The organism is uncultured Alsobacter sp. (assembly GCF_945952055.1).
Taxonomy (GTDB): domain Bacteria; phylum Pseudomonadota; class Alphaproteobacteria; order Rhizobiales; family Beijerinckiaceae; genus Alsobacter.
In genome coordinates this window covers 1-57,671 of the sequence record NZ_CAMFHB010000019.1, presented here as the reverse complement: position 1 = coordinate 57,671, position 57,671 = coordinate 1, and the positions used below count along the sequence as shown (strand labels likewise).

At 69.3% G+C, this 57,671-nt stretch carries 42 protein-coding genes (1 of these 42 running past the window's edge); 8 read left to right on the top strand and 34 right to left on the bottom strand.

The window, feature by feature from the left end; all coding sequences use genetic code 11:
• The 12 genes from Q0Q47_RS15385 to Q0Q47_RS15330 all read right to left on the bottom strand — a co-directional run.
• On the bottom strand, positions 1-868 hold the 5' portion of the coding sequence (locus Q0Q47_RS15385; protein ID WP_293861506.1) for a mandelate racemase/muconate lactonizing enzyme family protein. The gene continues 308 nt to the left of window position 1, outside the view; 868 of the gene's 1,176 nt are visible here — the first part of the coding sequence; it begins with the start codon at positions 866-868; the stop codon falls past the left edge of the window.
• Positions 869-878: 10 nt separating this feature from the next.
• Positions 879-1,892 (bottom strand): ABC transporter ATP-binding protein, encoded by a 1,014-nt coding sequence (locus Q0Q47_RS15380; RefSeq protein WP_293861504.1) that lies wholly within the window; start codon positions 1,890-1,892, stop codon positions 879-881.
• A complete protein-coding gene (locus Q0Q47_RS15375; RefSeq protein ID WP_293861502.1) occupies positions 1,889-2,878 on the bottom strand; it encodes an ABC transporter ATP-binding protein in 990 nt (329 codons plus the stop codon). The genes Q0Q47_RS15380 and Q0Q47_RS15375 overlap by 4 nt, the downstream gene beginning before the upstream one ends.
• On the bottom strand, positions 2,875-3,768 hold the full coding sequence (locus Q0Q47_RS15370; protein WP_293861500.1) for an ABC transporter permease: 894 nt from the start codon (positions 3,766-3,768) through the stop codon (positions 2,875-2,877). The genes Q0Q47_RS15375 and Q0Q47_RS15370 overlap by 4 nt, the downstream gene beginning before the upstream one ends.
• Complete coding sequence (locus Q0Q47_RS15365) at positions 3,755-4,708, bottom strand: ABC transporter permease (RefSeq protein ID WP_293861497.1); 954 nt, start codon at positions 4,706-4,708, stop codon at positions 3,755-3,757. The genes Q0Q47_RS15370 and Q0Q47_RS15365 overlap by 14 nt, the downstream gene beginning before the upstream one ends.
• A gap of 164 nt (positions 4,709-4,872) precedes the next feature.
• A complete protein-coding gene (locus Q0Q47_RS15360) occupies positions 4,873-6,447 on the bottom strand; it encodes an ABC transporter substrate-binding protein (protein WP_293861494.1) in 1,575 nt (524 codons plus the stop codon).
• On the bottom strand, positions 6,444-7,592 hold the full coding sequence (locus tag Q0Q47_RS15355) for a LacI family DNA-binding transcriptional regulator (protein WP_293861491.1): 1,149 nt from the start codon (positions 7,590-7,592) through the stop codon (positions 6,444-6,446). The genes Q0Q47_RS15360 and Q0Q47_RS15355 overlap by 4 nt, the downstream gene beginning before the upstream one ends.
• Positions 7,592-9,328, bottom strand: coding sequence for an IlvD/Edd family dehydratase (locus Q0Q47_RS15350; RefSeq protein WP_293861488.1), 1,737 nt, complete (start codon positions 9,326-9,328; stop codon positions 7,592-7,594). The genes Q0Q47_RS15355 and Q0Q47_RS15350 overlap by 1 nt, the downstream gene beginning before the upstream one ends.
• A 211-nt stretch (positions 9,329-9,539) precedes the next feature.
• Positions 9,540-10,400: an amidohydrolase family protein gene (locus Q0Q47_RS15345; protein WP_293861485.1), complete on the bottom strand. Its 861-nt coding sequence runs from the start codon at positions 10,398-10,400 to the stop codon at positions 9,540-9,542.
• A 19-nt stretch (positions 10,401-10,419) separates the two neighbouring features.
• On the bottom strand, positions 10,420-11,079 hold the full coding sequence (locus Q0Q47_RS15340) for an RraA family protein (RefSeq protein WP_293861482.1): 660 nt from the start codon (positions 11,077-11,079) through the stop codon (positions 10,420-10,422).
• A gap of 44 nt (positions 11,080-11,123) precedes the next feature.
• On the bottom strand, positions 11,124-12,329 hold the full coding sequence (locus Q0Q47_RS15335) for a mandelate racemase/muconate lactonizing enzyme family protein (RefSeq protein ID WP_293861479.1): 1,206 nt from the start codon (positions 12,327-12,329) through the stop codon (positions 11,124-11,126).
• 188 nt (positions 12,330-12,517) lie between these two features.
• Positions 12,518-13,438, bottom strand: coding sequence for an AraC family transcriptional regulator (locus Q0Q47_RS15330; RefSeq protein WP_293861476.1), 921 nt, complete (start codon positions 13,436-13,438; stop codon positions 12,518-12,520).
• A gap of 372 nt (positions 13,439-13,810) precedes the next feature.
• On the opposite strand from Q0Q47_RS15330, the gene Q0Q47_RS15325 reads away from it, so the two are divergent.
• On the top strand, positions 13,811-14,083 hold the full coding sequence (locus Q0Q47_RS15325) for a hypothetical protein (RefSeq protein WP_293861473.1): 273 nt from the start codon (positions 13,811-13,813) through the stop codon (positions 14,081-14,083).
• A 30-nt stretch (positions 14,084-14,113) separates the two neighbouring features.
• Here Q0Q47_RS15325 and Q0Q47_RS15320 read toward each other — a convergent pair whose 3' ends face one another.
• The 10 genes from Q0Q47_RS15320 to Q0Q47_RS15275 all read right to left on the bottom strand — a co-directional run bounded on the left by Q0Q47_RS15320 (position 14,114) and on the right by Q0Q47_RS15275 (position 29,394).
• Positions 14,114-16,192: a methyl-accepting chemotaxis protein gene (locus Q0Q47_RS15320; protein WP_293861470.1), complete on the bottom strand. Its 2,079-nt coding sequence runs from the start codon at positions 16,190-16,192 to the stop codon at positions 14,114-14,116.
• 30 nt (positions 16,193-16,222) lie between these two features.
• Positions 16,223-17,299, bottom strand: a complete 1,077-nt coding sequence (locus tag Q0Q47_RS15315; protein WP_293861467.1) for a TRAP transporter substrate-binding protein — start codon at positions 17,297-17,299, stop codon at positions 16,223-16,225.
• A 204-nt stretch (positions 17,300-17,503) separates the two neighbouring features.
• Positions 17,504-21,769 (bottom strand): peptidoglycan-binding domain-containing protein, encoded by a 4,266-nt coding sequence (locus Q0Q47_RS15310; protein ID WP_293861464.1) that lies wholly within the window; start codon positions 21,767-21,769, stop codon positions 17,504-17,506.
• A 170-nt stretch (positions 21,770-21,939) separates the two neighbouring features.
• Positions 21,940-23,316, bottom strand: a complete 1,377-nt coding sequence (locus tag Q0Q47_RS15305) for a sugar kinase (RefSeq protein ID WP_293861461.1) — start codon at positions 23,314-23,316, stop codon at positions 21,940-21,942.
• A gap of 2 nt (positions 23,317-23,318) precedes the next feature.
• Positions 23,319-23,633: an L-rhamnose mutarotase gene (rhaM, locus tag Q0Q47_RS15300; protein WP_293861458.1), complete on the bottom strand. Its 315-nt coding sequence runs from the start codon at positions 23,631-23,633 to the stop codon at positions 23,319-23,321.
• An 11-nt stretch (positions 23,634-23,644) separates the two neighbouring features.
• The gene (locus tag Q0Q47_RS15295; RefSeq protein WP_293861455.1) at positions 23,645-24,667 is read right to left on the bottom strand and encodes an ABC transporter permease; all 1,023 of its coding nucleotides are present in this window, start codon (positions 24,665-24,667) and stop codon (positions 23,645-23,647) included.
• Complete coding sequence (locus Q0Q47_RS15290; RefSeq protein WP_293861452.1) at positions 24,664-25,665, bottom strand: ABC transporter permease; 1,002 nt, start codon at positions 25,663-25,665, stop codon at positions 24,664-24,666. Before Q0Q47_RS15290 ends, Q0Q47_RS15295 begins: the two co-directional genes overlap by 4 nt.
• The gene (locus Q0Q47_RS15285) at positions 25,662-27,185 is read right to left on the bottom strand and encodes a sugar ABC transporter ATP-binding protein (protein WP_293861449.1); all 1,524 of its coding nucleotides are present in this window, start codon (positions 27,183-27,185) and stop codon (positions 25,662-25,664) included. Before Q0Q47_RS15285 ends, Q0Q47_RS15290 begins: the two co-directional genes overlap by 4 nt.
• 279 nt (positions 27,186-27,464) lie before the next feature.
• Positions 27,465-28,487, bottom strand: a complete 1,023-nt coding sequence (gene rhaS / locus Q0Q47_RS15280) for a rhamnose ABC transporter substrate-binding protein (RefSeq protein ID WP_293861446.1) — start codon at positions 28,485-28,487, stop codon at positions 27,465-27,467.
• 76 nt (positions 28,488-28,563) lie between these two features.
• On the bottom strand, positions 28,564-29,394 hold the full coding sequence (locus Q0Q47_RS15275; protein ID WP_293861443.1) for a DeoR/GlpR family DNA-binding transcription regulator: 831 nt from the start codon (positions 29,392-29,394) through the stop codon (positions 28,564-28,566).
• Positions 29,395-29,541: 147 nt separating this feature from the next.
• Between Q0Q47_RS15275 and Q0Q47_RS15270 the strand changes: the two genes are divergently transcribed.
• A complete protein-coding gene (locus tag Q0Q47_RS15270; protein WP_293861440.1) occupies positions 29,542-31,629 on the top strand; it encodes a bifunctional rhamnulose-1-phosphate aldolase/short-chain dehydrogenase in 2,088 nt (695 codons plus the stop codon).
• Between the two features lie 44 nt (positions 31,630-31,673).
• Positions 31,674-32,966, top strand: coding sequence for an L-rhamnose catabolism isomerase (gene rhaI / locus Q0Q47_RS15265; RefSeq protein WP_293861437.1), 1,293 nt, complete (start codon positions 31,674-31,676; stop codon positions 32,964-32,966).
• Positions 32,967-33,120: 154 nt separating this feature from the next.
• On the opposite strand, the gene Q0Q47_RS15260 is transcribed toward rhaI, so the two are convergent.
• Entirely contained in the window at positions 33,121-35,640 is a 2,520-nt protein-coding gene (locus Q0Q47_RS15260; RefSeq protein ID WP_293861434.1) for a methyl-accepting chemotaxis protein, read from the bottom strand.
• Between the two features lie 303 nt (positions 35,641-35,943).
• On the opposite strand from Q0Q47_RS15260, the gene Q0Q47_RS15255 reads away from it, so the two are divergent.
• Positions 35,944-36,924, top strand: coding sequence for an aldo/keto reductase (locus Q0Q47_RS15255; protein WP_293861431.1), 981 nt, complete (start codon positions 35,944-35,946; stop codon positions 36,922-36,924).
• 47 nt (positions 36,925-36,971) lie between these two features.
• Here the strand turns inward: Q0Q47_RS15255 and pobA are convergent, their stop codons facing one another.
• Positions 36,972-38,141 (bottom strand): 4-hydroxybenzoate 3-monooxygenase, encoded by a 1,170-nt coding sequence (gene pobA, locus Q0Q47_RS15250; protein ID WP_293861428.1) that lies wholly within the window; start codon positions 38,139-38,141, stop codon positions 36,972-36,974.
• Between the two features lie 122 nt (positions 38,142-38,263).
• On the opposite strand from pobA, the gene Q0Q47_RS15245 reads away from it, so the two are divergent.
• Positions 38,264-39,196: a helix-turn-helix domain-containing protein gene (locus Q0Q47_RS15245; RefSeq protein WP_293861425.1), complete on the top strand. Its 933-nt coding sequence runs from the start codon at positions 38,264-38,266 to the stop codon at positions 39,194-39,196.
• Positions 39,193-39,618, top strand: a complete 426-nt coding sequence (locus Q0Q47_RS15240) for a hypothetical protein (protein ID WP_293861423.1) — start codon at positions 39,193-39,195, stop codon at positions 39,616-39,618. Before Q0Q47_RS15245 ends, Q0Q47_RS15240 begins: the two co-directional genes overlap by 4 nt.
• Positions 39,619-39,654: 36 nt before the next feature.
• Here the strand turns inward: Q0Q47_RS15240 and Q0Q47_RS15235 are convergent, their stop codons facing one another.
• The 7 genes from Q0Q47_RS15235 to mscL all read right to left on the bottom strand — a co-directional run bounded on the left by Q0Q47_RS15235 (position 39,655) and on the right by mscL (position 45,342).
• The gene (locus tag Q0Q47_RS15235) at positions 39,655-39,906 is read right to left on the bottom strand and encodes a hypothetical protein (RefSeq protein WP_293861420.1); all 252 of its coding nucleotides are present in this window, start codon (positions 39,904-39,906) and stop codon (positions 39,655-39,657) included.
• A gap of 66 nt (positions 39,907-39,972) precedes the next feature.
• Positions 39,973-41,046, bottom strand: coding sequence for an AbrB family transcriptional regulator (locus Q0Q47_RS15230; protein WP_293861417.1), 1,074 nt, complete (start codon positions 41,044-41,046; stop codon positions 39,973-39,975).
• Between the two features lie 391 nt (positions 41,047-41,437).
• Positions 41,438-42,199, bottom strand: coding sequence for a Crp/Fnr family transcriptional regulator (locus Q0Q47_RS15225; protein ID WP_293861414.1), 762 nt, complete (start codon positions 42,197-42,199; stop codon positions 41,438-41,440).
• Positions 42,200-42,341: 142 nt separating this feature from the next.
• A complete protein-coding gene (locus tag Q0Q47_RS15220; RefSeq protein WP_293861411.1) occupies positions 42,342-42,680 on the bottom strand; it encodes a response regulator in 339 nt (112 codons plus the stop codon).
• Positions 42,681-42,883: 203 nt separating this feature from the next.
• Positions 42,884-43,504 (bottom strand): response regulator, encoded by a 621-nt coding sequence (locus Q0Q47_RS15215; protein WP_293861408.1) that lies wholly within the window; start codon positions 43,502-43,504, stop codon positions 42,884-42,886.
• Complete coding sequence (locus Q0Q47_RS15210) at positions 43,501-44,718, bottom strand: PAS domain-containing sensor histidine kinase (RefSeq protein ID WP_293861405.1); 1,218 nt, start codon at positions 44,716-44,718, stop codon at positions 43,501-43,503. Before Q0Q47_RS15210 ends, Q0Q47_RS15215 begins: the two co-directional genes overlap by 4 nt.
• A gap of 204 nt (positions 44,719-44,922) precedes the next feature.
• Complete coding sequence (gene mscL, locus Q0Q47_RS15205) at positions 44,923-45,342, bottom strand: large conductance mechanosensitive channel protein MscL (RefSeq protein WP_293861402.1); 420 nt, start codon at positions 45,340-45,342, stop codon at positions 44,923-44,925.
• A 192-nt stretch (positions 45,343-45,534) separates the two neighbouring features.
• Between mscL and Q0Q47_RS15200 the strand changes: the two genes are divergently transcribed.
• On the top strand, positions 45,535-49,053 hold the full coding sequence (locus Q0Q47_RS15200; protein ID WP_293861399.1) for a hybrid sensor histidine kinase/response regulator: 3,519 nt from the start codon (positions 45,535-45,537) through the stop codon (positions 49,051-49,053).
• A 134-nt stretch (positions 49,054-49,187) separates the two neighbouring features.
• Positions 49,188-49,712 (top strand): VOC family protein, encoded by a 525-nt coding sequence (locus tag Q0Q47_RS15195; RefSeq protein WP_293861396.1) that lies wholly within the window; start codon positions 49,188-49,190, stop codon positions 49,710-49,712.
• Positions 49,713-49,758: 46 nt separating this feature from the next.
• Here the strand turns inward: Q0Q47_RS15195 and Q0Q47_RS15190 are convergent, their stop codons facing one another.
• The 3 genes from Q0Q47_RS15190 to Q0Q47_RS15180 all read right to left on the bottom strand — a co-directional run bounded on the left by Q0Q47_RS15190 (position 49,759) and on the right by Q0Q47_RS15180 (position 55,074).
• Positions 49,759-51,969 carry an FAD-dependent oxidoreductase gene (locus tag Q0Q47_RS15190; protein ID WP_293861640.1) on the bottom strand — a complete coding sequence of 737 codons (2,211 nt, stop codon included), beginning with the start codon at positions 51,967-51,969 and terminating at the stop codon, positions 49,759-49,761.
• A gap of 31 nt (positions 51,970-52,000) precedes the next feature.
• Entirely contained in the window at positions 52,001-53,209 is a 1,209-nt protein-coding gene (locus tag Q0Q47_RS15185) for an acetyl-CoA C-acetyltransferase (RefSeq protein WP_293861393.1), read from the bottom strand.
• Positions 53,210-53,283: 74 nt separating this feature from the next.
• A complete protein-coding gene (locus tag Q0Q47_RS15180; RefSeq protein WP_293861390.1) occupies positions 53,284-55,074 on the bottom strand; it encodes an acyl-CoA dehydrogenase C-terminal domain-containing protein in 1,791 nt (596 codons plus the stop codon).
• Positions 55,075-57,671: the final 2,597 nt, after the last annotated feature.

Sequence of the window (57,671 nt, the reverse complement as noted above, 5' to 3'; positions counted from 1 at the left end):
CCGGCTGGATGACGTCGACGCAGCCCTGCTGGATGAAGCGCTCGAAGTCCCACACCGTCGCGACCTGCTCGCCCGCCGCGACGGGCACGGGGCTCGCGGCGCGCACGGCCGCGTACTCGTCGAAGCGCTCGGGATGGATGAAGTCCTCGACCCAGCCGACGCCGTAGTCGGCGAGCCATTCGCACAGCGCGATCGCCTCGCGGCGCGAGCGCATCGGGCCCGGTTTCGACCAGCCGACCGGATACCAGCCGGGATCGACGAGCAGCGCCCGGTCCGGCCCCAGCGCCTCGCGCGCGGCCGCGACCAGTTCGCGGTCCCGGCCGGGGTCTTCGCCGAAGACGCCCCAGCCGAACTTCACGGCCCGGAAGCCGAGGTCGACATAGCCCTTCGCCGCGGCGGCCATGCCCTCCGGCGTGTCGCGGAAGAGCGTCGAGGCATAGGCCGTGACGCGGTCGCGCCGGCGGCCGCCGAGAAGCGTCGAGAGCGGCACGCCCGCGGCCTGGGCGCGGATCGACCACAGGCAGTTGTCGATGGCCGAGATGCACTGCATGGCGATGCCGCGCCGCCCGTAGTAGGCGCTCCCGACATAGAGCCTGTCCCACAGCCGCTCGACCTCCAGCGGGTTCTCGCCGACGAGGAGCTCCGAGAGCGACTTGAAGCCCATCACCGCCATGCCGGGCCCGGCGATGATGGCCACCGCCGGCGGCGCCAGCGTCTCGACGTCGGCCCATCCCTCGAGCCCCTCGTCCGTCGCCACGCGCACCAGCAGCTGCCAGTCGCCATTGTCGGTCGCTTCTTCGCCGCCCGCCGTGGAGCGGTAGGCCTGGTCGCCCTTGAGCAGGATCGGTTCGACGGCGGTGATCCGCATGGCGCGCTCCTCAGGGCTTCGGGCCGGTGACAGGGCTCTTGCCGGTGGTCTCGGCGAAGTGGCAGGCCACCTGGTGGCCGGGCAGGATCTCGCGCAGCAGCGGCCGTTCGGCCGAGCACACGGCTTGCGCCAGCGGGCAGCGGCGGTGGAAGCGGCAGCCGGGCGGCGGGTCGAGCGGGCTCGGGATTTCGCCGGTGAGCCGCGCCCGCTTGCGCCGCAGGCGCGGATGGCGCACCGGCACGGCGTCGAGCAGCGCCTGCGTGTAGGGATGTCGCGGGTCGGCATAGAGGTCGCGCTTGCCCGCGATCTCGACCACGTGGCCGAGATACATGACCGCCACGCGGTCGCTGATGTGTTTCACCACCGCGAGGTCGTGCGCGATGAACAGATAGGAGAGCCCCATCTCCTGCTGGAGATCCTGCAGGAGGTTGACGATCTGCGCCTGCACCGACACGTCGAGCGCCGACACAGCCTCGTCGCACACGATGAATTTCGGCTTCGGCGCGATCGCCCGTGCGATGCCGATGCGCTGGCGCTGGCCGCCGGAGAACTCGTGCGGGTAGCGCCGCGCATGGGCGGAGGCGAGACCCACGACGTCGAGGAGCCGGCGCGCTTCTTGCGCGAGCTGCGGGCCGCTGTGCCCACCCTGAATCGCGAGCGGCTCGGTGATGATGTCCTCCACGGTCATGCGCGGGTCGAGCGCACCGTAGGGATCCTGGAAGACGATCTGCATGGCGCCACGCAGCGCCCGCAGTTCGGCCGGCGGCAGGGCCAGCACGTCGCGCCCCTCGAAGCTGACGCTGCCGCCCGTGGCCTCGATGAGGCGCAGGACGAGGCGGCCCGTCGTCGACTTGCCGCAGCCGGACTCGCCCACGAGGCCCAGCGTCTCGCCGTGGCCGATCGTGAAGGACACGTCGTCCACCGCACGGACGCGGCCGACCTCGCGCTCGACGACGAGGCCCTCGCGCACGGGAAAGTGCTTGGTGAGGCCGGTGACGGAGAGCAGGGGCTCGCGTGCGCTCATGCGACCGTCCCTCCCGCCACCTCGGCCGCGCGCAGGCACGCCGACGCATGGCCCTCGCCCACCATCTCAAGCGGCGGGCGACGCGCATCGCAGAGCGCCACGGCCCAGTCGCAGCGGGGCGCGAAGCGGCAGCCCGGAGGCGGCTTGGCCAGCGACGGGAGCGTGCCGGGGATCGTGCGCAGGCGGTCGGTCTCCTCCGCCATCTCGGGCGTCGAGGCGAGCAGGCCACGCGTGTAGGGGTGCGACGGCCTATCGAACAGAGCCTCGGCCGGGGCGGTTTCCGCCACGCGCCCCGCGTAGAAGACGCTCACCCGGTCTGCGAACTCGGCGATCACACCCATGTTGTGGGTGATGACGACGACCGCCATGCCGAGCTCCGCCTGCAGGTCGCGCAGCAGGTCGAGGAGTTGCGCCTGGATGGTGACGTCCAGCGCCGTGGTCGGCTCGTCGGCCAGCAGCAGCTTCGGCGAACAGGCGAGCGCCATGGCGATCATCACCCTCTGCCGCATGCCGCCGGAGAGCTGGTGCGGATAGTCGTCGAGGCGCCGGCGCGCGGAGGGGATGCCCACCTTGTCGAGCATCGCCACCGCGCGCTCGCGCGCCGCCTGCCGGCCGAGGCGCTCGTGGTGGACGATCGTCTCGACGATCTGGTCGCCGATGGAGAAGACCGGGTTCAGCGACGTCATCGGCTCCTGGAAAATCATGCCGATCCGTCGGCCGCGGATCGTGCGCATGCGCTTCTCGGACAGGGCGAGCAGGTTCTCGCCCTCGAACAGGATCTCGCCCGACACCCGGCTCGCCGCCTTGTCGAGAAGCCCCATCACGGCGAGCGCCGAGACGCTCTTGCCGGACCCGGATTCCCCCACGATGCCGAGCACCTCGCCCGGCGCCACCGCGAAGGACACCCGGTCCACGGCCGTCACCATGCCCTCGTCGGACCGGAAGGCGACCGTGAGATCGGTGACGGTGAGCAGCGGCGCGCTCATCGGGCATCGACCTTGAGGCGCGGGTCGAGCACGTCGCGCAGGCCGTCGCCGAGCAGGTTGAGGCCGAGCACGGTGACGGCGATGGCCGCCCCCGGGATCGCGGTGAGCCAGGTCGCCTCACGGATATAGCTGCGGCCCTCCGCGATCAGGATGCCCCAGCTCGGCGTCGTCGGCGGCGCGCCGAGGCCGAGGAAGCTCAGAACGGCTTCGGACAGGACTGCGTAGGCGAAGACGAAGCTGAGCTGCACGATCAGCGGCGCCATGCAGTTCGGCAGCACGTGGCGCAGCAGGATGCGCAGGTCGCTCGCTCCGCAGGCCCGCGCCGCCTGCACGTAGTCGAGCTCGCGCACCACGAGGACGGAGGCGCGCAGCACGCGCGCGGTGCGGGGAATGTAGACGACGGCGAGCGCGATCACGACCGTGGTCACCGACGGCCCGAGCGCCGCGGCGATGCCGATGGCGAGCAGCACCGAGGGGAACGCCATCAGCGCGTCGGCGACCCGCATCAGCAATCCGTCGAGCCGGCGGAAATAGCCGGACACGGCGCCCAGCATCACGCCGAAGACGGCGTTCAGCATGACCACCCAAAGCCCGATCTCGAGGCTGAGACGCCCGCCCCACAGCACCCGGCTCACCATGTTGCGGCCGAGATTGTCGGTGCCGAACGGGTACTCCCAGGACGGCTCGCGGAAGCGGAAGCGCACAGCCATGCGGTTGGGATCGGACGGCGAAATCCACGGGGCGAGCAGCGTGACGACGGCGACGACCGTGAGGAGGATCGCGCCGAGCACGAAGGCGCGGTTGCGCATGAGCCTGCGGGCGGTGCGGCCCGGGCGCAGCCGCTCCAGGAGGCCCGGGCCGCGCAGGCTGTCGGCGTCAACCGCGGCCATCGACACGCACCCGCGGGTCGAACACGCCGTAGAGCACGTCGACCACAATGTTGAGGAGCATGAGGGCGGCCGCGACGAACAGGAGCCCGCCCTGGATCATCGGGTAGTCGCGCCGCAGGATGGCGTTGCCGAGCAGCGATCCGATGCCGGGCACGCTGAAGATCGTCTCGATGATCACCGATCCCGACAGCAGCACGGAGAGGATGAGGCCGATCACGGTGACCACCGGGATCATGACGTTCGCCAGGGCATGCTTCAGCACGACGACCGTTTCCGGCAGGCCCTTGGCGCGTGCGGTGCGGATGTAGTCCTGGCCGAGCACGTCGAGCATGGTCGAGCGCGTGATGCGCGTGAGCAGGCCGATCTGCAGGAGGGCCAGCGACAGCGCCGGCATGGTCGCCGTCTGCAGGAAGCCGACGAGGCTCGTGGAAGGCGCGACGTAGCCGCCGGTGGGAAGCCAGCCGAGCCACACCGAGAACAGCACGATCATCATCAGCCCGAGCCAGAAGTTCGGCAGCGAGACGCCGATGAGGGCGAGGATCGAGACCGCCTGGTCGACCCAGGTGTTGTGGCGCAGCGCCGCCACGATGCCGGTGACCAGCCCCACCACGACTGTGAGGATGAGGGAGTAGAGCGAGATCCACAGCGTCACCGGCGTGCGCTCGACGAGCGCCTCCATCACCGGCTGGCCGAGCAACAGCGAGCGGCCGAGATCGCCGCGCGCCAGGTTGGCGTAGAAGGACAGGAGCTGCTGCCAGAGGGGCTGGTCGAGGCCCAGGTTGCGACGGATGACCTCGATCTCGGCCGGCGTCGCGTTGGAGCCGCCCATCACCACCGCCGGGTCGCCCGGCACGAGCTTGATGAGCCCGAAGCTGATGAGGCTCACCAGCAGCAGGAGCGGGATCATCTGGAGCAGGCGTTTCAGCGTGTAGCGCGCCATGGGCCTCTGCTTCTGCTGCCTTGGTTCGAAGGCCGCGCCCTCTCCGCCGTCATGGCCGGGCCTGGCCCGGCCACCCACGACTTGAGAATGGCCCCGGCAAAGTCGTGGATGCCCGGGCCGGAGCCCGGGCAGGACGGTCGAGGAGGTCGAGGGCGATCACTGCCTCACGACTTCAGCCACACCCCCGACATGCGCGGGATGTAGTAGGCCTTGAAGCCTTCCACGTTGGCGCGCACGGCCTGGGTCTTCGGCATGGCACCGAAGGGGATGGCCATGACCTGGTCGAGCGCGCGGGCCTGCGCCTTGGCGAAGGCGGCCTTGCGCTCGTCCAGCGTCTTGCCGCCGGCCAGCGTCTGGAAGGCCGCCTGGAACTCCGCGTCGGGCTCCTTGGGCTTCCACACGTAGTTCGGCGCCGCCATCTGGCGCATGGTCTGCGGGCCGCCGAGCGCGATCACGGTGATCCAGCCGGTGTAGAAGAAGTTCCAGCCCTCGGTTTCCTTGATGCTCTTCTGCAGCGCCGCCGGCCAGTCGAGCACGAGCAGCTCGGCGTTGATGCCGGCCGCCTTGAGCTGCTCGGCCATCACCAGCGAGGTGTTGTACATGTAGGGGAATTCGCGATTGGTGAGCAGCGTCACCTTCTCGCCCTTGTAGCCGGCTTCGGCGAGGAGCTTCTTCGCCTTGTCCTTGTTCTTCTGGTTCAGGTTCTCGGCACCGGACTCGCTGTAGTAGTTCATGCCCGGAAACTGGAAGCCCTTGTTGAGCTTGTACTGGCCGTCGCTGGCCGCATCCATGATCTCCTCGAAGTCCATGGCCGCGAGGATCGCCTGGCGCACCTTCGGATTGTCCGTCGGCGGGAACGAGGCGTTCGGGTAGGCGACGTTCATCGTGAAGAGTTCGAGGCGGGTGAGCTTGATGTCCTTGCTGCCGGCGAGCCGCTTCTGCGAGGCGACGGGCACGTCCTCCACGCCCTGGATCTCGCCCACTTCGAGCGCCGCGGTGCGCGCCGCCGGCTCCGTCATCATCCGGAAGGTCACCGTGTCGAGGCAGGCCTCCTTGTTGCCGCCGAAGCCGGAGATCGCGGTGTGACGAGTGTCCGGCTTGTAGCCGGCGAACCTCTTCAGCTTCACATGGCTGTCGGGCTTGAACTCGTCGAGCTGGAAGGGTCCCGTGCCGACGACGGGAAGCTGCCCGGCAGCCGCGTCGACGTTCTCGGCCGGGATGATGACGACGGGCACGGTGAAGGCCGAGAGCTGCTCGATGAAGGTGGGCCGCGCCTCCTTCAGCTTCAGCACGAAGGTGTTGGCGTCCGGCGTCTCCCACTTGTCGACGGGCTCCAGGATCGAGCGGTCGACGCCGATCTTCGAGTAGCGCTGGAAGGACGCCGCCACGTCGGCCGAGGTCATCGCTTTGCCGTTGTGGAAGGTAATGCCCTGGCGCAGCTTGAAGGTGTAGGTGAGCCCGTCGGCGCTCTGGTCCATGCTCTCGGCGAGCTCGAGCACGGGGATCATGTTCTCGTCGCGGGTGACGAGCGTTTCGAACATGTTCATGGCGACGTTGCGGGTCGCCGACGAGTTCGAGGCGTGCTGGTCGAGGCCGGGCACCCGGGCCTCCAGCGCGAAGGTGAGGTCGCCGCCCTTGCGTCCGCACTGGGATGCCTGGGCGAGCGCGGTTCCTGCCATGAGTGTCGCAGCGAGGCCGCCGAGGACGGCCCGCGAGGCGATAGTCCTGATCGTGATCATCGTGCTTGTCCCCTCCTGCGGGTGGTCGCTCCCGGATGGTGTGTCCGGTCGTTGCCGTCCTGCGGTGCAGGAGCGGCGTTCGTGGTCGCCAGCGTGGAGGCGTGCGCGGCAAAGCGCACCGGCAGCACCCTCTGGCGGAAGCTGAAGGATCCGAGTGTCAGGCGCTCGAGCATGGCGGCCGCAGCCGCCTCGCCCAGCGCGTAGGCCGGCGAGAACACCGTGGTCAGCTCGGGGCTGGCGTAGCGCCAGAAATCGAGGCCGTTGAAGCCCGACACCCGCACGTCCTGCGGCACGCGAAGCCCACGGCTCGCGAGCAGCTTGATGGCGGCGATGGCCATCTGGTCGTTGCCGCCGATGACGACGTCGGGCACGCCATGGCGGTCGATGTGGTCGGCCAGCGCCGCCTGCGTCGGCTCGAAGCCTTCGTTGCCGCAGCGCAGGAGATGGAACGTGGGCGGGTCGCGCAGGTCCTTCACCACGTCCCGCACGCCGGCTTCGCGGCGCTCCATCGCCGGCCAGGGCTGCTGCGGCACGAGCATCACCGCGTGCCGCGTGGGCTGCGCGAACAGATGCGTGGCCAGCGCCGCGGCTCCGGCCCGGTCGTCCTGGAAGATGCTCGCCGCGTCCGGGACGCCCGGATCGACCTCCCCCTGCAGCAGCAGCAGGGGCTGCCCGAGCGCATGCACGCGCTGGACGATACCGCGCCGCTGCGCCGGGGTGCCCGACAGCATCAGGCAGATGCCGTCGCTCTCGATCTGGCGCAGCAGAGGCGCGTCGTCGAGATCGTCGGGCGCGACGCCGTGCAGCACGGTGCTGTAGCCCTCGCGCCCCAGCGCCGCCGTGAGGCCGGCGAGCATGGCCGCGGTGAGCGGGTCGGAGACGTAGGCGGGCGACGGATCGACGATGACGACCCCGATGGCTTGGCGCCGGTTCGTGCGCAGCCGGCGCGCATTGGCGTGGGGCCGGTAGCCGAGCCGCTCGCAGGCGGCCCGCACGCGCTTGGCGACCTCGGGACCGACGGAGCCGGCGCGCCCGTTGACGACGTTCGACACGGTCATCGGCGTGGTGCCGGCGAGCTGCGCGACATCGCGCAGCGTGACGCGACCGCGCCGCGCATCGTCGGTGCTGTCACGCCGGCCCGGCATCAGTGCGAGGTCCTGTCGACATAGGGGCCGCTGGAGCCCACCAGGAAGTCGAGGTCGACGCCCTTGTCGGCCTGCATCACGTGCTCGACGTAGAGCTTCTCCCAGCCGCGCGCATAAGGCGAGACGAAGGCCGCGAGCTCGCCGCGCCGGCGGTCGAGCTCCGCGTCCGACACGTCGAGGTGCAGGCGCCGCCCGGGCACGTCGAGCTCGATCCAGTCGCCGTCGCGCACCAGCGCCAGCGGCCCACCGGCGGCCGCCTCCGGCGCGACATGGAGGACGACGGTGCCGTAGGCCGTGCCGCTCATGCGCGCGTCCGAGATGCGCACCATGTCGGTGATGCCCTGCTTCAGGAGCTTCGGCGGGATCGGCAGGTTGCCGATCTCGGCCATGCCCGGATAGCCCTTCGGGCCGCAGAACTGCAGCACGAGGATGCTGTCGGCATTGACCGGCAGGTTGGGATCGTCGATGCGCTTCTTGAGGTCGTCGGCGCCCTTGAACACCACAGCCTTGCCCCGGTGCTTCAGCAATGCGGGCGACGCGGCGGACGGCTTCAGGACCGCCCCGCCGGGCGCCAGGTTGCCGCGCAGCACCGCGATGCCGCCGAGCGGCTTGAAGGGCTCCTTCAGCGTCTTGATGACGCGCGCGTCGTGGATCGCCGCATCCTTGTGCGTCTCGCCGATGGAGCGACCCGTCACCGTGATCTGCCCCTCGGCGAGCCGGCCGCGCAACTCGTTCAGCACCGCCGGCACGCCGCCGGCGTAGTAGAAGTCCTCCATCAGGTACTCGCCCGACGGCATCAGGTTGACGAGGCACGGGATCTCGCGGCCCCAGGCGTCCCAGTCGTCGAGCGACAGGTCGACGCCGAGACGGCCGGCGAGCGCGAGCAGGTGCACCACCGCATTGGTGGAGCCGCCGAGCGCGGCGTTGAGCACGATGGCGTTGTGGAAGGCATCGCGCGTCAGCACCTTCGGCAGCGTCAGGTTCTCGCGCACCATCTCCACGGCGCGCCGGCCGCTCTCGAAGGCGAGCACCTGTCGCCGGCTGTCGACCGCCGGAATGGCGCCGTTGTCCGGCAGCGCGACGCCGAGCCCTTCGCACAGGCTCGCCATGGTCGAGGCCGTGCCCATGGTCATGCACGAGCCGGCGCTGCGCGACATGGCCGCCTCGGCCGCCATGAACTGGTCGACGCTCATGGTGCCCGCGCGCACCGCCTCCTTGAAGCGGATGACGTCCGTGCCGGAGCCGATCTGGCGCCCTTCCCAGCGGCCCGACAGCATCGGCCCGCCGGACACCACGATGGTGGGAAGGCCGACGCTCGCCGCGCCCATGAGGCAGGCGGGCGTGGTCTTGTCGCAGCCGACGAGCAGCACGACGCCGTCCATCGGGTTGGCGCGGATCGAGGCCTCCACGTCCATGCTGGCGAGGTTGCGGAACAACATGGTCGTCGGGCGCATCACCGGCTCGCCCAGCGACGTCACCGGGAACTCCAGCGGGAAGCCTCCCGCCTCGTAGATGCCGCGCTTCACGTGCTCGGCGAGGCCGCGCAGGTGGCCGTTGCACGGCGTGAGATCCGACCAGGTGTTGCAGATGCCGATGACGGGGCGGCCGTCGAACATGCGCTGCGGATGGCCCTGGTTCTTCATCCACGAGCGGTAGATGAACCCATAGGAATCCTGCCGCGCGAACCACTCGCGGGAGCGCAGGGGCTTCTTGTCGTCGCTGTCGTCACCGGCCATCGCGTCCTCCTCGGAGATTGCGAAACGCGCTTTGTCCTGGGCTCACGCCTCTCCGCACGCCCTGCCCGGGCACAGCCCGGGCATCCACGACTTCGGGACGGGCCCGGCAAAGTCGTGGATCCTCGGGCCGAGCCCGAGGATGACGGTGATGAGGTCGGAGCGCGAAGGAGAGTGAGGCCATCTGAACAGGCGCATGGGTTCCACCCGCTCCTCAGCCCGGATACCCGCCGTGCCACCAGTGCTCGAGCGGGTTGGAGTGGATGATCCGCTCGATGGTGGTCTCGGCGATGCGGGGCAGGTTGGTGCCCTCGACCTGCCGGTTGATCGTGCGCAGGCCCTCGATGGAATCCTTCACCGACGTGAACGGAAAGTCCGTCCCGAAGAAGATCTTGTTCCACTCGGTGATGAGGTATTCCTGCGCGCAGACCAGGATGTTGTAGTACTGCCAGGGTCGGTAGTAGAGCGCCGAGACCTCGCAATAGACGTTCGGGTTCTTGCGCGCGACGACGATGCACTCCTCGTACCAGGGGTGGCCCATGTGGGCCATGATCATCTTCAGGTCGGGGTAGCGGTGGGCGATGGTGTCGACGTCGAGCGGGCGGCCGCAATGGATGGGGGCATTCGTCCCGTAGGTCGTGCCCATGTGCATCGTGAGCGGCAGATTGTTCTTCTGCAGGTATGCGTAGACGGGCTCGAGGCGGGGATCGAGCAGCGACACGCCGTTGTAGATCGGGCCGAACTTCACGCCCTTGAGCTTGAGGTCCTCGATGGCGTGGACCAGCAGGTCCATGCAGTCCGGCATGCGCGGGTCGACGCAGGCGAAGCCGATGAACTTGTCCGGGTGCTTGGCCACGGCGCGGGCGGTGACCTCGTCGTCGCCGTCGATGCCGATGGAGTCCTTGTAGCGCAGCGAGAAGATGATCGCCTTGTCGACGTCCTGCATCGCAGCGAAGACGTCCTCGCAGTTGCTCTTCAGCGGGAAGCCGCCGGGCCGGGCCCGGCGCGCGAGCTCCGCATAGAGCGGCAGCATCTGGCTGTCGTCGTAGATGTTGACGTGGCAGTCGACGATCATCGGATATCTCCGGAAAGGCTCACAGGATGCCGTAGCGGGCGAAGACGTCGGCGAGCTTGTCGCCGCGCTGGAGGTCATGCAGCGTGTTGCGCTCGCCGGTGACCTTCTCGAAGGCGAGGTCGACGACGCGCTCCTCGACGGCCTTCGGGATGACGACGACGCCGTCGGCGTCGCCGAAGATCAGGTCGCCCGGATCGACCTTCACGCCACCGCAGCGGATCGGCACGTCGATGGCCATGATCTTGCCGCGCCCCTTGGAGTCGAGCGGCGCGATGCCCTGGTGGAAGACCGGGTAGTTCATGGCCCGGATGGCCTTGATGTCGCGCACACAGCCGTCCATCAGGGCGCCGGCGGCGCCACGCACCTTCGAGGCCGTGCTGAGCAGCTCGCCCCAGGGCGCGATGCGCGCCGGATTGGAGCAGGCGAAGACCGGGATCTCGTCCTGCTGCAGGCTGTCGATCAGGGCGATCTCGAGCTCGTAGGGGTTCGACCCCGGCGGCACGTGGTAGACCTCCATGAAGGCCGCAGTGCGGGCCCTCCCCACCATGACCAGGCTCTCGTCGAGCGGTCGGATGGCGGACGGCAGCGCCTGGTCCATGATGCCGACCTGGTCGAGACAGTCCGACAGGACCGCGGTGAACAGCGTGGAGCGGATGTCTGCGAGGCTGCGTAGGGCCATGGCGGTCTCCGGGTCAGGCGTGGGTCTTGGTCGGGCTCAGGTCTTCAGGACAAGGCGGACCGGCGCCGGCGCGTGCCGGGGTCGGCCAGGAAGGCGGGCGAGAGGTCGAAGCCGAGCCCGGGCCCCGGCAGGGGACGCAGGCGGCCGTCGACGATGGGCGGCAGGGCCGTGGCGATGGCGGCGTACCAGCCGCGCGTATAGGCCCGCACGGTCTCCTGGATCAGGGCATTGGGGCTCGTCAGCGCGATGCAGGAGCCGGCCACGTAGCCGACCGGGCCCGTGCAGTCGTGCGGTGCGATCGGCACCTGCCAGGCATCGGCGAGCGCCGCGATCTTGCGCCCTTCGGTGATGCCGCCCGACCAGCCGACGTCGAAGGAGACGATGGAGACGGAGCGCTGCTCGAGGAGCCTGCGGAAGCTCTCCTTGCTCGACGTCGTCTCCGATCCGTAGATCGGGATGCGCGTGAAGCGCGACATCGCGGCCAGCCCCTCGGCGTCGTGCATCGGGATCGGGTCCTCGATCCATGCCGGACGATAGGGCTCGACCGCCGCGACGATGCGCCTGGCGCTCTCGAGATCCCACAAGCCGTGCAGCTCGACCATGAGGTCCATCGCGTCGCCGCAGGCCTCCCGGATGAGGCGAAAGGGCCGCACGCCCTCCTCGATCTGGGCCGGCGTGATCGCCGTCCCGCCATTGGCGAAGGCGGCGAAGTCGAAGGGCCAGATCTTCATGCCAGTAATGCCCTCCGCGAGGAGGGAGCGGGCGAGCGCGACGGGCTCGTGCATGAAGCCCTTGAGGTCGTCGAGATCCTCGGTGGTGTCGTGATCGATGCCGAACCAGCGCTTCACCTCGCCGCGCGCCTTGGTGGCGTAGTGGGGTCCGGCGCAGGTGTTGTAGACGCGGATCTCGTCGCGCACGAGGCCGCCCAGGAGCCGCCACAACGGCAGCCCGGTCGCACGCCCCATCAGGTCCCACAGCGCGATGTCGATGGCGGACGCCGCGCGGACCTCGGCGCCGGAGGACGCATAGCCGACCGGGTGGCGCATGAAGGTGCGGTGCCAGTGCTCGATGCGCGTGGCATCACCCCCCAGGAGGCGCCGCGCGATGTCCTCGTGGATGTGAGCCTCGACCGTCCCCGGGGCGAAGAAGGTCTCGCCGAGCCCGGCATGGCCCGTGTCGGTCTCGATCCGGACCCAGATCAGGTTGTCGTGCGCATCGGTTCGGATCGTCTCGATCGCGGTCACGCGCATGGCGGGCCTCGATCGTCCGAGATCCACGTTCCCCCCGTCCGGACTGGCTGCGACTTGACCGTCATGGCGCCATACCCCGATGCAAGGTCAGCGTTTCACTTTAACGTTATAGTGTCAACGCCCATCGCACGCGCCTCGCGGTTCGAGGCGGCGCGATCAGCGCGGCACGACAGAGGGATTCACCGCCGTCAGTTCGGGGAGGTCTCGGCGTCGTCCGAGGGCGCGGCCACAAGGCCCCGGTAGCGCACCGGCGTGATGCCCACCACCTTCTTGAAGGTGCGGGTGAAATCCGACGGGGAGCCGAAGGCGTAGCGCTGCGCGATCTCGCCGACGGTGAGATTGGTGTTCTGGAGCAGGTCCTTGGCCAGGGAGACCTTGCGCTGGGTGATCCACTGGAACGGCGAATAGCCGGTCGCGATCTTGAAGCTGCGCGAGAAATGATACGGCGACAGCCCGCACGCGTCGGCGATCTCGAGCAGCGACGGATTGCTCGACATGGTATCCTGCATGAACGCCAAAGCGAGCCGAAGCTTGGTCCGGTCGAGAGCGCCTGGCCGCTGCTGGCTTTCCGACGTCATCCTGGCGTGATGGCGGCTCGCATAGACGGACATCATCTGTCCGAGGGCCTCCACATAGGGGCCCGCCAGGGTTCCGTCGTTCTCGAACTCGCCACGCAGGGCGTGGGCCAGTTCCCAGATCATGGAGGTGCCCGGACCGAAATGGGGCTCGAACTCGAAGTCGCCCGAGCTGTCCCGCAGCAGAAGCTCGCGCGTCACGATCGGGTCGAGATAGACGGTGAGGATCTCGGGCTCGCCGGGTCCGAGCCAGCCCTTCACCTCCGTGCCGGCGGGAACGACGTGCACGTGCCGTTCGGGCAACATCCCATCCTGGATGAGCTTGCCCCCTTGCCACATCTGGGCGCTGCGGGGCCGTTCGCGCTCGCTGAAGACGATGGCGTCATGGCTGGAGCGGAAAAAGAGCTCGGCGGGCGTCTGGAACGAGAGGACATGCCGGTCGACGAAGCCGCCACTCCAGGTGAGGCGCTGCATCCCGGTGGCGTGCGTCTTGACCTCGCAAGGCGACTTCTCGAACTTCGTGCGCCGATACACGTGCTCCCCCCGCACCACGACGTGGACATTGACGCGACACACTTGCTTAAACTCGACAATAGGCAAGACCTTGAAGAAAGACAAATTGTATTGGCGCGATATGTAAGGCGCAGAATTTGCGGAATTGTGCGTCGATTGCTGTCACGACAAGTTTGTCCAGTCATGTCGCACCGGATCCATGCGGCGAAGGCTGGCGCAATGCTTTCCCGCTGCCGCCGCCGGAGATGCCAACTGTTCTTGCCAGCCTTGCCAGGTTTTGCGCCAGTATCGGGCAACGGAGTTTCAACACGGGCGGTATTAGCGTCCGCCGTCGTCGGTGCCTGCCCCCGGCCCCGCGGAACGTCGTGCCCTTTCTCCACCGGGTCGCCCAGCATGTCCCTGCGCGTTCGTGCCGACATCGCCAACCAAGCCATCGGGCTCGTTCCGCTGACGGCGCGTGCCGCCGCCTGGCTGGAGACCCATGTCCGGCCGCTGGGCGGAGACTGGCGCTGGATCGACGAGCGCTGGGCCTTCTCGCTGCCCATCCAGGCCATCCCGGAGGACCTGTTGGGATCGAGCGGTCTGCAACTTCATTTCGGGGACGGGGCGAGCTGTGCTGCGCCGGACGTCACGCCCGACCTCTCCGGCCGGATCACGCTCCACTGAGACGAGCACGGCGCGGCAGGCGCCGCCGGCTCAGCCGTGCGACTGCTTGCGGACGCTGCCGAGGAACTGCTCGCTCTCCACCTCGAGATCCGCCGCGTTGACCACGAGGTCGCGCGCATCCTGGTGAAGCGAGGCGATGGCCGAGCTGATGGTCGCCGTCTGGTGGGCGATGGCCCGCACGATCGTCGAGACGTCCGACGTGTTGCGGGCGGACCGGTGCGTGTGCACGGTGATTTCCTCGGTCGCCTGGCGCTGGCGTTCGACCGCGGTGGCGATGGCGTCCGAACCGCCGCGGATCTCCTGCACCATCTCGCGGATGGAGGAGAGGCTGGCGGCGGCTTCGCGGCTCCACTCCTGGATCGCCCGGACGTCCTCGCTGATCTTCTCGCTGGAGACCTTCGTCTGCGCCGCCAGCGACTTGACCTCGTTGGCGACGACGGCGAAGCCCCGCCCGGCCTCGCCGGCCCTGGCCGCCTCGATCGTCGCGTTCAAGGCGAGGAGGTTGGTCTGGGAGGCGATGGCCGCGATGAGGCCGCTGACCTGCGAGATGTTGTGGGCGGCTTTCTCCAGCGATTCGATGACCTGCCCGGTCGATCCCGTGCAGGCGACGGCAAACTCGACGCGCTGCGAAGCGCTGTGCACGCGATCGGAGATCTCGACGATCGCGGCCAGGAGCTGCTCGGCGCTCGATGCGACCAGGGCGACGCTCTCCGACGTCTCGTCGGCGGACAGGCTCACGGCCTGCGCCTGGGCCAGCGCATCCAGGGCGGCGGCGGCGATCGCCTCCGAGCCCTCGCTGGTCCGGCGGGCAAAGGAACCGACAGCGGCGGCACGGCGACGCACGCTGTTCTCGAAGGTCGCGGCGATGCTCCCGAGGTTGCGGTTCTGGCTGGAGATCAGCTCGCTCTGGCGACGGACCTCGGAGATGTCGCGCAGGAGGGCGACACGTCCTCCGTTCGGAGTCTTGCGCTCGGTCGCCAGGATCGAGCGCCCCCGGGCGTCCCGGTGCTCGACGGAGCCCTGGCCGGCCTGGTGGATCTTGGCGAGCGACGAGCCCTGGCCGAACATCTCGGCGAAGGTCCGGCCCCGCTCCGGCGGGCCGGAGGCGCCGTCCGCGAGGTCCGGAAAGCGGGCGTTCCATGTCACCAGGCGATCGTCCGCGTCCCAGATCGCGAAGCCGTCCGGCATCGCCGCGATCGCCTCCTCGAGCATGTCCTGGGCGCGGCGCCGCTCGCGCACGAGCCGGTCCTGGCGCCCGAGGCCGAGCAGGAGCACCAGCCCGGTTCCCAGCACGAGGAACGCCGACAGGACGAAGATGAGCTCGGAGGTCGACAGGCCGTCGAGGCGTCCCTTGGCGAACTGCGCCCGATCGAGCCGCACGGTGACCGTGAAGCCGGGATAGAGGCTGTCGCGCGTGATCGAGGCGACGTCGTCGCCGGTTTCGGCCGCCTCCACCTTGCCGATGGCGGTCTCGTCGTGCGGCAGCGAGGCCACCCGCAGGCCCTCCTTCTGCCGCAGCGTGACCGTCAGGCCCGGAATGCCGGCGAGCGGCTGGAGCGCATCGGTGAGCATCCGCGTGGGGATCTCGGCAACCGCGCGCCAGCTGCCGGTCGACGGGATGACCACGGTGCGGGCCATGTAGATGGACCAGTCCCCCGTGCTCTCGTTCTTGGTGGGGCCGAGGATGCGGGCGCGCAGGGCGATGACGCCCTCGTCCGCCGGAAGCACCAGGCGGCCGTTGCGGGAGGAATTCCGGGCCGAGGCGAAGACGTTGCCGCCGGGCGAGACGAGCAGCAGGTCGCGGAAGAACCGGTTCTGGAAGCTCAGCGCCTCCAGGAGCCGCGTGACCATGAAGAGCGACGCGTAGCTCCCCTCGTCGGTCGCGGCGCCGATCATGGCCGGCAGGCTGGCGAGGCTGCGGTCGGCCTGCAGCAACTGGTCGTTGATGGCGGACTCCGCCGATTGCGCGGCGCGTTCCAGAGTCGCGTCGGCATCGAGCCGCACGGCGACGGCCATGTCGCTGCGGCTGTGCACGGCGGCGAAGACGAGCGCCAGGAACACGATGATCGTGCCCAGCGCGACGGCCGCCTGCAGGTGCCGGATCTTCACGACCCTCGTTCCTCCTGCGCCCGGGCTGGCCTAGTTCGACGGATCGGCGGCGGCGGGGATGCCGCGCTCGTCGAAACGAATGCCGGTCGCGGCGGGAAGCGTCCCGTTCCACGTCTTGGCGCAGGACGACCCGCAACGGGCGGCCCAACGGGGCAGGACGGACTCCACGAACACCTTGCGTACCACCTTCCCGTCCTCCTTCGAGGCCGGGACGAGGGCCAGCGACTTCGCGCTCACCCCGCTGCAGCGGGCATCTCCGGTGTTGCAGTAGAGGCCCGTCATGGTGTCGCGCTCGGCCGACTGCCAGATGCGGGTCTCCAGCGCCTGCACGGCGTCGGCGATCAGCACCCGGTCCTTTTCGTCGAGCGCTTTCCAGGCGGCCGCGTTCACGCCGAAGATCGAAACGCCCCAGTTGATGGGCAGCCCGTGCAGATGGGTGCTCACGTCGGCGAGGCCGACTTCGTTGCCGCTCAGGGTTCCGGTGACGGCACAGTCGACGACCTTGCGGCGCACGGCGTCGGGCATCTGGGCGAACGGCACGACCGTGGGAATGGCCCCCAGCGCGGCGAACATGTCGGACTGGCTGACCGAGGACGTGCGGACCTTGCGCCCCGCCAGATCGTTCAGGCCGGAGAAGGTGCCGGTGCAGAAGAGCACCTGCGCGGGATAGGCATAGACCGCCAGGAGCTGCACGTTGTAGCGCTCCCGCAGGCGGGCCTCGAGGGCCGGCCGAAAGGCGGCCACGGAGCGCTTGAGGGACGCCATGTCCGGGTTCAGGCCCGAGAGATCGATCGCCGCGAGTTCGGGGTCCTCCGAATCGACGACGCTCAGGATCGCGGTGCCGAACTCGACGATGCCCATCTTCATGAGCTGGAGCATCTCCTGCGCCTTCAGGCCGCTGCGGTCGAAGGGCGAGATCTTCGCCGAGAGGCGCCCCTTGCTCAGCCGCGGAAGGTCGTCGCGCCAGAAGGGCTCTTCCAGGTGCACGTACTGGTTCACACCGGCCAGTCCGCCGATGACGCGCAGCTCGGTTGCGGCGGCCTGGCCGCCGAGCGCAAAGGCCGCCAAGGCAGCCAGTGAGCATGCGAGCCGTTGGATCCACGCCATGGGAACGGTTTTCACTCCGGCCTCTCAGGGACCGTGAGCGTAACGTCGTCTGGTTAACGCCCCGTCATGACGGGGCGAGTTCGCGAGAGATGGCAACGGCGAGGACGATGAACGCGTGGGGGCTGGCCGGTCTCGCGGCGGTGCGCACGCGGCGGATCCGGTCGGACGGGACATCCGCCGGCTGGCCCGCATCGCCGCCGAGCGTCAGAGCTTGAGCTGAGGGATGGTCTTCTGCTCCGCCTGGGGCGCCGCATTGGGGCCGGTGAGAATGTCGGTGTAGGCCTTCGGATCCGACAGCCAGATGGCGAACTCGTCCACCCGGGCATTGACCCCGCCGGTCCACGAGGTGACAGTCGGGCCGCATGGCCGGTAGAGCGCCAGCTGCGACATGTCGAGCACGCGCAAGCCTAGCCAGGGAACGGATGCAGGTCCCCGGAAACTGGCCGGCGCGCTGTCGAAAGCCATCGACCGAGGATCCACCACGTTGCCCGCGTCGTCTTTCCAGGCCACGTCGGCCTGCGTTCCGAGAACGCCCAGGCAGGCACTTCCGGCAGAAACCCTTCCGGACTGGACCCAATGGGTGAACTGGTCCTGAACCGGCGTGGGCGCACCGTACTTCTTGGCCAATGTGGCGGCGAACTCCGCTTTGTCGAAGGCCCCCAATCCGAAATAGACATAGCGCCCGATGGCCAGGACCTTCGTGCGCGAGCGCTCCGGCTCCGTCATGAGGAACACGTATTCCTGCTTGTCTTTTCTCACCAGAACGGTGCCGCTGCGATAGACAGACAGCGTGGCGACGCTGGACCGCACAGCCAGGCGGGCGCCGACCTCCATCGTCTCACCGACGATCTTTTCGGCCTCCGCCAGATCCATGCCGAGCTTGACGCCGAGGATGTCGTAGGGCTCCGCGGGCAGCGTCGGAGCGACGGGAGCGGATGCGGCATTGCCACTCCCGGGCGCCGGCTTTTCGACGAGAGGCCGAGTGTCCTTGACGGCCACCGTGGACCAGTCGAAGGACGTGGGGCCGCCGGCCACCGGAATACGAGCAAGTAGCTGTCGGAGGACGACCGCGGTCTTGTAGCTCCACCAGCGAGCTTCCCGGGGCTCGGTATCGATGAGAAGGAGCGCGCGCCCTTTTCCTCCCGTCTCGACGGACACCGACTTGATGTCGAGGTCGGCGAAGAACTCGTAGCCGCCAACGTCGTAGCCGGTCAGACGGGGCCCCGGCATGTCGGGGATGTTGACGACGGCCTCCGCGTCGTCGGCCGAAGCGGACCCCCGACGCGAAAACGCGAAGACCGTTCCGATGAATCCCGTCGCATTCGGATCCCGTTCCTGTCGCAGATGGATGGGGGTCGGGATCACGGAAGGCGAGGTCTGCTTGGCGAGGCCGAAGCGCTCGACAAGATTGCTCAAGCCCATATGTGTGCCGAACCCCTCCCTGCCGTCCCCCGTCGTCCAGCGGAACGTGAGGCGCGGCGGCAGCGCGGCCACGCGCAGTTCGTTCCAGCGGCGGAAGCTGGGAAGGAACCGCTCGATGTCAGCGTCGGTCAGCGCGCGATACCCGGCGGGGAAGAACCGCCCCCAGCTCAGTGGCGGCGCGCTTGGGCCTTGGTCATAGCCCGGGTTTTCCTCCTTCCAGCGCTGCGCCATCAGCCCTTTCAGCAGGGTGTCGTCGCTGGTGAGCAAACCCGTCTTCAACATCATGAGCGTGAGACTGTCCTGGTTCAGCAGGACGCGGGTTGGAGTGCTGGCCAGCGCCACCCGGTCGGGCGGCGTGGTCGCGGGAACGCCTTCGCTCACATTCGCTGCCGGGACGGTGACCAGGCCCCGCCGAGGATCGCGCGGGTGCACCACGGTGAACTCTTGAAGCTCCAAGGTCAGCTTCGCCTCGACGCCCGACGTCGTGTTGGTCCGGCTCACATCCGTGACGCGGACGCGGAACAAGGCCGGGAGGCGGCGATCCGTGCCGGTGGTCAACGAGACGAGGTCGCGGCCGAGCGCTTCGCTGGCCGGCAATCGCAGCAAGGCTTCAGGGTTGCTGATCTGGGACGTGATGAAATTGTCGGCGGACACGTTCGCCGGACGGTCGTAGGCCATGGGCGCGTCGATGATCGGGAAGCCCCCCCTGTCGTACTGGCCCAATCTGATGGACCCGGACAGGATGAGGTCGGCATTGGGAGCCGGTGCGTCCCTCGCGATCTCGGCGACGAGCGCGGTATGGACCTTCTCGCGATCGAACTCGCTGACGCTGCGATTGCGCATCAGTCGCCATGCCGCGGCCGGCACGAAGTCGGGCCCTGCCCCGCTCCGGGCAGCCACGTTGATCAGCCCGTACAGGCTGGCGCGCTCGGCAGGACCGAGCGCGATCTTCGGCAGAGCGTCCTGCTTCTCGCGTGTGACGAGATCGTCGAGGGAGACCTCCTGGATCAGCCGCGTCAGGCCGCTATCCTCGTAGAAGGCGAGCTTCTTGATGGAGGCTACGAGCGAGCGCTGCGCCGTCGGTCTGAACGAATAGCGCACATCGGGAAACCGATCCTCGGTCCCGCTGCCCGAGCTGTTGGGATACGGATCGACGATGTCGGTCAGTTCGAGGTCGTAGGCCAGATACACCGAGTATCCACCAGACTCCGTCGGCCTGATGCGGGAACTGAGGCCACGGGCATCGTTCTCGGTCAGGGCGATGGAGCGAGGCAACTGCGTCAGGTCGGTGATGACGGGGGTTCTCAGACCGTCGAGACTCAAGACGATCCTGTTGCCCCTGTTGTCGGCACCATAGCCCCCGCTACTGGTCCCGGTGATGGGGAAGGCCCGACCGTTGAAGTCATACTTTCCCAGCCCGACGAGGTGGACAAAGCGCATGTTGACGGGGAGCTGGGGGCTGATCCTCTGGAGTTGCGGCCAGTAGGCCTTCTTGAATCTCTGGACCACGTCACGCTTCGCGAATTCGTCGCGATTGGCCGCCCCGACGGCCTTGGCGTTCCTGAAGTCGAAACCGATCATGCCGTTCAGCTGGTCGCGCGACATGATCGCACTGGACAGCGCGGTGATGTTCCAGACGGTCTCCACTGCATTGCCGCCACGGGCCAGGGTCAAGGCAACGAGCGAACGATCGAGAGCTCGCTTGTCTTCAGTCCAGGAGCGCAGCAGAACGCTGTCGTTCTGCACGACGGCTCCCATGTTGCGCCATGAATCGATCGCCTTGGCGACCGGAGTCGCCTCCGCCGGCAGTGCCGGCTGGTCTGGCGCCTGGATCACCTTCTCGAAAATGACCGGCCCGAGCTTCGCATCGGGAGCCGCCGGCGCCTGACGAACCGAGATCTTCTTGGGAACGGCTGTGGCTCGGGTCGAGTAGCGATCCTCCGACGTGAAATCCTGCAGCCGATACTCCACCACGACATCGACCAGGCGGCTGCTCCCGAAGCGTTGGAGCAGTGCTTCTGCTTGCTCCGGGGGAACGGGAACCGAGACCGCGTCCAACGGAGCTTCGAACTCTGCCCGCAAGGAGGACAACGCACCTGGATTCAGCGTGAGTTGCTGAACCCGCTCGAGGCTGGGATCGATCGGAAAGGCCTGTTTGCTCCCATCGTACGCGCGCAACGTGCCGCGCCGGATCATGACGACATCCAGAGGATCCTTCGTGGCGCGCTCGCGCAGAAAGACCTTGGCGGCGGCGAGGACACGGTTCTGCTCGAACTCGTTGCCCTCCCGAAGTTTCTTGCCGAGATCGGCCAGCACGGGATCGGGCCAGGCGGCGTAGCGCATGTCCGCGGAGTTGCGCAGGAAACTCGCCATCGCGTTGGTATCGTCGAGGATGTCCGGCGCACCCCCGACAATGCGCCTGAGGATCTCCCGGTTGAACTGCAACTTCTGCTGGGCCGTCAGGAAACCGGCATCGCGATCCTGAACGACGGCCTGCCCGGACGCAGGCACCGCTCCACCCGGAGCGGGGGCCTGCCTTGGCCCGTTGGCCAATCCCGACAGGTCCAGTGGAGGGGGCTCGCGATACGGCTCGCCGCGAGGCGGTGAACCGGGGCCGTCCAGCGCAGGAAGCCCTCCGCCTCCGCCTTGCGCCAGCGCCTCACCGCCGGGCAGGGACTCCGCGCGCTTCAGCAGCATCTGCAATTGGCGCGGCGTCAGGCGGCCCGTCGCGGCCTCGCCGATGTCCTCCTGGAAGCTCATGATCGCGCCGCGCGTCCGGCCGCTGAACTCGCCGTCGATGCTGCCCTGGTAGAAGCGCAGCGAGGCCAGGACTCGCTGCACCGCCATGCGCTGCTCGGGTGTCGTGGCGGGCTCGCGGGCGCGGGGTGCGGGTGCCCCGCGGCCAGAACCGTGCTGGAGCCCGAAGAAATCGAAGACGTTCTGGGCCTGCGCGGGTCCAGGCATCGTGGCGAGAGGCCAGGCCAAGGTTGCCGCGAGGGTGAGGACGCCGACGATGCGCCGGCGCGCGGAAAGCTTGAAGACTGTCATGCCACGTCATGTCCATCATGGCCGGGCACGGGCGCGAAGGAGCCGTGCTCGGTTAAGCAACCCTTAACGCAGATTGCAAACTACCAATGATGCAATTGCAAGTCGCAATGTTTGACGTGGTCTGACCCGCCGTCCGAGGCGCGCTCCGATCAACCGCGGGCGGCACGCCTTCAGCGCGGTAGCAGGCTGCGCCATCGCTCCCGGCACGCGGCGAGGCCGTCGAGGGTGGCGGGCGCCAAGAGATGACGCGCGGCGACGCGCTGGGGCGAGGGCCAGGACGCGAGCAGGGCCGCGCCCAGCGCCGTGCCCGCCGTGTCGGGCGCGGCCAGCACCTGCTGGTCGGGCCGCAGCGCGGCGAGAAGTGCGCCAAAGGCGGGGTTGCTCGCGAACCGGCCCTCCACGACGAGGGGCCCGGCCGTGGCGCCGAGCCGATTCAGGAGGTCGTCGGTCATCAGCGCGGAATAGAGCGTCGCCAGCGCCGCTCGCCCCTCCGGTGTCCCCGGGGAGGGTCCCTCGATGCGCCCGGCATGCGCGGCATAGGGGCCGCCCTGCGGGGAGAAGCAGGGCACCGCGAGCGTGCCGGCGCGGATGACGGCCTCGATGTCGGCGAGATCCGGCAGGGAAGCCCCCTCGCCGGCGAGGGCCGCGTATTCGCGGCCGCCCATGAACCGGGCCGTCGGGACCGGCGCGCCGCTCGCGGCCACGTTCACGAGCATGTCGGCCGCCGGATCCAGCGCCGCCAACGGCGCGCCGACCGCCATGAGAATGACCCAGGTGCCCGTCGAGACGACGGTGAACGGGGCCGGCGTGTCGGCGAGGTGGGGAAGCAGCGAGGCGTTGGAATCGTGGATGCCGACGCGCACACGAACATCCGGTGCCAGGCCCGTCGCCGCGGCGACCTCCGGCGTCACCGGGCCCAGGACGTCCCAGGCGTCGCGCCTGGGCGGCAGGAGGCGGACCCAGCCGCGCCGCTCGACCAGCGAGGACGGACGGTCGGCGAAGGGAGCCCACAGATCCGTGTGGCACCCGAGCGAGGTCACCTCGGTCGCCGCGACGCCGGACAGGCGCCAGGACCAGTATTGCGGATAGGCCAGGAGCCAGCGGGCCCGGGCGAAGGCCTCGGGCCGGTGGTCCTGCTGCCAGGCCACCTGCCGCGCCAGATTGAGGCCCACCGGCATCGGCGGGGAGAACGTTTCGGAAAAAGGCGGGCGCTGCGCGTCGTACGTGGCCAGGGTCGCCGGCCCGTCCCACTCGTAGTCCATGACGGGCAGGACGAGGCCATCGTCGCCGACGAGCGCGCCGGACGCGCCATGGGTCGTGACCACGAGATCGCCGATCCGGCGCAGCCCGTCGAGCTCCCGCAGGGCCGCGAGGGCAAAGGCCCAAATCGCGTCCACGTCGGCATGGGGATAGGGACCGGTCCCGACCACCCGGTTCGGCATGCCCCGTTCCGCCAGGATCGAGCCGTCCCTGTCGAACAGGGCCGCCTTCACGTTCGTCTTGCCGACGTCGAGGACGGCGATGGCGCGCTCTTCGGCGGGAGCCATGGTCATGCCAGGTAGAAGACGGGCAGCAGCGGCTCGGCCACCGGCGAGCCGTCGGGGTTCGTGCGCATCACGTCCTTCATGTGCTGCCACCAGCGCTTCATCACGGGGTGATCGGGCAGCGCGTCCATGCCGTGGTCGTCCCGGCGTTCCAGGTAGCCGAACAGGACGTGCGTCTCCTCGTCGAGCCAGATCGAATAGTTCGAGATGCCCGCCTGGCGCAGCAGATGCACCAGCTCGGGCCAGATCTCGTCGTGCCGGCGGCGGTATTCGTCCCGGCGGCCGGGATCCAGTTGCATCTTGAAGGCGTGGCGTTGCATGACGGCTCTCCTCAGTCGCGGGTCGGCGCCCGGCCCATCAGCCGGCCTGCCACGACCGGGACCGCGATGGCCGCGACCAGCAGGACGCCGAGCAGGATGTTGATCACGATGCCCGGGACGTTGACCAGCGACAGGCCGAACGTCGCGAAGCCGAGCACGAAGACGGCCAGGACCACGCCGCCGACGGTCCCGGCGCCGCCGGCAATGGAGACGCCGCCGAGCACGACCATCGTGACGATCTCGAGCTCCCAGCCCATGGCGATGTTGGGACGCGTCGACCCGATGCGCCCCGTCAGCAGGACCGCCGCAAGGCCGGACACCAGCCCCGTCACGGCGAAGAGCCCGAAGCGGATGCGATCGACCGGCACGCCGGAGAAGCGGGCGGCGACCGGGTTGTTGCCGATGGCATAGAGCTGCCGCCCGAGAGCGGTGCGGTGCAGGACCACTGCGGCGACCGCGGCGGCCGCCAGGAACAACGCGAAGGACAGCGGCACCGGCGGCATGTCGACGAGGTAGCCCTGGCCGATGGCACCGAGCCCCGACGGATATTTCGTCACGGCCTGGTCGCCGAGGACCACCTGCGCGATCCCGCGAAACAGCGACATGGTGCCGATGGTGACCACGATCGACGGCAGCCCGACGGCCGTCACCAGCAGCCCGTTGGCCGTGCCGCAGACGAGCCCGACGCAAAGCCCGACCAGGATGAGCACCGGCGTGCCGGCGCCCGCCTCGGCACACAGGCCCATCGCCAGCGATGCGAGCGCGATCGTGGCGGCGACCGAGAGATCGATCTCGCGCACCAGCACGAGCAGCGCCATCGGCAGGGCGACGAGAGCCTTCTCGGAGAAATTGAACGTCGCGTCGGAGAGGTTGAAGAGATCGAGGAAGTAGGGAGACAGGAGCCCGTTGACGACGAACACGGCGACGAGCAGCAGGGCCAGGATGCTCTCCCAGCTCGTAAGCCGCTCTCCCCAGCTCCTGGCCGCCCGGTCGGCGACGTCGTAGCGCGAGCCCGCCTGCGCCTGGTCGCTCATGGCGATCCTCCCCTGCCGGCTCGCCGGGCTTCGGGCAGGATCAGCTTGCCGCCCCGCTGTTCCGACCGCGTGTTGACGATGACGGCGGCGAGGATCACGGCGCCGGAGATGGCCATCTGCCAGAAGGGCGAGACGTTGACGACCGGCAGCGCGTTGACCACCACGCCCAGGAAAAGCGCGCCGAGGAGGGCGCCGGGCACCGAGCCAACGCCGCCGCCGATGGATACCCCGCCGATGACGCAGGCGGCGATGACCGTGAGCTCGAAGCCGAGCGCGATGTCCGAATAGGCGATGCCGTAGCGCGAGACCCAGAGATAGCCGCACAGGCCCGAAACCGCGCCCGAGAGGGCGTAGACGAGAAGCTGCTGGCGCGTCAGGTCGATGCCGCAGAAGCGTGCCGCCACGGGGTTGCCGCCGACGGCGTAGAGGCCCCGCCCGGCGGTTGTGCGGGCCAGGAACAGCCAGAAGCCGGCGCTCACCACGAGCGCGACCCACACGAGGCTGGAGAGCCCCAGCACGGTGAGCTTGGGAAAGGCGAGAAACGCCTCGGACATGCCCTGCGAGGTGACCCATTGTCCGCCGGCGATCACGAAGATGAGCCCGCGATAGATCGACAGCGTGCCGAGCGTCACCACGATGGGCGGCAGGCCGACGCCGGCGATCAGGGCGCCGTTGACGAGGCCCAGTGCCAGGCCGGTCACGACGGCGAGCAGGATGACGAGCGGGATCGGGATCCCGGGCATGGCCCGCGAGACGAGCGCCACGATCATGCCGGTGAGGGCGAGGTTCGCCGCGACGGAGAGGTCGATGCCGCGCGTCAGGATCACCGCCATCTGCGCCAGCACCATCATGAACAGCATGGAGGTGTCGGTCACGACGCCCAGCAGGCTCGACGGGGTGACGAACACCGGCGCGCGCAGCCCCACCAGGACGATGAGCGCCACCACGATGGCCGCCAGGACGAGGCCGCGGCGGCCCAGTGCATCGCCGGTGCTCATGCGTGTCCTCCTCCGGTCGCCGCCGTCACCACGGCCTCCGGCGTCGCCTGCGCCCGGGGCAGCCGCTTCACGATGCGGCCTTCGTGCATCACCAGCACCGTGTCGGACATGCCCAGCACCTCGGGAAGCTCCGAACTCACGAGCACGATGGCGAGCCCCTGCGCCGCCAGCTCGCTCATGAAGGCGTGGACCGCGGCCTTCGAACCCACGTCGATGCCCTTCGTGGGCTCGTCGAGGATCAGAATGCGCGGCTCCATGGCGAGCCACTTGGCGATGACGACCTTCTGCTGGTTTCCGCCGGACAGCTCGCGCAGGCGCTGGTCCCAGGTGGCGGCCTTCACCGCGAGCCGCCCCCCGAAGCGTCGCGTCGTCGCGAGCTCGCGGTCGCGCGACAGGAAGCGCGCCAGGGGACCGGCCGCGATGCCGGCCAGGGTGAGGTTCTCGCGGATGCCCATCGGCAGCACGGCGCCCTGCACCTGCCGGTCCTCCGGGACGTAGGCCATGCCGGCGGCCACCGCGTCGGCCGGCGAGCGGATCGTCACGGCGGCGCCGTCGATGCGCACGCTGCCGCGTGTCGGCCGCGTCAACCCGAACAGCGCCTGCATCGCCTCCGAGCGGCCCGCGCCGACCAGGCCGTAGAGGCCCAGGATCTCTCCCCGGCGCAGGCTGAACGACACGTCCGCGAACTCGGTCGCATTGCTCAGCCCCTCGACCTCCAGCACGACGTCGCCGATCGGCACGTCCTGCTTGGGGAACACCTGGTCGATCGAGCGGCCGACCATGAGCCGCACGAGGTCGGCTTCCGTGACGTCGGCGATGGCGCCTTCGCCGACGTGCCTGCCGTCGCGCAGGCAGGTCCAGCGGTCGGCGACGCGGAAGATCTCGTCGAACTTGTGCGAGATGAAGACGACCGCCCGGCCCTCGGCCTTGAGCTGCCCGACGATCCGGAACAGGTCGTCGATCTCGCGCGCCGACAGCGCCGCGGTGGGCTCGTCCATGATGACGATGCGCGCGTCGTGGGAGAGCGCGCGGGCGATCTCGACGAGGTGCTTCTGCGCGACGCCGAGGCGCTTCAGCGGCGTGTCCGGCTCCACGTCCGCGTCGAGCCGGTCGAGGAGCTCGGCGGTGGCGGCACGCATCGTGCCCCAGTCGACGAGGCCGCGCGGCGTCAGCGGCATGTGCCCCATGAACACGTTCTCGGCCACCGAGAGCTCGTCGAACATGACGGTCTCCTGGTGGATCGCCGTGATGCCGGCCGCCCACGCGTCGCGCGGGCTCCTGGCGGCGAAGGGACGGCCGAACACCGACACGGTTCCCGCGTCGGCGGCGTGGATGCCGGTGAGGATCTTCACCAGAGTCGACTTGCCGGCCCCATTCTCGCCGATGAGCGCCATGGTCTCGCCGGCGCACAGCGTGAGGTCCACGCCGTCCAGCGCCTGCACCCCGCCGAAACGCTTGGAGAGCCCGCGCACGACGAGTGCGGGTGCTTCCGGAGCGGGCTTGGCGGTAGAGGCAAGCATGATGAGCGGACCTGTCGATACGTGGTGCGTACCATCAACACGGCTCGTATGGACCAGCCTGCCCCGCAGCCGTCCTGCCCGGGCTTGGCCCGGGCATCCACGACTTCGCTGGGGACAGGTGCGTGTTCCCAGCCAAAGTCGTGGGTGGCCGGGCCAAGCCCGGCCATGACGGTTGAGAGGGTGAGGCCGTCTGGACCTTCCATGAGAGCGGGAGGTCCTGCTCACCTCACCCTGTATGGAGCAGCCGCGTCGAACGGCTCTCAGTCGTGGTGCGCGGGATCAGAAGATCGCGGCGAACTTCTCGATGTTGCTCTTGTCGAAGGTGAACGGATCGGCCATCGCCGCCGCCGCGCCCTCGGCGATCTTGATGTCGCCCATGCGGCCGGCCTTGACGCTCGTGCCCGCGGCGCCGGTCGCCTTGCCGGCGACGATCGCGGCCGCGATCATCGTGGCGGAGTAACCGAGGTCGATCGGGTTCCAGATGGCGAAGGTGTCGGTCGCGCCCGCCAGCACCGCGCCCTTCATCTCGGACGGCAGCCCGAGGCCGGTGACGTAGACCTTGCCCACGAGGCCCGCGTCGACCACGGCCTTGGCCGCCGCGACGATGCCCACCGAGGTCGGGGCGATGATGCCCTTGAGGTTCGGATAGGCCTTCAGCAGGCCCTGCGTCTCGCGGTAGCTCTTGTCGGCGAGGTCGTCGCCATAGACCGTTCCGACCAGCTTCATCTTCGCGTAGTCGGGCTTGGCCCACTCCTTCTTCATCTCCTCGATCCAGATGTTCTGGTTCGTGGCCTGCGCAGTGGCGGAGAGGATGGCGACCTCACCCTCGTTCTTGAGGGTCTTGGCCATCATCTGCACGCACTTGGAGCCGATGAGGGCATTGTTGGACGGATTGAGGTGCATGATCCGGCCTTCGGGCGCGACGCCGCTGTCGAAGGAGATGACCTTCACGCCGCGCTGCATGGCCTTCTTGCAGACCGGGACCAGCGCGTTCGGATCGTTGGCGGAAATCGCGATCGCGTCGACCTTCTGCGCGATCAGGGCGTCGATGACCTGGATCTGCGCCTCCGCGGTCGTGGTGGTCGGGCCCGTGTAGATCAGCTCGACGTTGCCGAGCTCCTTGGCCGCCTCGAGGCCGCCGTCGCGGCACGCGTCGAAGAAGCCGATGCCGAGCGCCTTCACCACCATGGCGATGCGCACCTTCTGCTGCGCGGCCGCCGGGCCGACGAGGGCGGCCGGAGCGGCGCCGGCGAGGCCGGCCGCGGTGATGAGCTTGAGTGTCTCGCGACGTGACAAGGACATGAGGGTTCCTCCCGGATCTGTGTTGCTCGTTGTCCCGCGCCCTTGTTCCGGGCGAGGGTCTTCCTCAGCGCCGCCCTCAGGCTGCGGTGACCTTCACGACCGCGTCGGAGGCGTCGCGCGGTGCGATCAGCACCTCGATGCCCGCCGAGCGCAGCATGTCGAGCGACGCCTCGGGGGCGTCCTCGTCCGTAATGACCGTATGAATGCGCGAGAGCGGGCACACGGCGATCACGCCGCGGCGCTCGAACTTGGATGAATCCACCAGGACGATCAGGCGTTCGGCCCGCTTGAGGAGCTTGGCCTCGGCACGGGCGATCAGCGGGTCGCCCTCGATGACGCCCATCGGGCCGAGCCCGAAGCAGCTCATGAACATCTTCGACGCGGTGTAGTGCTGGATGGCGTCGTCGTCGAAGGGGGAGATGACGATCCCCTGCTTCCGGTAGACCTCGCCGCCGGGGAGGATGACGCGGTTCTCGCTGCCGGCCACGAGCGACTGGGCCATGGGGAAGGAATTCGTCAGCACCGTCAGGCGCCGATTGGCCAGCGCCCCGACCATCTCGTAGGTCGTCGTGCCCGCATTGACGATGATCGACTCCCCGTCCTCGCACAGGCCGACGGCGGCCCGCGCGATGGCGCGCTTGCGCTCGACGTGGATGGCGCGCGAGTCGGAGAAGGCCCGGGTGGCGAGGTCGCGTTGGGCGAGAGCGTCGACGGCCTCGACGCCGCCGTGAACACGCCGTAGCTGGCCGGTCTCCTCGAGCTGCACGAGATCGCGCCGAATGGTCGCGGTCGACGCGCCGGTGGCCGCGACGATCTCGCGGACGGTCAGCACCGACCGTTCCCGCAGCATCGCCCCGATCAGCTGCCAGCGCTCCCGCTCGTGCATGAAGCCCTCCCAATCGCTCATGACTATGCACGAGCGCTCAGGATCGTCAATCGAGTGACGCCATGACGCACCGCACAAACAATTCTGCGATGCAACATGATCGATCATGATTGACCATGAGCGGTTGTGGTTTCATGGTGCAGCCGTTCGCCGCAACGAGGAAACGCCATGTCCGCTGCCAAGCTCGCCGACCTGTGGGACGACGCCCACGCCGCCACCCTCGACGAGCCCGGCCAGCTCCTCTACCGCTCGAACCTGCTGGGCTCCGACCTGCGGATCACGAACTTCGGCGGTGGCAACACCTCGGCCAAGGTGCCGATGACCGATCCGCTGACGCGCGCCGAGGTGACGGTGCTCTGGGTGAAGGGCTCCGGCGGTGACATCGGCTCGATGAAGCGGGACGGCTTCTCCACGCTCTATCTCGACAAGCTCGAGAACCTGAAGGGGCTCTACCGCGGCCTTGCCCACGAGGACGAGATGGTGGGCTACCTGCCCCACTGCACGTTCGACCTAAACCCGCGCGCCGCCTCCATCGACACGCCCCTGCATGCCTACATCCCGCATCGCCATGTCGACCACGTGCACCCCGACGCGGTGATCGCCATCGCGGCCTCGCAGAACGCCGAGCGCCTCACCCGGGACATCTTCGGTGGCGAGATGGGCTTCCTGCCCTGGCAGCGGCCGGGCTTCGACCTCGGCCTGAAGATCGGCCAGATGGCGGCCGAGCATCCCGAATATGTCGGTGTCGTCCTCGGCGGGCATGGCGTGTTCACCTGGGGCGAGACCTCCAGGGACTGCTACCGCACCACGCTGCGCATCCTGCAGAAGGCGGCCGACTGGCTGGCCGCCCACGAGAAGGCACCGGCCTTCGGCGGAGCGCGGGTGAACGCGCTGGACGCGACCGCACGCAGCGCCGTCGCCACCCGCCTGATGCCCGAAATCCGCGGCCGCATCTCCGCCGGCGAGTACAAGGTCGGCCATTTCGACGACAGCCAGGCCGTCCTCGACTTCGTGAATTCGCACGCCCTCGCCGACCTCGCGCCGATGGGCACGTCCTGCCCTGATCACTTCCTGCGCACCAAGATCCGTCCGCTGGTGCTGCCGTTCGATCCGGCGAAGCCCGACGTGGACGGCCTCGTCGGCCAGCTCGATGCGCTCGCGGAGGCCTATCGGCAGGACTATGCCGGCTACTACGAGCGCTGCAAGCGGCCGACCTCGCCCGCCATGCGCGACCCCAACGCCGTGATCTGGCTCGTGCCCGGCGTCGGCATGCTGAGCTTCGCCCGCGACAGGGCCACCGCGCGCATCGCGGCGGAGTTCTACATCAACGCCATCAACGTGATGCGCGGCGCCTCGGGCGTGGACCGCTATGTCGGCCTGGCCGAGCAGGAGGCCTTCGACATCGAGTACTGGCTCCTGGAGGAGGCGAAGCTCCAGCGCATGCCCAAGCCGAAGCCCCTCGCCGGGCGCGTGGCGCTCGTCACCGGCGGGGCCGGCGGCATCGGCAAGGCGACCGCCATCCGCCTCCTCGCGGAGGGCGCCTGCGTGGTGCTCGCCGACATCGACGCGGGGGCGCTCGAGACCGCGCAGGCGGAGCTCAGGAAGGCCTTCGGGCGCGACGTGGTCGCGGGCGTGCAGGTCGACGTGACGCAGGAAGAGCGGGTCCAGGGCGCGTTCGAACAGGCGGTCCTGCAGTTCGGCGGCCTCGACATCCTCGTCTCGAATGCCGGCATCGCGTCGGCGGCGGCGTTCGAGGACACGACGCTGGCCCTGTGGGACCGCAACATGGACATCCTGGCGAAGGGCTACTTCCTGGTCGCCCGCGCCGGATACCGCATCATGAAGAGCCAGAAGCTCGGCGGCTCGATCATCTTCGTCGCCTCCAAGAATGGCCTCGCCGCCTCCCCCGGTGCCTCGGCCTACTGCACGGCCAAGGCGGCGGAGATCCATCTCGCCCGCTGCCTGGCCCTGGAAGGTGCCCCCTACGGCATCCGCGTCAACACGGTGAACCCGGACGCCGTGCTGCGCGGCTCGCGCATCTGGCAGGGCGAGTGGCGCGACCAGCGCGCCGCGTCCAACAAGGTGAGCGTGGACGACCTGGAGGAGGTCTATCGCCAGCGCTCGCTCCTGAAGCGGTCGGTGTACCCGGAGGACATCGCGGAAGGCGTGTTCTTCTTCGCCAGCGACCTTTCGGCGAAGTCGACCGGCAACATCCTGAACGTGGACGCGGGCAACGCGCAGTCCTTCACCCGCTGACGGCGAGGCCAGGACCCGGAGAAGAAGACCAGAGGGAGGACGCAATGGCCTTTTCGATCAGCGACGCCTTCGTGGCCGAGCGCAACGCGGCCGATGCCGGCGCGCTCGCCGAGGACTACGCCGCCCTGGGACGCAGCCTGGCGCGGCGCGGCATCGACATCGAGGCGATCACCACGGAGGTGGCCGCCTTCGCCGTCGCCGTTCCCACATGGGGCGTCGGCACCGGCGGCACGCGCTTCGCGCGGTTCCCGGGTCCGGGCGAGCCGCGCGGCATCTTCGACAAGCTGGAGGACTGCGCCGTCATCAACCAGCTGACGCGCGCCACGCCGACCGTGTCGCCGCACTTTCCGTGGGACGTCGTCTCCGACTACGGCGAGCTCAAGGGCCTCGCCTCGTCGCTCGGCCTCGGCTTCGACGCGGTGAACTCCAACACCTTCCAGGACCAGGCGGGCCAGGCGGTCTCCTACAAGTTCGGCTCGCTCTCCCACACCGACAAGGCCGTGCGCGATCTCGCGGTGGCCCACAACGTCGAATGCATCGAGATCGGCCGGAAGCTCGGCTCGACGGCGCTCACGGTGTGGATCGCCGACGGCTCCAACTTCGCCGGGCAGTCCAACCTGTCCAGGGCGTTCGACCGCTACATCGACGCGATGAAGCAGGTCTGCGCCGCGCTGCCGGCCGACTGGCAGGTCTTCCTGGAGCACAAGTTCTACGAGCCGGCCTTCTACTCGACGGTCATTGCCGACTGGGGATCGAGCTTCGCCGCGGCCACCGAACTCGGCCCGCAGGCCAAGTGCCTGGTCGACCTCGGCCACCACGCGCCGAACGTCAACATCGAGCAGATCGTTGCCAGGCTCGTGCGCTACGGCAAGCTGGCGGGCTTCCATTTCAATGACTCGAAGTACGGCGACGACGACCTCGACTCAGGGTCCGTCGACCCGTTCCGGCTGTTCCTGGTGTTCAACGAGCTCGTCGACGCGGCACGCAGCAAGGGGCCCGGCTTCGCCCCCGCCTACATGATCGACCAGTCGCACAACGTGACCGACCCGATCGAGAGCCTGATGCAGTCCGCCATCGAGCTGCAGCGCAGCTACGCCCAGGCGCTCCTCGTGGATCGCAAGGCCCTGGAGGCCGCGCAGGAGGCCAACGACGCGCTCTTCGCGCACCGGACGCTCAAGGCCGGATTCGTCACGGACGTGTCGCCGATCCTGGGCGAGGCGCGGCGACGCTCCGGCGGCGCCATCGACCCGCTCGGCACCTACCGCGCCTCGGGCTATCGCGCCCACAAGACGAAGGAACGGCCGCCCGTCGAAGGGTCGAGGAGCGGGATCGTCTAGGGAGGAGCCGAAAGGTTCTGCGTCCTTCGACACGGCCGCCGTGCGGCCTGCTCAGGATGAGGACGATTCTTGTTCTTTGGACAACACCAAGGCTCCTCATCCTGAGCAGCCCGCGGGAGCGGGCGTGTCGAAGGACGCACCGCCCATCAACCGCTCAGGCCGCGCGTCGCGTGCCCGTGCGCGCCGCCTGGCGACCGCTCGCATCGTCCTTCGTCCGGAACGCCGAGAGCATCTCCTCCAGTTCGCCCAACCGGTCCTGGAGTTGCGTCGCGGACGCGGCGCTCTCTTCGGCCAGCGCGGCGTTCTGCTGGGTGATCTCGTCCATGTGCGCGACCGCCTGGCTCATCTCGTCGATGCCGTTGGCCTGCTCGCTGCCCGCCGTCGAGATCTCGGCGACGCCGCTCGCCACGTCGCGGGCCGCGCCCATGATCTTGGTGAGCACGCCGCCGGCCTCGTTGACGTGGCGCACCCCCTGCTCCACCTCGGCGATCGAGCCGCCGATGAGCGAGGTGATGGTCTTGGCCGCTTCGGCGGAGCGCTGGGCCAGCGCCCGGACCTCGCTCGCCACCACCGCGAAGCCGCGGCCGGCCTCTCCGGCGCGGGCCGCCTCGACGGCGGCATTGAGCGCGAGGAGGTTGGTCTGGAAGGCCACGTCGTCGATCATGGTGGTGATCTCGGAGATCTTGCGGGCCGACGCCTGGATCCGGCTGATCGCGTCGACGGCCTGGTCGGCCACCTTGCCGCCGTCCGTCGCCAGCTTCAGGGCGTTCTCCGCGAGGTCGTTCACGCGGCGCGCCGTGGCGGCGGAGGACTTCACGGACGCGGCGAGCTGCTCGGTCGTCGCCGCCGTCTCCTCCAGCGAGGAGGCCTGCTGTTCCGTGCGCGAGGACAGGTCGTTCGAGCCGGCCGCGATCTCGCGCGTGGCGGTGTCGATGTCGCGCGCCGTCGCCTGGATCGAGGCGATGAGCTGGCTCAGGCGCGAACCGGTCTCCTCCACGCTCGTCTTCAGCTGCCCGAACACGCCTTCGTAGTCGTTGGGGATGCGCGCGGTGAGATCGCCGTTGGCCATGCGCCCCATGGCCGAGGCCACGTCCGCCGTTGCCGCCTCGACCAGCGAGGCCATGTCGTTGAGGCCGGACGCGACCGTCTCCACGAAGCCCTGCTTGCCGGCCAGCCCGATCCTGGCCGAGAAGTCGCCGCGCGCCGCCGCGCCGACGACGGACTTGATCTCGTCCTGGGCGTTGAGCTCCTCGGTCTTGTCGTACCATTCGAGCGTGTGCCCGATGACCTCGTTGGCGCGTCCGCGGATGTAGGCCATGTCCAGCAGGATGGTGCGGCCGCCGACGTCGTAGCGGACCTTGCGCATCACGCCGTCGTCGAGCAGCAGCTGGCGCTTGAGGGCGGGGTTCTGGCGGTAGGCGTCGATGTGCTTTTCCAGCAGCCCGTCGACGGTGAAGTTCGGATCGTGGACCCGGAACGCCGGCGCCACCGCTTCCAGCCAGCGCCGCAGCGCCACGCTCATGTAGACGATGTGCTCCTGGGGATCGGTGATCATCATCATCAGCGGCGAGCCGTCGAGCGCGGCCACCGTCAGGCGCTGGCGCGAGGCCGCGCCCTTGAACTCCGTCAGGGCACGGGCCATGGCGCCCACCTCGTTGGGAAGGTCGGCATGGGGCACGTCGGCGGCGAAATCGCCCGCCTCGAAGCGGCGGATGACGCCGACGATGTCCCCGATGGGACGGCGGATGGAGCGGACCACGAACGTTCCCGCCACCAGGGCCAGCAACAGGCAGACGAGCACCAGCGCCCCGGCGCCCGCGGCGGTGGAGACCAGGCCCGCGCGCCGCACATCGAGCAGGCGGAGCAACTCGGCGTTCACCCGCTGCCAGGTCTGGGTCGTCTCGCCGCGCAGCACCTCGTCGGCGCTCTGCAGGGCTTCGGCCACGCCGGCCATGTCCCCGTTGGTCTCGATCCGGGTCACGATGTCCCGGGCCAGTTCGGCGGTCGCCTCGACGTCGGTGAGGAACTCGGTGGCGGCCGGCCGCAGCGCGGCCGCGACGGAGCCGTCCTTGTTGCCGCGATAGGCGGACTCGATCGAGCCCTTCAGCGTCTCGCCCGCCACCGAGAGGCGCGTCGAGGCGCCCCAGACGAGCGCGAACTCCCTGAGGCCGGGCTTGGCCTGGCCCGGCGCGGTGTAGGGCCGGGCGGCCTCGCGCAGCGCCACCATGGCCGACAGCACCTCGGGGAAGCGGACCGTGGCCGTCTCCATCAGGTAGAAGGTGTCGAGATCGGGATCGAGGGTCAGGTTGGAGCCGTCCGCAACCGCGGCGATGGCCTCCTTGCCGGCCGCCGAGGCGTTGCCAGGCTTGGCCGCCAGCAGGGCATCCACCGCGACGGCGCTGCCGAAGAGCGCGTCGGCCTCGCCGCGCCCCTGGCGAAGCCTCGCCTTGGCACCTTCCACGTCGCCGCCGTTGGCCAGGGCTTCCGTCACCGCCCACACGGCGGGAAGGTAGCGCGCGCCCGCGATCTCCTTGTCGACGAAGGCAATTCCGGCACGCAGGTGAACGGCGAGCAGCGTGGTGACGGTGACCAGGGGAACCGTGAACAGCAAGGCTCCAAGCCCGAGCTTGAGCCCGAGGGATGCCCCCGCGATGCGACGCGAAACAGACTTCATCACCTGCAAACCCCCACCAGTTTCATTCTGGAACGCGCACCGAGAGTCGAGCAGACCAAATCCCACAATCGAAGCGTGTCAAAAGATCAAAGAATATCGGAAAGAACTTGCCGTTCATCCTGAAGCAGAGCGGTAAAGATTGCCTTTCGCTTGCGCAGACGCAGCCGCACGGGCCGAAGACCTGGACGGTCCAGGCAGTACCCCGGCGCGGCCCGGGCATGTGCGTCAGGCACCTTGGATCGACCGGCAGGACATGGCAGCGTTGCCCCGCACGGCGGAGTGTTCGCCGGCAGGGAGATGGACATGACACCCAAGAACCGAATCACCATTCCGGGAACAGACCTGGCGGTCTCCCCCCTCTGTCTCGGCGGAAATCGGCTCGGGGGCCAACTGGACCAGAAGGACTCCTTCGCGCTGCTGGACAGCTATGTCGAGCAGGGTGGCAATTTCATTGATTCAGCGCACGTCTACGCCAACTGGCTCCCCCATGTGGAACGCAGCTGCAGCGAGAAGACCCTGGGCCGCTGGCTCAAGGCGCGCGGCGGCGCCAAGGGCGTTGTGATAGCCACCAAGGGCGGCGCGCCCAACGTGGACGCGCCCGACGTGGCCCGGCTGGACGAAGCCTCGATCCGCCAGGATGCGTCCGAAGCGCTGGAGAACATGGGCGTCGACGCGATCGACCTGTTCTACCTGCATCGCGACGATCCCTCGCGCCCGGTGGAGGAGATGCTCTCCGCCGTCGAGCGGCTGCGCAGCGAAGGCGCCGTGCGCTACTACGCCTGCTCGAACTGGTCGGGCGCGCGGATCGAGGAGGCGGCGGAGATCGCACGCAAGAAGGGCTGGCCCGGATTCGTCGCGAACCAGCCGGAGTGGTCGCTGGCGACCCGCAATGCGGGGACGGCTGGCGACACCATGATCCAGATGAACGAGGCGCTCTACACCGTCCATCGCCGCCTGGGTCTCGCCGCGATCCCCTACTCGTCCCAGGCCAAGGGCTACTTCGACAAGGCTCTCGGCGGTGCGGTGGACGACATCACGGCGAAGGCCTACGAGAGCCCGGAGAACCGCTCGCGCGCCGAGGTTCTGGGTGCGATCGCGCGGCGCCATGGCGCGACGCCGACGCAGGTCATGCTGAACGTCATGATCCACTCGCCTTTCCCGACCATTCCGATCATCGGGTCGCGCACGACCGACCAGATTGCGTCGAGCTTCAAGGCGCTCGGTCTCGCGCTGTCGGACGCCGAGCGCGCCGAAGTGGCAGGGACCGTCCGGCACGCCATGTAGGCCGAGCCCGTCCGGGCGGCGCCGCTTCTCCCCGCAGGGCCGCCCGGTCAGTACGGCAGGCCGATATAGTTCTCCGCCAGCGACGTCCGCGCCGCGGCGGAGCTCTCCAGATAGTCGAAGTCGGCCCCCTGCATGCGCCGGTCGAACGGGTTGGTGCCCGGGAACACGTGCAGCAGCGTCGTCATCCACCAGGAGAAGCGCTCGCTCTTCCAGATGCGGGCGAGCGCCCGGGTGGAGTAGTCGTCGAGGTCGCGATCCCGGCCCGACGCGAAGAACGCCACCAGCGCCTCGCTCATGTAGTGGACGTCGCTGGCCGCCAGGTTGAGCCCCTTGGCCCCCGTCGGCGGCACGATGTGGGCGGCGTCACCGGCGAGCAGCAGCCTGCCGAAGCGCAGCGGCTCGGCCACGAAGCTGCGCAGGGGCGCAACCGACTTCTCGATCGAGGGGCCCGTCACCACGGCGGCAGCCGCCTCGGGATCGAGCCGCCGCCGCAGTTCGTCCCAGAACCGCTGGTCGGACCAGGCCAAGACGTCCTCGTCGGCGGCGCACTGGACGTAGTAGCGGCTGCGGGTGTGGGAGCGCATGGAGCACAGGGCGAAGCCACGCTCGTGGCTGGCATAGATCAGTTCCTCCGAGCACGGCAGCACGTCGGCCAGCACGCCCAGCCATCCGAACGGATAGGCCCGCTCGTAGGTCTGGATCGCGCCGGCCGGAACGCTGGCCCGGCTGACACCATGGTAGCCGTCGCACCCCGCGATGACGTCGCAGGCGAGGTCGTGGCGAACGCCGTCCTGGACCCACGACACGCGGGGCGACGACCCGTCGAAATCGTGCAGCGCCACGTCCTCGGCCTCGTAGACGGTGACCAGCCCCGCCTTGGCGCGCGCCTCCATGAGGTCGCGCGTCACCTCGGTCTGGCCGTAGACCGTCACGGTCTGGCCGGTCAGGGCCTTGAGGTCGATGCGCAGGCGCCGGTTGGCCGAGCCGATCGCGAAGCCTTCATGCACCAGTCCCTCGGCCCTCAGGCGGGCGTCGACGCCCGCCTCGGCGAGGAGGCGCACCGTGCCGCTCTCCAGGACACCGGCCCGGATGCGCGACAGCACGTAGTCGGCCGAACGGCGCTCGAGAATGACCGTGTCGATGCCCTGGCGATGCAGGAGCTGGCCGAGCAGCAGCCCGGCCGGACCGGCTCCGATGATGGCGACCTGGGTGCGCATGGGGGACCTCCCTGGCAGGGCACGCTGCGATGCCCTTCCCGCCCAGCGTCGCAAGGCCGCGCCCCCGCGACAATGGACGCGATCGCGCGATCCTTGTACTTTTCGCAAGGAATGCGATGCCGATGAACGAGTCCATTGTGTCCGAGGCGGCCCGATCCGGGGCGAAAATCCCCCAGTTCGTCCTGTACGGCGAGGACGCCGCGGACGTCGAGATGGACTTTTTGCATCTGGAGACGATCCGCGCCCGCAGCCCGCTGCACGACTGGGTGATCCGCCCCCACGCCCATCCCGACCACGCGCAGGTCTTCCTGGTGACCAGCGGCCGCGTGGAGGTGCGCGCCGAGGGGCAGACCGTGGTGGCCGCCGCGCCCGCCCTGTTCACGGTGCCCGCCGCGACCGTGCACGACATGCGGTTCGACCCGGGCTCGGACGGGTTCGTCCTCACCCTGTCCCGCGCCTATGCCCGCTTCCTGGCCGGCGCTGACCCCGCGCTGAACGCCGCCACCGCCAACTTCCTGACGCTCGGCCTGGAGCAGGACCCGGACGGCCTCGCCGAGGCCATCGCCGATTTCCAGCGCCTGTCGCGCGACTTCGTCTGGCCGGCCCCGGGCCGCCGGGCGGCCATCGCGGCCAACACCACGCGCATCCTCGTGTTCATCCTGCGCCGTCTCGATCCCATGCTGCGCGACGGTCGGCAGCAGGGACGCGATACCGAGCTGGTGACCGCGTTCCGCGAGCGCGTCGAGCGCGACTTCCGCAAGGGGCTTCCGGTGGGCGTGTTCGCGCGCGCCCTGTCCGTGACGGAAGCCCGGCTCAACACGGCCTGCCGCCGCACGGCCGGGCGCAGCGCGTCGCGGATCGTCCACGACCGCATCATGCTGGAGGCCAAGCGCAACCTGCTCTATACGGGCATGACGGTGGCCGAGGTCGCGCACGCCGTCGGCTTTTCGGATCCGGCCTACTTCAGCCGTTTCTTTGCCCGGTTTGCAGGTGAACCTCCAGGCCGCTTCAGGGCTTCCCGTCGTGACGACAGCGACGGAAAGGACGGACGATGAAAGCGCATGCCCACCTGACGACCTTCGCGTTGGCGATCCTGGCCGGCCTCGCCTGGGCCCCGGATGCGCGGGCCGCGGACTGCGTCTGGGGCCAACCGGGCTACCGCGCCTGTGTCGACGACCTGCTCGCGAAGCGGAAAAACCAGGACGGTGCCGCACCCAATCGCACGCAGGGCGAGACGTTCAAGACGGCGCCGGCGCGCAACAGGCCGCCTGCCCTCACCCCGCTCGGACAATCGGCGGCACAGCCGCAGCCGACGCCGCGCATGCCGAAAGGCATCGACGCGACCGACGACAACATGCGAGGCCTGCAGGACGGGCTGGCCCGCATCAAGCGCGATGCGGAGCGCCCGGCCATCATGCCGCAAAACAGGGATCTGTTTCAGATGCCTGGGCGCATCTGCCCGAGCCAGGGCTGCTGAGCCGTCCGGAAGGGCTCCGGACGGCCGGCGCAAGCGTCAGTACTTGGCGCGGACCACGGCCGGGGCCGGGCTGCTGGTGCAGTCGTAGGTGCGGTAGTAGCCGCGGTGCCACCGGCGCACCGGCGATTCGCACATGCCCTGGTAGCGCGCCGGAAGCGGGGCGCCGCGCTGGGATACGACAGGACCGCGGAATTCGCCGTCCAGCGACACCACGGCCGGGTTGCGCACGGGTCCGGCACAGGCGGCCAGTCCCAGCGTCATGAACATCACCACGAAACCGGGGCGCATCGAACGGTCTCCACTTGTGAATCGTTGGTCGATACATGCCATTACGGCAAGGGTATGTGCAATGGATCATTGTCCTGATCCGTTGCTACCTCGTCCGAGTTGCGGCCAGATTCCCATGGCGAGGGGAACGAACAGTCCGATCAGGACGAAGCGCGCCAGGTGGTGGACGCTGACGTAGAGCGGGTCCTGCCCGAGAGCCAGCGCCAGGATCGTCATGGCCTCGAGCCCACCGGGTGAAAATGCCACCACGGTGGCCCCGATCGGAATGCCGGTGAGCACCGTCACGGCCGTGGCGAAGAGGCCCGCCACCGACAGGGTGCTCGCCATCGACAGCCCGATCGCCGGCAGGACCCGCACGAGCGAGGCGAAGTCGATGTCGCGGAAGCGCTGCCCGATGAAGGTGCCGATGACGACGAAGCCGGCGTTGGACATCACCGAGGGAAGCGTCCCGACGATCTCTCCCGTGGCCGCCAGAAGCGCGCTCGCCGCCATGGCGCCCATCACCAGCGGCGCGGCGACGCGCAGCCGATGCAGGAGCGCGGCCGCCACCATGGAGGCGGCGAAGGTGATGGCGAGGCCGACCGGGGAGATCACCAGGTGCCGCGGGGCCTCGGCCTGCCCCGGCGGTTCCAAGGCGGTGATCACCGTCGGCAGCACCATGACCAGCACGAACAGACGCGACACCTGCAGCAGCGCGATTCGGCCCACGTCGGCCCTCACCTCGGCCGCGGTGAGCATCACCGCCGTCAGGGCGCCCGGCGCCGATGCGAAGAAGCTTTCGCGCAGAGGCCACTTCGCGAAGCGGACGAGGACGAAGGTCGAGGTCCCCATGATCGCCATCATGCCGATGACCAGGAGGGTCAGGCTGACGGGATAGGCCCGCAGGGCCTCCAGGGCATCGGGCGTGACGCCCATGCCGAGTGAAACGCCGGCGATGAGCATGGACGCGTCGCGCAGCGGGCCGACCATCGGCGGAAACAGGCGCAGGCCGGCGCAGACGGCACTGGCGAGCATGGCCCCCGACAGCCAGGCGGCCGGCACGCCGAACCAGGCGAACGCCGCCCCGCCCGCGAAGGACACGGCGAGCCCTGCTGCATGGGCGCCCAGGGACGAGAGGCGCGACGAAAGACTGTTCGGCATCGCAGATGTGGATCGGCGGTAAAAATCGCCCGCCTCGGGGAGCCATTGACCTCGATCAATGACGGCCCTCTCGCTCCGGGTCAAATTGCAACCACGGTGACGGGAACGGCACCGCCGGACAGGCTCCGGCAGCGGTTCACCGGCACACCAAGGAACCATGGCGCATCACGCCGTGGGCCGGGGCGCCCGGCACGGTCTCGGGGGAGCCGTGTCGGGCGCTTCCGTTTTGGCGGCATGGTCCGCGCGATCGCCCCGATGACCCGCCGCCGCGAACCCTGCCCAAAAAAACAGGCCGCCTCCCGGAGGAAGCGGCCAGTTCAGCGGGAGGGTGGGAGAGCCCGTCGGGCTCACCCGGAACGGCTGGGCGAAGGCCGCCCGAACCGGACGCCTTTCAGTGCGAGCCCGTCGCTCGGCAGAGCTTGCACACGTTCGAAATCATCACCTCGTCGTGCCGACCATAGACCAGCAGGCCGTCGCGCTTGAGATGGGAGAAGGCCCGGCTGACGGTTTCCAGCGTCAGTCCGAGATAGTCGGCGATCTCCTGGCGCGTCAGCGGCACCTTCACGTTGACCTGGTCGCGGGCGACGCCCCGGCCGGGGCCCGCGCAACCTTCGCCGCCGCGGTTGGGCACGAGGCGCATGAGGAAGGTGGCGACGCGCTCGATCGCCGATTTGCGGCCGAGCAGGACCGCGTGGTCGTGCAGCGCGCACATCTGCGCCCGCAGGCTGTTCGTCACCATGGCCTGGAGGGCCGGGTTGGTCTCCACCACCGAGCGCTCGTAGGCGACGAGGCGGACCGGCGTCAGGGCCTCCACCGACACGTCGTAGGCCCGCGTGGTGGTGATGCCGAACACGTCGCCGGGGCCCAGCAGTTCGATGATCTGCCGACGTCCGTCGGGAAGCAGCTTCGACAGCATCACCGCACCCTCGAGGATGCGGTTGACGGTGCGGGCCGGATCGCCCTCGTCGAGGATCGTCTCGCGGGCCCCGTAGGTCAGGTGCCGCCCCCGCGCATCCAGATCCTCGGCCGCGTCGGTCCGCGAGAACCCCAGCGTCCAGCGCGCGTCGTGCTTGGGCGGGGTGCGGTCGCGGTCGAGATCGGAAACCCGAACGTCGCGGGCGGTGTCGTCGGTCGAGCGTGCGTCGAGGGTCATGGGGGATGTCCGGAACACCGGACCGCGGAGGCGGTCCTGCAGGGGAACGTTCCTGTCAGGTCGAAGATTAGCGATCGTCAACGAAGCCTTGTATCGGTCATCCTGCGTAAGCACTGTTACGCACCTGCAGCGGAGCCATTCGTCAGACGATGTCGGCGAGGATCCGGGACGACAGCGGCTTGCGCAGGACCATGACGTCGCCGAGCGAAGCGCGCAGCTTTTCGATGACGGTCTGCGACTGCCCGGTGATGGCCACGACGCGCGGGGGCTCGGCCAGGGTCCGCAGCCAGACGATGACCTGGGCGCCGCTGATGCCGGGCAGGTTCAGATCGACGATGATCGTGTCGTCAGCACCGGGCGGATCGGCCTCGAAGAAGCTCTCGGCGTCGGGGTAGACGAAGGCGTCGTGTCCCAGTCCCTGCAGGAATAGCCGCAGGGAATCGCTCACGCCGGGATCGTCTTCCAGGATGTGGATCGCCACGAAAGCCTACCGGACCTGCGCCAAGTCGGGAGCGAGTCGATCCCGTCGCACGGCGACGCCGGGGGCAGCACTCTCCTCATAGTGCCGGTCAGCATAAGCGCGAGCATGGCCGCCAGCCATCGGTAGTCACACGGACTTGGCCTTGGCCATTGGCAATCTGAAGGCGCCGAGTCTGAAAGACGCCCCTGCCAACTTTACAGAAATCAATTCTTCCGCGTGTCGGAGTAGACGATCCGCACGAGGTCGGCCGTGTTGCGGGCCCCGAGCTTCTCCATGATCCGGGCGCGATGCACCTCGATCGTGCGGGGGCTGATGCCGAGCTGGCGGCCGGCTTCCTTGTTCGAGGCACCGAGCGCGATCCGCTCCAGGACCTCGCGCTCGCGCGGCGTCAGCTGTTCCTCGCCCGCGAAGGCGGCGAGCGGCGACGCGCTGCCCTTCTCGCCGGCCGACCGCTGCCGGGCGTCGATGGCCTCCCGGACGCGCGCGACGACGGTGTCCGCGTCGAACGGCTTCTCGATGAAGTCGTGGGCCCCGTGGCGGATGGCCTCGACGGCCATGGGGATGTCGCCCTGCCCAGAAATCATGAAGATGGGGGCGGCGTAGTGGGTGCCGAGTTCGCCCAGCACCTCGAGGCCGGAGCGGCCCGGCATGTGGACGTCGAGGATCACGCAGGCGGGGACCCGCGCCCGCGCCGTCGCCAGGAACGTGGTCCCCTCGGCGAAGGCCTGCACGCGGTACCCTTCGAGTTCGAAGACGAGGCGCAGGGCGTCACGAACGGCCGGATCGTCGTCGACGATGTAGATGTCCTCGACCTTTTCGCTCATGGCGTCACTCCAGGCTGACCGCGACCCGAGGACTCCTCATCCCCGGTGCCTCCCGCTGCCGATTCGACTGTATCAACGTTTTCTATCACGGGGAGATGCAAGGTGAACGCCGCCCCCCGCCCGTCCCCACCCGGGTCCACGGTCAGGTCTCCGGCGTGATTTTGCGCGATCGTGCGCGAAATCGAGAGCCCGAGCCCCATTCCGGTCCGCTTCGACGAGGAAAACGCCTTGAACAGCGTCGGCAGGACCTCGGGCTTCAGCCCGGGGCCGTTGTCCTGCACGGTGACCGTGAGCATGTCGCTGCGCCGGGCAGTGCGGATGCTGACGGTCGGATCGGGCCGGTCCTTCACCGCCTCGATGGCGTTGCGCAGCAGGTTCACCAGGATCTGCTGGATCTGCACGGGATCGATGATCGCCGCCGGCAGGTTGCGGTCGAGGTCGCGGACCATGCGGCCCGGGCCGCGCAGGCCCAGCATCACGAGCTCGACGGCCTCCTCGGCGACGGAATTCAGATCGACGGGGCGGCGCTGCGGCTCCCGCTTCTCGACGAAATGCCGCATGCGGCTGATGATGTTGCCGGCCCGCTCGGCTTCGTGGACGGCCTTGTCGAGCACCTGCCGGAAGATGTCGGGGGCGCCCGCCGCCCCCTGCTCCATGCGCGCCATCGCACGGGTGGCGGCCTGCAGGTAGAGCATGATGGCGGTCAGCGGCTGGTTGAGCTCGTGCGCGAGAGCCGCGCCCATCTCGTCCATGGCCGAGACCCGGGCCATGTGGACGAGGTCGGCCTGCAGCTCGTTGAGCCGGCGCTCCTGCTCCTTGCGCGACCGCAGGTCGCGGATGATGCCGATGAACTGGCGTCCCTCGGGCGTCGTGGTCTCGCCCACGGAGAGCTCGACGGGGAACTCCGTCCCGTCCTTGTGCCGCCCCCGGACCTCCCGGCCGATGCCGATGATCTTGCGGGTGCCCGTGCGCTTGTAGCTTTCCATGTAGCCGTCGTGCGCGGCCGCATAGTCGCTGGGCATGATGAGGCGGATGCTCTGCCCGAGCGCCTCGCCCGGGGCGTAGCCGAACAGGCTTTCGCAAGCCTTGTTGTAGACCAGGATCCTGGCACGCTCGTCGATGACGAGAATGCCGTCCACCGCCGTGTCGAGGACACTGAGCAGGCGGGCTTCCGAAACCGTGCTGGCCGTGGAGTCGTGAGCGTCGGGAGACATTATCGCGCGGCCCTGACCATTGCCGGAAGTCTGCCTTGCGACCGGTGCGCTTGCAAGCAAGATCGTGCACGCTGACAAGGCCTTAGCGGCCGCCGGCACGATCCCCTGCCCAGGCCCGGCGAATGCTGCGGCCACGCACGCGCTCGTCGACGGCCACGCCCAAGCATGGCCGTCGAACGACATCGTGCCGCCGTATCGGAGGGTTCAGCGCTTGGCGAGCAGGTCGCGGATCTCGGCGAGGAGTTCCTGCTCCTTGGTGGGCGGCGGCGGCGCGGCGGGAGCAGCCTCTTCCTTCTTCTGCAGGCGGTTCATGCCCTTCACGATCAGGAACAGGACCCAGGCGATGATCACGAAGCTGACGACGGCCGTGAAGAAGCTGCCATAGCCCAGCACGGCGCCGGCCTTCTTGGCGTCGGCATAGGCCAGGCCGGTCTTCACCGCGCCGGTCATGGGAATATAGTAGTTCGAAAAGTCCAGGCCGCCGGTGATGGCACCGATGATCGGCATGATCAGATCGTTGACGATCGAGTCGACGATTTTCCCGAAGGCGGCACCGATGACCACGCCGATGGCGAGGTCCACGACGTTGCCGCGCATGGCAAATTTCTTGAATTCCTCTAGCACCCCAGTCCTCCAGCAGTTGGTATGTTCGGCGACGTTATGCTCGCCTGGGTAGTAGTCGCAGTGCGCAGCGGAAGATTGTCAAGCCTCTGGTAACCATATTCCCAATCCGGCGGCGGCTTTTCCCTGGCCCGACACGGTTGTAGGGTCGCGGCACGTCTGCGGGGATCCGGGACGTCTGCGGGGGTCGAAGTCATGCTGGCGAGCTGGTCGGTCGTCCTGGCCGCCCTCTCCTACCTGTGCATCCTGTTCGCGGTCGCCCATTACGGCGACACGAAGGGGCGCCGATGGATGACGGGCGCCTCCCGCTCGACGATCTACGCGCTCGCGCTCGGCGTCTACTGCACGTCGTGGACGTTCTTCGGCTCGGTGGGACTGGCATCCCGGTCCGGCCTCGACTTCCTGGCGATCTACATCGGCCCGATCCTGGTGCTGAGCCTGGGCAACCGCCTGTTCCGGCGGGTGGTGCAACTGGCCAAGGCCCAGAACATCACCTCCATCGCCGACTTCGTCGCCTCCCGCTACGGCAAGAGCGAGAGGGTGGCGGCGCTCGTCAGCATCATCGCCGTCGTCGGCTCGGTGCCTTACATCGCGCTGCAGCTCAAGGCCATCGCCGGCTCCCTCACGGTCCTGATGGAGACCGTCGATCCCGGCGCGGTGGGGCGGACCCTTCCGATCTTCGGCGACCTGGCGCTCTTCACCGCGCTCATCCTGGCGGCCTTCGCCACCGCCTTCGGCACGCGACACGTTGACGCGACCGAGCACCAGGACGGCCTGATGCTCGCCATCGCGATGGAATCGCTGGTCAAGCTGCTGGCCTTCCTCGCCGTCGGCCTGTTCGTCACCTTCGTGATGTTCGACGGACCGGGCGACCTCTTCAGCCGGGCGGCGGCCCAGACCGACCTGGCGCCCATTCTCGACCGCGGGGGCACCGGCACCAGCTTCCTGGTCACGACGCTGCTGTCGGGAACCATCATCCTCCTGCTGCCGCGCCAGTTCCACGTCGCCGTCGTCGAGAACCGCAACGAGGACGACACCCGCCGCGCGGGCTGGATGTTCCCGCTCTACCTGGTCGCCATCAACGTCTTCGTGGTGCCGCTGGCACTCGCCGGCGACCTGCTGCTGCCGCCGGCGGCCGACCGGGACATGGCGGTGCTGATGCTGCCGCTGCAGCACGGGGCGCAGGGGCTCGCGCTGCTCGCCTTCATCGGCGGCCTCTCCGCCGCCACCGCGATGGTGATCATGGAGTCGGTGGCGCTCGCCATCATGGTCTCCAACGATCTCGTCATTCCGGTGGTGCTGAGGCGGCGGGCACTCGCCGGGCGCGCCGGCCAGGGCGACATGGGCGGCCTCATCCTCGCCGTCCGGCGCGTGGCGATCGTGCTCCTGATGCTGTTCGCCTACTGGTACTTCAAGAACCTGGGGCAGGCGGCGCTGGCCTCCATCGGCCTGATCTCGTTCTCGGCCATCGCGCAGATCGGCCCGGCCTTCTTCGGCGGGCTCCTCTGGCGGCGCGGCAACGCACTGGGGGCGACCGCCGGCCTCGCCGCGGGCCTCGTGGTGTGGGCCTTCATGCTCTTCGTGCCCAGCATCGCCGATCCGGACACCATGCGGGGGATGGTCGGAGCCCTGGGGCTCGACTGGTTCGGCCATCTCGTGTCGGACGGCGAGTTCCGCTTCGGGAACGCCGACATCATCCGCGGAGCGGTGTGGAGCCTGGGCATCAACGTCGCCGCCCATGTGGCGTTCTCCCTGGCGCGGCCGGCCACGCCCATGGAGCGCCTGCAGGCCAGCGCCTTCGTGTCGCCGGACGCCTCCGCCATGGCGCAGACGTTCCGGCTGTGGCGCACGGCCGTGACGGTGGACGAACTGCACACCACGGTGGCGCGCTATCTCGGCCGCGAGCAGACGGACGCGTCCTTCCAGGCCTTCGCCTCGAGCCGCGGGATCCGCCTCGAGGGACACCGCGACGCCGACATCCACCTGCTGCGCTACGCCGAGCACCTGCTGGCCTCGGCCATCGGGGCGGCCTCGTCGCGCCTCGTGCTGTCGCTGCTGCTGCGCCGTCGCAACGTCAGCAAGAAGGCGGCGCTGAAGCTCCTCGACGATGCCTCGGCGGCCATCCAGTACAACCGCGACCTGCTGCAGCACGCGCTGGACCATGCCCGCCAGGGCATCACCGTGTTCGACAAGGACCTGCGGCTGATGTGCTGGAACCGCGAGTTCCAGGACCTCTTCTCGCTTCCCAGCGCGCTGGCGCGCGCCGGCACCGGCCTCGACGAGATCGTGCGCTTCAACGCGGCCCGGGGGTCCTACGGCCCTGGCGAGCCGGAGGACTTCATCGCGGTTCGCCTCGAGAGCTTTGTGAACGACACGGAGCCGGTGCGCCTGCGCCTGCACGACAGCGGCAAGGTCGTCGAGATCCGCTCCGCGCACATGCCCGACGGCGGCATCGTCACCACCTACACCGACATCACCGAGACGGTGGAGGCGGAGGAAGCCCTCGAGCGGGCCAACGAGACGCTGGAGCGCCGCGTCCGCGAACGGACCGAGGAACTCCTGCGGCTCAACGAGGAACTCGGCCAGGCCAAGGGCGCGGCCGAGGAAGCCAACGTGTCCAAGACGCGCTTCCTGGCCGCGGCGAGCCACGACATCCTGCAGCCGCTCAATGCCGCCCGCCTCTACGCCACGTCCCTGGTCGAGCGCGACCGCAGCCAGGGCGACCCGCGCCTGGCACAGAACGTCGACGCCTCGCTGGAGGCGGTGGAGGAGATCCTCACGGCGCTTCTCGACATTTCGCGCCTCGACAGCGGCGCGATGAAGGCCGAGGTGTCCGCCTTCCGCATCGACGACATCCTCAACCAGCTCCGGCTGGAGTTCGAGCCCATCGCGCGAGAGAAGGGCCTGGAGCTCGTCTTCATGCCGTGCTCGCTCTCCGTGCGGTCCGACCGGCGCCTCTTGCGGCGCCTGCTGCAGAACCTCGTGTCCAACGCCATCAAGTACACGCCGAAGGGCAAGGTCCTGGTGGGCGCGCGGCGCGCGCGGGGCCGGCTCGTGCTGCAGGTGTGGGACACCGGCCTCGGCATCCCGGCGTCCAAGCAGAAGGCGGTGTTCAGGGAATTCCAGCGCCTCGACCAGGGCGCGCGCGCAGCCCGCGGCCTGGGGCTCGGCCTTTCCATCGTGGAGCGGATCGCACGCGTGCTGGACCATCCCATCGCGCTCGTCTCGGAGCCCGGGAAGGGCTCGATGTTTGCCGTGGACCTGCCCGTCACCGCCCCCCTGCCCGCCCTCAAGGCCAAGGCCGAGGAGGCGCCGCGGGCCCAGGCCCCGCTCGGCGGCCTCGTGGTGCTGTGCATCGACAACGAGCCCGCGATCCTCGAAGGCATGCAGACCCTGCTGTCGGGGTGGGGCTGCGAGGTGCACGTGGCACCTGGCCCCCGCGAGGCGCTGGAGGTGCTCGGCGCCAGGCGCAAGCCGGACATCATCATCGCCGACTACCACCTGGACGAGGGCGACGGCCTGGAGGCCGTGACGGCGCTGCGCTGGAAGCTCGGCCAGGACATTCCGGCCGTTCTGCTGACGGCGGATCGCACGCCCGCCGTTCGCGACGCCGCGGCGGCGAAGGACATGCAGGTCCTCAACAAGCCGTTGAAGCCGGCAGCCCTGAGGGCGATCCTGGCGCAGTGGCGCGCCCGGCTCCAGGCCGCCGAGTAGGGCCGTCCGGCGTCCGGACATCGCTGCATGCGGGCAATCTCGCGCTTGCATCCGCGCCGAACGTCCGGCGTGGCAGCCGCGCCGTGCAGGGTCTACGGTCGGTCGCGACGGTGAGTGCGCGGGAAGGACCAGCCATGTCGGAGACCAAGCAGGCGGCACAGGGCGACCAGGCCTTCCGGCCCGTGGCCGCAGGAACGCGCATCGGCCATGTCCACCTCAAGGTGGCCGACCTCGACCGCGCCGTCGGGTTCTACCACGGCGTCCTCGGCTTCGAGATCGTGCAGTACTACGGCCAGCAGGCGGCCTTCCTGTCCGCAGGCGGCTACCACCACCACATCGGCCTCAACACCTGGGAGAGCCTCGGCGGGGCGCGGCCCCCGCGCGGGACCACGGGCCTCTACCACACGGCCTTCCTCTACCCGACCCGGCGCGACCTGGCCGATGCGTTGCGCAGGCTGATCGAGGCCGGGATCCCGCTGCAGGGGGCGAGCGACCACGGGGTGAGCGAGGCGCTCTACCTCGACGATCCGGACGGCAACGGCGTCGAGCTCTACTGGGACAAGCCGCAGGAGCGCTGGCCCCGCCGGCCGGACGGCTCCCTGGAGATGTACACCCGCCGCCTCGATCTCGAAGCCCTCCTGCGCGAACTGGCGGACTGAGGGGCAGACGTCCCTCCCCGTCACGGCGCGCCGGCCGTAGCGGCCCTCACGCGGCCGATGACCGTGGGGCCGCGAAACGCCGGTAGAACGTCTCGCCCTTGGCGGCCATGTCCTTCAGCAGGGCATTCGGCGCGAAGCGCGGCCCGAACTCCGCGGCCAGCGCCTCGCAACGCGCGACGAAGGCCTTCACGCCCATGCCGTCGATGTAGGACAGCGTGCCGCCGGTGAACGGGGCGAAGCCGAAGCCCAGGATCGACCCCACGTCCGCCTCGCGCGGATCGGTGATGATCCCCTCCTCCACCGTTCGTGCGGCCTCGACCGCCTGCACCACGAGGAAGCGCTGCTTGAGGGTCTCCACCGAGAGGCTGTCGGGGTCGAGCCTCCTGCCGACGATGTCGCTGAGGCCGGGCCAGAGGCTCTTCTGCCCCTTCTCGGGATAATCGTAGAAGCCCTTGCCGTTCTTGCGGCCGAGGCGGCCCTGACCTTCCACCATGGCGACCAGCAGGGCCTCCTGCACGGGGTCCACCGCCTGCCGGCCGACCTGCTTCTCGGTGGCCCGCACGATGCGCAGCGCCAGATCGAGGGCGACCTCGTCGTTGAGTGAGAGCGGCCCGACCGGCATGCCCGCCATCCGGGCCACGTTCTCGATCATCGCCGGGGGCACGCCCTCCATGAGCATCAGGTGCCCCTCGCGCAGATAGGCGCCGACGCAGCGGTTGGCGTAGAAGCCGCGCCCGTCGTTCACCAGGATCGGCGTCTTGCGGATGGCCCGCACGAAGTCGAGCGCCATGGCGATGGCGCGCGGGCCCGTCGCGGCGCCCTGGATGACCTCCACCAGCATCATCTTCTCCACAGGCGAGAAGAAGTGGATGCCGATGAACTGCTCCGGCCGGGTGCTGGCCTTCGCGAGCCCGGTGATGGGCAGCGTCGAGGTGTTGGAGGCGAAGATGCAGTCGGGACGGACGGCCGCTTCAACGGCGGCGATCACCTGGGCCTTCACGCCCGGGTCCTCGAACACGGCCTCAACGACGAGGTCGCAGGCCGCGAGACGGGCATAGTCGGCCGTGGCGGTGATCCTCTCCAGCAGGGCGTCGCGGTCGGCCGTCTTGGCCCGCCCCTTCATGATCTGGTCGCTGACGAGCTTGTGGGACAGGGCCTTGCCCTTGTCGGCCGCCTCCTGGTCGCGGTCGACGAGGATGACCTGCAGGCCGGCCTGGGCCGAGACATAGGCGATGCCCGCGCCCATGAAGCCCGCCCCCACCACGCCGACCGTGCGCAGCGTCGAGGCGGGCACGGACGCGGGCCGGCGGGCCCCCTTGTTGAGCTCCTGCATCGACAGGAACAGGGACCGGATCATCGCCGCCGCCTCGGGCGAGCGCAGGATCTTCGCGAACCACCGGCTCTCCACCCGCAGGGCGAGATCCATCGGTAGCTGCAGCCCCTCGTAGACGGTGTGCAGGATGGCCTTCACGGCCGGATAATTGTCGTAGGTCTCGCGGCGGTAGATCGCATTGGCCGGCGGCCAGGTCATCATCCCGGCGGGGGAGTAAACACGCCCGGACGGCGGGCGGAAACCCTCCTCGTCCCACGGCGCGACACCCTTGCCGCCCCCCAGGATCCACGCCTTCGCCCGCTGGACGATCTCGGCACGTGGCGCCACCGCATGCACCAGCTTCATGGAGAGCGCGGCCTGCGGACGCAGCTGCTCGCCCTTGAACAGCATCTGCAGGGCGTCGCCGGTCTGCATCAGCCGCGCGACCCGCTGCGTTCCCCCGGCACCGGGGAACAGACCGACCTTGACCTCCGGCAGCCCGACACGGGTCGAGGGATCGTCGGAGACGACGCGGTGATGGCAGGCGAGCGCGAGTTCGAACGCCCCGCCCATGCAGACGCCGTTCACGGCGGCCGCGAAGGGCTTGCCGCAGGTTTCCAGACGTCGGAACAGGCGCGACAACAGGCTCGACTGGTCCAGGAAATGGGCCGCGGCCGCTTCCTGGCCCTGCTCGCGCGCCATGCGGCCGTAAACCGCCCCCAGTTCCTGGAGCATGGTGAGGTCGGCGCCGCCCGAGAAGCTGTCCTTGCCCGAGACGATCACGCAGCCCTTGATGGCGGCGTCCGCGGCGACGGCGTCGACGATCGCGCCCAGGTCCTGCATGACCGCCGGCGTGATGACGTTCATGGACCGGTCGGCCATGTCCCAGGTCGCGAGGGCGATGCCATCCGCGTCGACCTCGAAGCGGAATGTCGTGAGCGTCAGCGTGGTGCTCATCGGTGGTGTCCCTTCGCCGTCAGACGCGTTCGATGATGGTGGCGGTGCCCATGCCGGCGCCGATGCACAGGGTCACGAGGGCGGTCGACTTGCCCGTCCGCTCCAACTCGTCGAGCGCGGTCCCCAGGATCATGGCGCCTGTGGCGCCGAGGGGATGGCCCATGGCGATGGCGCCGCCGTTGACGTTGACGACCGCCGGATCGACGTCGAACGCCTGCATGAAGCGCAGCACGACCGAGGCGAAGGCCTCGTTCACCTCGAACAGGTCGATGTCGGCGAGCGACATGCCCGCGCGCGCCAGCACCTTGCGCGTCACGTCCACCGGCCCGGTGAGCATCAGCGCCGGCTCCGACCCGATGTTGGCGAAGGCGCGGATGCGCGCCCGCGGCTTGAGGCCGGCGGCCTTGCCGGCCGCCTCGTTGCCGATGAGCACGGCCGCGGCGCCGTCCACGATGCCGGACGAATTGCCGGCATGGTGCACGTGGCGGACGCGCTCGATTTCGGGATGGGCCTGGATGGCCACGGCGTCGAAGCCGCCCTGCTCGCCCATCATCGTGAAGGACGGCTTGAGCCCACCCAGCGACTGCATGTCGGTCTGCGGCCGCATGTGCTCGTCATGGGCGAGGATGGTCACGCCGTTGACGTCGCGCACCGGCACGACCGACCGCGCGAAGCGTCCCGCGTCCCAGGCCGCCTTGGCCCGCCGCTGGCTTTCAACCGCATAGGCGTCGACCGCATCGCGGTCGAAGCCGTACTTCGTCGCGATCAGATCCGCCGAAACGCCCTGCGGCATGAAATAGGACTTCACGGCGATGGCCGGATCGACGGGCCAGGCGCCGCCGGACGCGCCGATGCCGATGCGGCTCATCGATTCGACGCCGCCGGCCACGGCCAGATCCTGGGCGCCGGCCATCACCTGCGCGGAGGCGAAGTTGACCGCGTCGAGCCCCGAGGCGCAGAAGCGGTTGATCTGCACGCCGGGAACCGTGGTGCCGTAGTCCGCCACCAGCGCGGCGGCCCGGGCGATGTCGCCGCCGGCCTCGCCGACGGGATCGACGCAGCCCAGCACGATGTCGTCGACCAGCTTCGTATCCAGGTGGCTGCGTTCGCGCAGCGCCGTCAGGGCGTGGCTGGCCAGGGCGAGCGCCGTCACCTCGTGCAGGGAGCCGTCGGCCTTGCCGCGCCCGCGCGGGGTGCGCACGTGATCGTAGATGTATGCCTCGGGCATCGGGGCCTCCCTGGTGTTTGCGGCAGAGTAGCGCCACGCGGCCGTCGTGGAAAACGGCCGCATGCCGAAGGACGTCAGAACATCGCCTCGGGCAGCGCCATCACGGCGTCGGACCCGGCCGTGATGCAGGCCAGGCGCGCTCCCGCCTCGGGAAGCCACCGTTCGACGAAGAACCGGGCCGTGACCAGCTTGGCCTCCATCACCGCCGTGTCGCGGCCGGCGGCGATCCGCCCGTGGGCGGCCTGGGCGATCCGGACCCACATGGTGCCGAGCGCGACGAGGCCCATGAGGTGCATGTAGTCGGTGGCGCCGGCGCCGGCATTGTCCGGCTTGGCGAGCGCGTTCTGCATGAACCAGACGGTGGCCTGCTGGAGCTGCCCGAGCGCGGCAAGCACGGGCGTCGCCAGCGGCCTCAACCGCTCGTCACCCGCGGCGTCCTTCAGGAAGGCCGCCGTCTCCGTGAGGTAGGCGGTGATGGCGCGCCCGCCGTCCTTGGGCAGCTTGCGGCCGACGAGGTCGAGCGCCTGGATGCCGTTGGCGCCTTCATAGATCATGGCGATCCGCGCATCGCGCACGAACTGCTCCATGCCCCACTCGGCGATGTAGCCGTGGCCGCCCAGCATCTGCTGGGCTCGCACGGTGTTGTCGAAGCCAAGGTCCGTCAGCACCCCCTTCACCACCGGGGTCATCAGTCCCAGCGCATCGTCCGCCGCCTGGCGCACGGCCGGGTCGGGACTGCGATGCGCCACGTCGCTCTGCAGCGCCGTCCAGAGGACCAACGCCCGGCCCGCCTCGTTGATGGCGCGGATCGTGAGCAGCGTGCGCCGCACGTCGGGATGCACGATGATCGGATCGGCCGGCTTGTCCTTCGCCTTGGGCCCGGTGAGCGCCCGGCCCTGGATCCGGTCGCGGGCATAGGCCGCCGCGTTCTGGTACGCGACCTCCGAGAGGCCGAGGCCCTGGATGCCGACGGCGAGGCGCGCCTCGTTCATCATGACGAACATGGCCGCGAGGCCGCGGTTCTCCTCGCCGACCAGCCAGCCCACGGCCCCGTCGTAGTTCATCACGCAGGTCGCGTTGCCGTGGATCCCCATCTTGTGCTCGAGGGAGCCGCAGGCCACGCCGTTGCGCGGGCCGGGACGCCCGTCGGCGTCGGGGATGAATTTCGGGACGACGAAGAGCGAGATGCCCTTCGTGCCGGCCGGCGCACCCTCGATCCGCGCCAGCACCAAGTGCACGATGTTCTCGGAGAGGTCGTGCTCGCCAGCCGAGATGAAGATCTTGGTGCCGGAGATCGCGTAGCTGCCGTCGCCGCGCGGCACGGCCTTCGTCCGGATCATGCCGAGGTCGGTGCCGCAATGGGGCTCGGTGAGGTTCATCGTCCCCGTCCAGCGGCCCTCGATCATCGGCGGCAGATAGAGATCCTTCTGCTGCTGCGAACCATGCTGCATCAGGGCCGCGACCGCCCCCATCGTCAGGCCGGGATACATGCCGAAGGCCACGTTGGCGCCCGACATGAACTCGTTCATCACCGCCGTGAGCGTGTAGGGCAGGCCTTGTCCGCCGTAGTCCTCGGGAGCCGAGAGACCGATCCAGCCGCCGGCCGCATAGGCGCGGTAGGCATCGCGGAAGCCGGGCGGCGTCGAGACGCTGCCGTCCGGCGCGCGCGTGCAGCCGGCCTCGTCGCCGATTCGGTTCAGCGGCTGCGCCACCTCCTCGACGAGCTTCGCACCCTCCCGCAGGATCGCCTCGAGGGTCTCGGGACCGAGGTCGCCGAAGCCTGGAAGATTGCCGTGACGATCGAACCCGACGACGTCCTGCAGGAGGAACGTCACGTCCTCGATGGGGGCCCTGTAGCTCGGCATCGTTCGCCTCCGGATCCTTGTGGCGGCAAGCATTCCAGCGTGCCGCCGACTTGATGGTTCATATATAAACTATTGCGTCGGATTGCAAGCGCAGTGCGTCCGCGGGGCGGATTGATCGATGTCGTCCGGTTGGTTGCGCTAACCAGAAATTCACCCTGATTAACGGTGTATTTACCATGACACTCAAAAGTAGTGGGAACGGTCGATACCGCTGCGCCGCAGCCGGATCGATCGACGGCCGGCAGGAGTCGGTCCGCTGCTATGAGGTCGAGAATGCCGTCCGGATCTGGCGGGGCAGTCAGGCAGACGATGCCCTGGAGCGTGAAGGGTGTCGACGCGGATGCGCGCGAAACGGCCAAGGAAGCGGCCCGCCGCGCCGGCATGACGCTGGGCGAATGGCTGAACGCCATGATCGCCGAGAACGCCGCAGAAACCGAGCACGAGCAGCGGGAAGCCACGCTGCGCGACATCGCGGCGCAGCTCGCGCGCATGGACCGCAGCGCCACCGCACCCGTCGCGCGTCCCGCGTCCCCGACCGGCAACGACCTGCAGTCCGTCCTCAACCGCGCCATGGCCGAAGCCCGCAGCCAGGCCCAGGCGGTCGAGGACCGCACGGCCGGCGCGCTCGACTCCATGGTCAAGTGGATGGACCGCGCCGAGACGCGGCGCCGGGAAGACATCAATCTCATCGCCGCCGCCCAGGAGCGCACCTCGACCGCGCTGCGCGACGCGCTGGGCCTCGTCACCGCGCGGATGGACAGCATCGAGCGCACGGTGGCCGGGGACGACCACGCGGCGCCCCTGCGCAAGGCCATCGAACGCCTGGAAACCCGCATCGAGGCCCTCGACAGGCGCGAGGCGGAAGGTTTCGTCCCGCCCAAGGTCGAGAAGTCGCTGCGGGACCTGGAGACCAGGCTCGTCGACCTCGCCGGCCGCATGGACAGGCCCGACGCCAAGGCCGAGGCATCGGCCGCGCGCATCGACCGCATCGAGGCCTCGCTCGGCACCATCCTCGAGAGGCTCGACGGGGCCGCGCGCCAGCCCGGCCCGGCCGACAAGGCCCCTGCCCCCGGCAGCATCGAGGATGCGATCTCGCAGATCCGCGCCAAGCAGGCGATCCTCGACGGCGACGACTTCATGGCGCCGGTCCGCCAGGTTGGCGATTCGATCACCGAGGCACTGAAGACGGACATCGCCGAGCTGGCCACCCGCCTCGAGGAGCTGCGGGGCCGCGACACCCGGCCGGCGCTGAAGGACCTTCGTTCCGACCTCGCCGACCTCACGCGCACCGTGCGCATGCTCGATCCGCACGAGCGCCTGGGTGGCATCGAGCGCTCGCTCGCCGGCTTCTCGGACGTGATGGCCGACCTGCGCCGCTCGCAGCCCGACATCGCGCCCCTGCGCGAGCCGCTCGACCGGCTGACGCGCGACCTCGGCACCATCGGCACGGCGCTCGAGCCGCTGCGCGACATCGGAGCGATCCGCGCCGACATCGTCGCCCTGGCCACCAAGCTCGAAAACGCCCAGCAGCAGCCCCAGACGGCGCCGACGGACGAACTGGCCCGCCAGATCGCCGCGTTGCGTGGAGCGGTCGAGCGGACGGCCGCGGCGGCCCCCTCCGTGGACAACGTGGAGCGGCGCCTCGCCGCGATCGGCGCCACGCTCGAGCAGCTCGTCGCCAACCGCGCCGAGAACGGCATCGAGGACCTGCGCAGCACCGCGCAGGACATGCGCGGCATCGTCGACGCCCTGCCCGACTTCTCGGCGGTCGAGCGTCGGTTCGACGAAATCGCGCGCCGGATCGAAGGCGCTCCGACGGTAGCCTTCCCGCTCGAGGAGATGGTGGCGCGGATCGGCGCCAAGCTCGGTGAGGTGAACCGCCCCGCGCCCGGCCCCGACGCCATCGACGTCATCGAACGGCGCTTCGACGAGATCGCCCGCCGGCTCGAGGAGGCGCCCGCTCCGGCCGCGGCGCCCGCCTTCCCGCTCGAGGAGATGGTCGAGCGGCTCGGCGAGAAGCTCGACGAAGCCCGCCGCCCCGACGCCGCCTCGACGGCGTTCGACGCCTTGGAGCGGCAGCTCGCCTCGATGACCGAGGCGCTCAGCCGCAACGACGAGAGCTACGCCGCGGTGCGCTCCCTGGAGCGCTCGGTCTCCTCGCTGTTCGAGAAGCTCGAAGAGACCGCGCGCTCGCATGCGAGCACCGCGGAGCAGGCCGCGCGGCTCGCCGCCCAGTCGGTCGCCACCACCCTCGCCGAGACCGTGGTGCAGCCCACCGCGCCCGTGCAGGTGAACCCGGATCCGCGCACGCAGGAGGCGCTGGACGCCGTCCAGTCGACGCTGCAGCGGATCATGGATCGCCTCGGGTCGCTGGAGGCGGACATCGCCGCCGGCCGCGCCACCGCTCCCGCCGGCGAACTCCTGTCGTCGGTCGAGAAGGCCGCGCTGGCGGCCGCCAAGCAGCAGGTGCAGGCGCCGTCGGTCGCTGAAAAGATCGCCGCCGCCGCCGCCGCGGCCAAGGCCGCGAAGGCCGCCGAGCCGCCCCCCGCCCTGTCTCTTATACACATCTGACGCTGCCGACGACTCCTTACGTGTAG

Bases quoted from the DNA above. Each gene is read 5' to 3' on its own strand.
- Q0Q47_RS15380 (WP_293861504.1), bottom strand. From the start codon at position 1,892: ATGAGCGCACGCGAGCCCCTGCTCTCCGTCACCGGCCTCACCAAGCAC.
- Q0Q47_RS15375 (WP_293861502.1), bottom strand. From the start codon at position 2,878: ATGAGCGCGCCGCTGCTCACCGTCACCGATCTCACGGTCGCCTTCCGG.
- Q0Q47_RS15370 (WP_293861500.1), bottom strand. From the start codon at position 3,768: ATGGCCGCGGTTGACGCCGACAGCCTGCGCGGCCCGGGCCTCCTGGAG.
- Q0Q47_RS15365 (WP_293861497.1), bottom strand. From the start codon at position 4,708: ATGGCGCGCTACACGCTGAAACGCCTGCTCCAGATGATCCCGCTCCTG.
- Q0Q47_RS15360 (WP_293861494.1), bottom strand. From the start codon at position 6,447: ATGATCACGATCAGGACTATCGCCTCGCGGGCCGTCCTCGGCGGCCTC.
- Q0Q47_RS15355 (WP_293861491.1), bottom strand. From the start codon at position 7,592: ATGCCGGGCCGGCGTGACAGCACCGACGATGCGCGGCGCGGTCGCGTC.
- Q0Q47_RS15350 (WP_293861488.1), bottom strand. From the start codon at position 9,328: ATGGCCGGTGACGACAGCGACGACAAGAAGCCCCTGCGCTCCCGCGAG.
- Q0Q47_RS15345 (WP_293861485.1), bottom strand. From the start codon at position 10,400: ATGATCGTCGACTGCCACGTCAACATCTACGACGACAGCCAGATGCTG.
- Q0Q47_RS15340 (WP_293861482.1), bottom strand. From the start codon at position 11,079: ATGGCCCTACGCAGCCTCGCAGACATCCGCTCCACGCTGTTCACCGCG.
- Q0Q47_RS15335 (WP_293861479.1), bottom strand. From the start codon at position 12,329: ATGCGCGTGACCGCGATCGAGACGATCCGAACCGATGCGCACGACAAC.
- Q0Q47_RS15325 (WP_293861473.1), top strand. From the start codon at position 13,811: ATGTCCCTGCGCGTTCGTGCCGACATCGCCAACCAAGCCATCGGGCTC.
- Q0Q47_RS15315 (WP_293861467.1), bottom strand. From the start codon at position 17,299: ATGGCGTGGATCCAACGGCTCGCATGCTCACTGGCTGCCTTGGCGGCC.
- Q0Q47_RS15310 (WP_293861464.1), bottom strand. From the start codon at position 21,769: ATGACAGTCTTCAAGCTTTCCGCGCGCCGGCGCATCGTCGGCGTCCTC.
- Q0Q47_RS15305 (WP_293861461.1), bottom strand. From the start codon at position 23,316: ATGGCTCCCGCCGAAGAGCGCGCCATCGCCGTCCTCGACGTCGGCAAG.
- rhaM (WP_293861458.1), bottom strand. From the start codon at position 23,633: ATGCAACGCCACGCCTTCAAGATGCAACTGGATCCCGGCCGCCGGGAC.
- Q0Q47_RS15295 (WP_293861455.1), bottom strand. From the start codon at position 24,667: ATGAGCGACCAGGCGCAGGCGGGCTCGCGCTACGACGTCGCCGACCGG.
- Q0Q47_RS15290 (WP_293861452.1), bottom strand. From the start codon at position 25,665: ATGAGCACCGGCGATGCACTGGGCCGCCGCGGCCTCGTCCTGGCGGCC.
- Q0Q47_RS15285 (WP_293861449.1), bottom strand. From the start codon at position 27,185: ATGCTTGCCTCTACCGCCAAGCCCGCTCCGGAAGCACCCGCACTCGTC.
- rhaS (WP_293861446.1), bottom strand. From the start codon at position 28,487: ATGTCCTTGTCACGTCGCGAGACACTCAAGCTCATCACCGCGGCCGGC.
- Q0Q47_RS15275 (WP_293861443.1), bottom strand. From the start codon at position 29,394: ATGAGCGATTGGGAGGGCTTCATGCACGAGCGGGAGCGCTGGCAGCTG.
- Q0Q47_RS15270 (WP_293861440.1), top strand. From the start codon at position 29,542: ATGTCCGCTGCCAAGCTCGCCGACCTGTGGGACGACGCCCACGCCGCC.
- rhaI (WP_293861437.1), top strand. From the start codon at position 31,674: ATGGCCTTTTCGATCAGCGACGCCTTCGTGGCCGAGCGCAACGCGGCC.
- Q0Q47_RS15260 (WP_293861434.1), bottom strand. From the start codon at position 35,640: ATGAAGTCTGTTTCGCGTCGCATCGCGGGGGCATCCCTCGGGCTCAAG.
- Q0Q47_RS15255 (WP_293861431.1), top strand. From the start codon at position 35,944: ATGACACCCAAGAACCGAATCACCATTCCGGGAACAGACCTGGCGGTC.
- pobA (WP_293861428.1), bottom strand. From the start codon at position 38,141: ATGCGCACCCAGGTCGCCATCATCGGAGCCGGTCCGGCCGGGCTGCTG.
- Q0Q47_RS15245 (WP_293861425.1), top strand. From the start codon at position 38,264: ATGAACGAGTCCATTGTGTCCGAGGCGGCCCGATCCGGGGCGAAAATC.
- Q0Q47_RS15240 (WP_293861423.1), top strand. From the start codon at position 39,193: ATGAAAGCGCATGCCCACCTGACGACCTTCGCGTTGGCGATCCTGGCC.
- Q0Q47_RS15235 (WP_293861420.1), bottom strand. From the start codon at position 39,906: ATGCGCCCCGGTTTCGTGGTGATGTTCATGACGCTGGGACTGGCCGCC.
- Q0Q47_RS15230 (WP_293861417.1), bottom strand. From the start codon at position 41,046: ATGCCGAACAGTCTTTCGTCGCGCCTCTCGTCCCTGGGCGCCCATGCA.
- Q0Q47_RS15225 (WP_293861414.1), bottom strand. From the start codon at position 42,199: ATGACCCTCGACGCACGCTCGACCGACGACACCGCCCGCGACGTTCGG.
- Q0Q47_RS15215 (WP_293861408.1), bottom strand. From the start codon at position 43,504: ATGAGCGAAAAGGTCGAGGACATCTACATCGTCGACGACGATCCGGCC.
- Q0Q47_RS15210 (WP_293861405.1), bottom strand. From the start codon at position 44,718: ATGTCTCCCGACGCTCACGACTCCACGGCCAGCACGGTTTCGGAAGCC.
- Q0Q47_RS15200 (WP_293861399.1), top strand. From the start codon at position 45,535: ATGCTGGCGAGCTGGTCGGTCGTCCTGGCCGCCCTCTCCTACCTGTGC.
- Q0Q47_RS15195 (WP_293861396.1), top strand. From the start codon at position 49,188: ATGTCGGAGACCAAGCAGGCGGCACAGGGCGACCAGGCCTTCCGGCCC.
- Q0Q47_RS15185 (WP_293861393.1), bottom strand. From the start codon at position 53,209: ATGCCCGAGGCATACATCTACGATCACGTGCGCACCCCGCGCGGGCGC.
- Q0Q47_RS15180 (WP_293861390.1), bottom strand. From the start codon at position 55,074: ATGCCGAGCTACAGGGCCCCCATCGAGGACGTGACGTTCCTCCTGCAG.